We start from the raw sequence: 57671 nt of genomic DNA on the forward strand, positions 1-57671 counted from the left end.
AGACCGTCCGCGCGGCCACCATCGCCGAGGGGCTGGCCGGGCTGAAGCCGTCCTTCCGCACCGACGCGTTCGCGCAACGGTTCCCCGAGGCCCAGTGGCACATTACCCCCGGCAACTCGTCGCCGCTGACCGACGGCGCCTCTGCCGTGCTGATCATGAGCGAGGAGACGGCGAACAAGCTGGGACTGACCCCGCGTGCCCGGTTCCACTCGTTCGCCGTGGCCGGCGACGACCCGATGTTCATGCTGACGGCCCCGATCCCGGCCACCCGCAAGGTCCTCGCCAAGGCGGGGCTCGGCATCGACGACATCGACGCCTACGAGGTCAACGAGGCCTTCGCCCCCGTTCCGTTGATGTGGGCGCACGAGTTCGGGGCCGACCCCGGCAAGCTCAACCCCCGCGGCGGCGCCATCGCCCTCGGCCACGCCCTCGGCTCCTCCGGCACCCGCCTGCTCACGACGCTCGTCAACCATCTCGAAGCCACCGGTGGCCGCTACGGGCTGCAGACCATGTGCGAGGGCGCCGGCATGGCGAATGCCACCATCATCGAACGACTCTGACACACAACCACATCCGAAAGGACAATGCATGATCGTCAACGACAGCGTCGCACTCGTCACCGGCGGCGCCTCCGGCCTCGGCCTCGCCACCGTCAAGGCCCTTCACGAGCAGGGCGCCAGCGTCGTCATCCTCGACCTGCCCTCCTCGAACGGCGAGGCCGTCGCGAAGGAACTCGGCGACCGCGTCCGCTTCGCCGCCGGCGACGTGACCGACGAGGCGTCCGTCACCGCAGCCCTCGATCTGGCCGAGTCCCTCGGCCCGCTGCGCGTCACCGTCAACTGCGCCGGCATCGGCAACGCGGTCAAGACCGTCGGTAAGCAGGGCGCCTTCCCGCTCGCCGAGTTCGCCCGCGTCGTCAACATCAACCTCGTCGGCACGTTCAACGTCATCCGCCTTGCGGCCGAGCGCATCTCGAAGACCGAACCGATCGACGGCGAGCGCGGCGTCATCATCAACACCGCGTCTGTCGCCGCATTCGACGGCCAGATCGGCCAGGCCGCATACTCCGCCTCGAAGGGCGGTGTCGTCGGCATGACCCTGCCGATCGCCCGCGACCTCGCGTCGCTGCTGATCCGCGTCGTCACGATCGCACCCGGGCTGTTCAAGACCCCGCTGCTGGCCGGACTGCCCGAGGCCGCGCAGGCGTCCCTCGGTCAGCAGGTGCCGCACCCCTCGCGCCTCGGCGACCCCTCCGAGTACGGCGCGCTCGCCGCGCACATCGTCTCCAACCCGATGCTCAACGGCGAAGTCATCCGCCTCGACGGCGCGATCCGCATGGCGCCGCGCTGATCACTTCTCGCTCAGGGCCCAGCGTCCCGACCGAGACCGACTCCGGTCCGCGCGGCACCCGCGCGGACCGGAGCCGCGACTCACTTGGCCAGTAGGCCCTTCGCGATGTGGGTCACCTGGATCTCGTTGGAGCCCGCGTAGATCATGAGCGACTTGGCATCACGCGCGAGCTGCTCCACCTTGTACTCGGCCATGTAGCCGTTGCCGCCGAACAACTGGACGGCCTCCATCGCGACCTCGGTCGCGGCCCGCGAGGAGTACAGCTTCATCGCCGACGCCTCGGCGAGCGTGACCTTGTTGCCGGCGGCGGTGCGCTCGATCGCGTTGAACACCATGTTCTGCACGTTGAGGCGCGCGACCTCCATCTCGGCCAGCTTGAGCTGGATGAGCTGGAACTGCGCGATCTCCTTGCCCCACAGCTTCCGATTCTTGGCGTAGTCGATGCACAGCCGCTGGCACTCGTTGATGATGCCCAGCGCGAGCGACGCGATGCCGATGCGCTCGGCCGCGAACGATTCCTTCGCGCTCTCCTTGCCGTCACCCTTGGCCGGGTTCTCGGTCTCGCCGAGCAGCCGGTCCTTGGTGATGCGCACGTTGTCGAAGAACAGCTCGCCGGTGGGCGAGGAGTTCATGCCCATCTTCTTGAACGGCGGGCTCTGCGTGAAGCCCTCCATGCCCTTGTCGAGGACGAAGCCGAGCACCTTGCGGTCGCGGCGGTCGACCGACGGGTCGCCCTCGTCGAGCTTGGCGTAGACGATCGTGACGTCGGCGTAAGGGCCGTTGGTGATGAACGTCTTCTGGCCGTTGAGGATGTAGTCCTCGCCGTCGCGGCGGACGTACGACTTCATGCCACCGAAGGCGTCCGAGCCGGAATCGGGCTCGGTGATGGCCCAGGCCCCCACCTTCTCCATCGTGACCAGCCCGGGCAGCCAGCGCTTCTTCTGCGCCAGCGTGCCGCGGCTGCGCAGCGTGCCGACGGTCAGGCCCAGGCTCACACCCATCGACGCGACCAGGCCCAGGCTCACGCCCGCGAGTTCGCTGTTGAGGATGACGCCCATGCTGCCGGCACCGCTGAAGCCGCCGGACTTCTCGCCGGACTCGGGCAGCGTCTCGCCGCGCTCCTTCGCCTCCTCCTTCGCGAAGGCCTTCTCGAGTGCCTCGCTGGCCATCTCGTCCATCCCGAAGGTGGCGTACATCTTGCGGATGATCTCGAACGGGGGCAGCTCACCGCTCTCGAGCTTGTCGACGTGCGGCTTGATCTCCTTGTCGATGAAGCCGCGAAGGGCATCCCGGAACATCAGGTCGGTGTCGGACCACTCGTACATGTCGTGAACTCCAGTCGGTGCGATCGAGGTGGCGGCCAGCGGAACAGGCCGGGCGGCCGCGTGGCGACCATCACATCCAGACATATAGAACGCGTTCTCATTTGTCCACCCCGAACGACTCGATCACATTTAGTTAGTGCACGACTTAATCGTGTATTATTCAATTCCATGACCGCGACCACTGCAGAACAGGACATCGACTGGGGCGACGCCGACCCCCTGGCCCTCGACCGCCAGGTGTGCTTCGCGCTCGCGGTGGCCAACCGCGCGGTACTCGCGGTCTACCGCCCCCTGCTCGAGCCCATGGGACTGACGCACCCGCAGTACCTCGTGATGCTCGCGCTGTGGGGTGACGCACCGATGTCGGTCAAGGAGATCGGGCAGGCCCTCCAACTCGACTCGCCCACCCTGTCGCCACTCCTCAAGCGGCTCGAGTCGAGCGGGCTGATCACCCGCACCCGCAGCAGTTCCGACGAGCGCCAGTTGATCGTCGAACTGACCGATGCCGGGACGGCCCTGCGCACCCGGGCCGAACGCATTCCCGGAGCGGTGGTCCAGCGCCTCGGCGTCAGCCTCGCCGAGCTCGAAGAGCTCCACTCCGTCCTCACCCGCGTGAACGCCGCCGCCCTGCGCGCCGGCGCCCTGCACGAGTGAACCGCCCCTCCAGACAGGAACAGGTACACCGGACATGACCAGCAACAAGAAGGTCCATCGCCGCCCCAATCCGCTGCAGTGGATCGCGTATTCCTGCGGCCGCAAGCTCCCCGACTCGATGCAGGACTGGGTCCGCAACGACCTCGTCGGCGACTGGGCGGTGCCCCGGCACATGATCCGCAGCATGGTGCCGTTCCTCCCCATCTTCGCGGCGTTCTTCCTGTTCCCCGGCCCGCTGTGGCTGCGCGGCTCGATGGTCCTGCTGGGCGTGTTCCTCGCGCTGTTCTTCGCGGCGGCCTACATGGAGCAGAACCGGCGCCGCCGGCTCGAGAAGCACGGGCTGTCGCCGGATCTGGAGAACCCGAAGAAGGTGGCCCGCTACAACGCCGAGAAGGCCGCGTACGAGAAGGCACACCCGCACACGATCTAGGTCGGCCCGCTCACAACCGGTCCGCCAGACCGGGATCATTCGCCCGTGGGCCAGCGAGTCGAACCTGGCGTCGAGCCGATCCAGGGTTGCGATCCCCGCGGCCTACCTGTCCGCATAGCCCGGCGCTTGGCGTCGTCGTGTGCCCGGCGCAGGAGACGGGTCGCCGATGCGTGTGTGCGGGCGCCCGGGTTGACGATCGAAACCCAGCCTCGAGCCCGATACAACGGATGCGGCAGGACCGCGTCGGTGGTGGTGTAGTCCCGGGGTGTCCCCCGGTCGCGTGGGTTCTCGCCGGTGAGATCGAGGAACGCATCGGTGCCGACGTGGATGTTCACGCGCCAACGATCGGGATGGTCGAGGTCGCACAACGCATCGTCGGGATAGTCCTTGGTGACGATGGTGGCGTAGGGCTGCTCACGCTGCGGCACTCGGCCGTCGGGGGCGTAGTAGAAGAAGTGGTCGCCCCAGGCGATCTCGGGGAACGCACTGCCCGCGCCGGGCGCGAGCTCGAGCACGCCGTCGAACGTTCGGATGGTCCCGAGAAGTTGCTCCATACTCATGGTTCAAGCGTGTACTTGAAGTGCTTGTGGAGGGTTCGCATGATCAGTGCCGGCGAAGCAGCCGCGCCCGTGACCACCGCTGCCGTTGCGGCAGCGACGGGATATTCGGTACAGCAGGTTCGTAACCTGGAGGCGCTGGGCGTGATCCCCGCCGCGACTCGGACGCACAACGGGTACCGACAGTTCTCCACAGCGCATGTCTGCGCCCTTCGCGCGTATCGCGACCTCGCACGCGCGGTGGGACCGGTCGAGGCGCGGCAAGCGATGCGAGAGATTCGTTTCCAGCCGCCGGACCGAGCGGCCGCGTTGATCTGTGGGTTCCATGCCAGACTCAACGGCGAGCGTGAGCAGGCCCTCGCGGCACGCTCGGCGTTGGAGTCGATCCGAGCCGAGGCGTCGACCGACGCCGAGCCGGTCGACGACGACTCCATGACCATCACGGAGTTGTCGCAGGCTCTCGGAATCAGAGCGTCCACACTCCGCTTCTGGGAGAAGGTCGGCTTGGTGGCACCCGACCGGGTCAACACGCGCGCGGGGACAGCGCGGCGCTACCCCCTTGCCGCCGTCCGGGAAGCGCGCATCACCGCTGTCCTTCGTGCCGGTGGCTACCGCATCCCGGACGTGCAGAAGGCGATCACAGCGATCCGCGACCTCGGCGACGTGAGCCACTCACGCGCCGCGCTCGACGCGCGACTGGAGGCCATCGCCCAACGCGCGCTCGCCCTTCTGCGCGCAGGAGCACTGTTGGCCGAGATCATCGAGTCGGCCGGGTCGGCGTGACACGACAGGTTCTGCCCCGCAACGTCATCCCTCCGCCTCACCGAGCCGGCGCCGCAGGTGCTCGCGCTCGGGTTCGGTCCCGGCCAGGTCGAGCGCGCGCCGGTACGCCTCGGCCGCCTCGGGTCGTCGTCCGAGGCGGATCAGCAGTTCGGCCCGCGCGGCCGCGTACGGGTGGTACGAGCGCAGGCGCGGTTCGTCGGCCAGGCCGTCGAGGAGCGCGATCCCGGCCTCGGGGCCGTCCCGCATCGCGACCGCGACCGCACGATTGAGCGCGACGACGGGCGACGGCACGATCCGGAACAGCACGTCGTACAGGGCCACGATCTGCGGCCAGTCGGTGCTCGCGGCGTCGGCGGCCTCGTCGTGCAGTGCGGCGATCGCCGCCTGGACGCCGTAGGCCCCGGGCGGGCCGCCGGTGAGGGCGACCAGCACCAGTTCGCTGCCCTCCTCGATCATCGCCCGGTCCCAGCCGGTGCGGTCCTGGTCGCCCAGCAACACCAGTTCGCCGCCCGGGCCGGTGCGGGACGCGCGGCGCGCGTGGACGAGCAGCATGAGCGCCAGCAGACCCGCCACCTCGCGCTCGCCCGGCATCAGTCGGTGCAGGATGCGTGTCAGCCGGATCGCTTCCTCCGCGACGTCCGCGCGCTGCAGTCGCATGCCCTCGCTGGCCGCGTATCCCTCGGTGAAGATCGAGTACAACACCTGCAGGACGCCGGGCAGGCGCTGCGGAACTCGTCGGCCCCCGGCATCCGGAAGGGCATGCGGTTGGTCCGGATCCTCTTCTTGGCCCGCACTATTCGTTTCGCCATCGTGTCCGGAGGCACGAGGAAGGCCCGCGCCACCTCCGGTGTCGTGAGGCCGCCGAGGCAGCGGAGCGTCAGGGCCGCGCGGTCCGCGGCAGGCAGTGCCGGGTGCGCGCACGTGAAGAACAGCTGCAGGCGCTCGTCGGGCAACTCGCCGCTCACGTCTGCGGGTGGGGCGGGATCGGCGCGATCGGCCTCCACCTGCAGCACCGCGATGCGCGCGGCGAGCGCCCGGTCCCGGCGCAGTCGGTCGACGGCCCGGCGCCGCGCCGTGGTCAACAGCCAGGCGCCGGGCTTGGACGGCACTCCGTCCACCGGCCAGTGCCGCAGAGCCGACTCGATCGCTTCCGACGTGGCTTCCTCGGCGAGGTCGAGGTCACCGAACCGGCGCACCAGGGCGGCGAGCAGCCGACCGCGTTCCTCCCGGAAGACCGCCTGGACGGAGGCCTCCGGCGCGGCGGTCTCGCGGCCGCTGCCCTCCCGCTCCACCGGCCGTCAGTTTCCGAAGTCGGCGATCGGTCGCACCACGATGCGGCCACTGCCACGCGATCCCGGGCACCTCGCCGCCCAGTCGAGCGCGACGTCGAGGTCGGGCACGTCGATGACGTAGAACCCGCCCAGCACCTCGCGGGTCTCGGCGAACGGCCCGTCGGTGGTGATCGTGCGGTCGCCGTCCGGCCCCACCTGCACGCTGGTCGCGGTGGTCAGGTCAGCCAACGACTCCCCCGAGACGTAGATCCCGGCGTCCTTGACCTGCTTGTCGTAGACCATCCAGTCCTCGGGGGTGCACCCGTTGTCGGGGTTGACGGAGTCGGCGTTGATGAGCAGCAGATACTTCATGGTCGGTTCCTCCTCGGGAGGTTCTCGTTGTTGCGGTACACCATGACGACGATCGAGGAGGCCGCCGATGGACAGGCCCGTCGAGAATTCTTTCCACGGGCCGTGCCGTCAGTCGAGTCCGCGCAGGAACCCCAGCATCGCGGCATTGACCTGCTCGGCGGCCTCCATCTGAACGAAGTGTCCGACGTCGGGGATCACGTGCGTCGAGACCAGGCCCGGCACCATCGCGGTCATGGTCTCGAACGGATTCGCACCCATCATCTCGAGCACCGGATCCTTCGAGCCCGCGATGAACATCGTAGGAACGGTGATCGGGCGATCGTGCAGTTCCTCGTTCTGCTCCCACACGTAGTCGTCCGCCCGGTACCAGTTGAGCCCACCGGTGAACCCGGTCCGCGTGAACTCCTCGACGTAGTAATCGAATTCGTCCCCGGTCAGCCACGACCACGGCAACGCGGGCGGATCGGGCAGCACGTCGAGGTACCCGTTACCCTCCGACGGGAAGTCCCAGCAGTCGAGGTACCGGTTGGCGCCGCTGAGGGCGTGGAAGATCTTGGCCAAGAACTCCCTCGGGTGCTCACCCAACTCCCGGTCGGCCGGGCCGAACTCCTGGAAGTAGTGCAGATGCACGAAGTGCTGGGACGCGAGATACCGGAACCCGATCGTCGGGCGGACCGGCTGACGCGGCATACGCGGGACGCTGAGCTGCATCAGCGCGCGCACCCGCCCCGGAGCCCAGTTCGGCAGGTCCCACACCAGCTGCGCACCGAAGTCGTGGCCCGCGAACACCGCCTGGTCGATCCCGAGCGCGTCGAGCAGGCCGACCATGTCGTCGACCGTGTGCCGGCGGTCGTAGGCGCGTGGATCCGACGGCGCGTCGGTGCGGCCGTAGCCGCGCATGTCCGGTGCAATCACCCGATACCCGGCCGCCGACAGCGCCGACAACTGGTGCCGCCAGCTGTACCAGAGCCCGGGGAAGCCGTGACACAGCACGACGGGGTCGCCGTCACCCTGCTCGGCGATGTGCATGTCGATGTCGCCGACGCGCACCATGCGGTGGGTGAGTGTGTGTGCAGGATCGGTCATTCCGGGAGGTTAGGTCACTTCAGACGCGGACGGAGCCAATCGACGAGATCGTCGAGCACCTTCTCCTGCTCGGGCTCGTTGAACACCTCGTGGAAGAGGCCGTCGTAGGTGTTCAGCGTCAGATCCTTCGACCCTGCCCGCGACGCGATCATCCGGCTGCCGGACACGTCGGCGAGGCGGTCGTCGGTGCCGTGCAGAAGCAGCAGCGGCATCGTGAGCGACGGCAGCCGCGCCGGGAAGCTCTCGGCCGCGATGAGCATTCCACGGGCGATGCCCGCCTTGACCTTGCCGTGATAGACCAGCGGGTCCGACTCGTACGCCGCCACCACCGCGGGGTCGCGCGAGACAGCCTTGGCGTCGAGGGTCTCGACGGGGACGCCCGGCGCGAAGCGGCCGATGATCTTGCCGATCTCGATCACAACCTTGGGCTTGCCGGTGGCGACGTCGACCGCCGGGGCCGACAGGATCAGGCCCGCGAGTTCGTCGGGGTGGTCCAGGGCGTAGGTCAGCGCGATCGCGCCGCCCATGCTGTGGCCGAGCAGGAACCGCTGCAGTCCCGGATTCTCGGTGACCGCGATCGCCGACAGCTGGTGCAGGTCGTCGAGGAATTCGGACCAGTCGTGCAGTTCGATGCGCTTGCCGCCGGAGCGGCCGTGGCCGCGGTGATCCGGCGCGTACACCACCAGTCCGAGCCCGACCAGCCGCTCGACGACGTGGTCGTACCGGCGGGCGTGCTCGCCCAGGCCGTGCGCGAGCAGAAGGATGCCCGTCGGCGCACCGTCCGGTCGCCATACGTCGTACGCAATGCGGGTGCCGTGCACCCCGGTGAATTCCGACTCTGTGTGCTGCACGAATGCGAGTCTAGGTCGATCGGCGCCGTCGTGTGGTGCTTGTCAGCGCGGTGCGCGGGCGGCACGATGAAGGTGTCCCCACAGGAGCGGCAATGAGCATCACGGAAGCCCCCTACCTGCGGTACACCGACCAGACGGGGTGCCCGCGCGAGCTGACGTTGTCCATCGACACGCCACGGGTGACGGTCGGTCGCTCACCCGAGGCCGACGTTCCGCTGACATCGGACCCGGAGGTCTCCCGGCTGCACGCCACGATCGAGTGGATCGGCACCGACTGGACCATCGTCGACGACGGGCTCTCGCGCAACGGCACTTTCGTCAACGGCGAGAGGATCTCCGGCCGGCGCCGCCTACGCAACGGCGACAGCATCCGGATCGGCAACTCCGCGTTCGTGTTCCGCGACCTCTCCGGGCAGGGGGGCGAGCCCACCCGGGTCGCGGCCCAGATGCCGACGGTGCGTTCCCTGACACCGACGCAGCGCTCGATCCTGGTCGCGCTGTGCCGGCCGTACAAACACAACGCGACGTTCGCGAATCCCGCGTCGAATCAGGAGATCGCCGACGAGGTGTTCCTCAGCGTCGACGCGGTCAAGACGCACCTGCGGACGCTGTTCGCGAAGTTCGGCGTCGAGAAGCTCCCGCAGAACCAGAAGCGACTGCGCCTGGTCGAGAAGGCGCTGCACAGCGGCGTGATCACCGAGCACGACCTGTGAGCGGTCAGGCCGCGACGTCCGCGTCCGGCCGCAGCCGCGTCCGCAGTCGGCCGAGCGCACGGTGCTGTGCGATGCGGACCGCTCCGGGCGTGGTGCCGAGCGCGTGCGCGGTCTCTGCCGCCGACATCCCCCACACCAACCGCATCACCACGATCTCGCGGTAGCGCGGGGGCAGGGACTCGACGAGTTCCCGCGCCTGCTCGCCGGACTCGACCTCGATCGCGCGCTCCTCCGGACCGGCATCGGGGCAGGCCACGTCACCGACGTCCTCGAGCGGCGCGCACGTCCGGCCGGCGGCGCGGCGGGCGTCGATCACCTTGTGCCCGGCGATCGCGTACACGTACGTCAGAAACGACGAACCCTGATCGCTGTACCGCGGCAAAGCGGTCATCAACGCCACGCACGCCTCGTGGGCCACGTCCTCGGCGACCGCCTGCAGCGCGCCGCGCCCCAACCGGGCGAAGCAGTAACGCCGCACCAGCGGATACACCACGGCGACCACCCGTTCGCGCGCGTCGCGCTCACCCGCGACCGCCCGTGGCACCCACTCGGCCAACACCTCCCTGGCGTGGGCGGCCGACATCTCGCCGATCCGTGTTGTCGTGCAGACATTCCCGTACATGTCGGTCTCCTCACCGGGGGGCGCGGTCGGCCGTCCCACGTCTTCGATCCTCGGCCGCGATCGGACGCTCCGACAGGCACCCTCGGGTGGGAGTAGCGCACCCCGCTCCCGGCGCCCACGGTTCCGCCGGCCTCCGCTTGTCACAGTCCGCAACTAGAGTTCGGGGCATGACCGTAGGGCAGAGCCTGGACGACGAATTCCTCACGGCAGCAGATCCTTACCGGCGCGAACTACTTGCGCACTGCTACCGGATGACCGGATCGATCCACGACGCCGAGGATCTTCTGCAGGAAACCATGGTGCGCGGGTGGCGCGGATACGCGAAGTTCGACGGCCGGTCGTCGATCCGTACCTGGCTGCACCGGATCGCCACCAACACGTGCTTGACGGCGCTCGAGAGCCGCGCCCGCCGGCCGCTGCCGACGGGCCTGGGCGCGCCGAGCTCGGATCCGTCCGACGATCTCGTCGAACGCCGCGAGGTGCCGTGGCTCGAGCCGATCCCGGATTCGATGGTGTGGGGGGACTCCGGCTGGGGTGCGGACGACCCCGCGACGGTCGTCGGCGCCCGGGAGTCGGTGCGACTGGCGTTCGTCGCGGCCCTGCAGCACCTGTCGGCGCGGCAGCGTGCCGTGCTGGTGCTGCGCGACGTGCTCCAGTGGAAGGCGGCCGAGGTCGCCGACGCACTCGGCACCACCACCGCCGCGGTCAACAGCCTCCTCCAGCGGGCCCGGGCACAGCTGGCCGAGGCGACACCGACGCCGGACACGCTCGTCGAACCCGAGTCCGAGGCCACCCGCGAACTGCTGCAGCGATACGTCGACGGGTTCGAGCGGTACGACATCGACGGCCTCGTCGAGCTGTTCACCCGGGACGCGATCTGGGAGATGCCACCGTTCGTCGGCTGGTACGTCGGCGGCGCCGACATCGCCCGCCTCGTCAAGGAGAAGTGCCCGTCGGAAGGCCCCGGCGACATGCGGCTGCTGCCGACGTCGGCCAACGGCCAGCCCGCGCTCGGTCTGTACATGCGCGGCGAGGACGGCGTCCACCGCCCGTTCCAGCTGCACGTACTCGACATCACCGAGCGCGGGGTCGCGCACGTCACGTGCTTCTTCGACGTCGACCTGTTCGCCAGATTCGGTCTGCCCGAGAGTCCCTGACCGTCCCCGCGGTCACTGCCCTGCGGCGGCCGGATCCATCCACATGACCTCCCACACGTGGTTGTCGAGGTCACGGAACGAGCGGCCGTACATGAAGCCGTGGTCCTGCGGGTCCATCCACTTGGAACCGCCGGCCGCGACCGCGGCGTCGACCAACGCGTCGACGCCCTCGCGGCTGTCCGCGGAGATGCAGGTGAGCACCTCGCGGCTCGCCGAGGTGTCGCAGATGTCGTCCTTGATGAAGTCCCGGAACCGGTCCTTCTCGAGGAACATGATCCACGCCGAGTCGTTGATCGCCATGCAGGCGGTGTTCGCGTCGCAGAACTGTTCATTGAACTCGAAGCCGAGTCCGCCGAAGAACGCTCGGGTGGCAGCGACGTTCTCGACCGGCAGGTTCACGAAGATCAGACGGGACATGGTTTCTCCTGACTCGAGTGGCGGTGGGTGCGTGGGCCCCGGCACTCACACCGGAAGCCCGCACCGATACAGACCACCGGCGCCCCGAAAACTCATCACACCCGCTGCGCCACCCCGATCTCCAGGCAATCGGTGCCCGCGAAGAGCGCCTCGAGCGCCCGCAGGGCCACGTCCTCCGGATCGGCCTTGGGTCCGCGCGCCAACTCCGTGTTCTCCATGCCGGCGCGATCGAAGAAGTCGGTGTCGGTGGCGCCGGGCATGAGCGTCGTGATCGTGACCCCGGTGTCGGCGAGTTCGCCACGGACCGCGTCCGCGAAGGACTGCACGAACGCCTTGGACGCCGCGTAGATGGCGAAGTGATGTCCCGGCATCGCGGCCGCCGAGGACGACGTGAACAGCACCCGGCCGTGGCCGCGATCGACCATCGGTGGCAGGACGTACTTCGCGAGTCGGACCGTCGCCGTCACGTTCAGCGCGATCACACGCAGGTCGTCGTCGATCGGCGTCCGGTCGAAGCGCCCGTACGCCCCGATGCCGGCGTTGAGTGCGGCCACCTCGATGGGCCGCTCCAGCGCATCCAGCGAGCGGCGCACCTCGGCGAGCCCGACATTGGTCGCCAGATCCGCCTCGATCGCGTGAGCGGTGATCCCCTGCGGCGCGAACTCGGCGGCCACGGGACGGACCGCGTCGTCGTCGGCCACCAGCACCAGGTCGTAGCGGCGGGCCGCGAGCCCGCGCGCCAACTCGTATCCGATCCCGGTCGAGGCGCCGGTCACCAGTGCGAGCGCCCGGGACCCGTTCGTTTCGCTGTCGTTCATCCGACGCCTCCTCCGATCCGATACCGCCCACGAGTTCCCCGGGGAGGGTTCCCCGAAACCCGACGGCGGGCCGTCCGGCGCCGGTCGACGAGCTTTCGGGGTAGGCACACGGACCGTCCGGTGGTGTCATGGATTCATGAGTGAGGACAAGCGACACTTCGTGGCGAGCCGACTCGACGGAATCATCCACACGCTCGAACTGAACGCACCGACAGCGGACGAGTCGTCGCCGGTGCCCACCGCGAACGGGTTCACCGGTTCGCTCGCCGAGGCGCAGCGGCACCGCGCTGAACTCGAATCCGCGACACCCGCCCGGGTCGACGAGATCGCGGCGGGCTATCCGGAGATCGAGAAGGACTGGGCGCAGCGGCAACCGACGTGACCCATCGGCCGCCACCGGCCGTCAGTGACCGAACGGGTACAGCACGCCCGCTGCATCGAGTCGCTTGACCCGACGGTGCTCGTGGAGCACCAGCGTGGTTCCCAGGACGAGGCTCAACGCGCAGATGGCCCCCGCGATCCACGCCCACCCCTGGAAGCCGTATCCCGCCGCGACCAGGGTCATGCCCAGGGTCACGATCGCGACGCCTATCAGGCCGTAGCCGGGCCAGTTGCGGGTGTCCTCGATGGCCTCACCCGGGTGTTCCCGCGCGACGGCGGCCGGTTGCCGTGCATCGTCGAAGTAGTTCACAAAAGCCTCCCGGTGCCGAGTTCCGTTTGCGCTCTCGTCGTACTGCGGTCGACGCGTCGCCGGAACAAGCACCGACGGCGGCCTTCCCGGCGATCCTCCTCCCGTTGCGAACCTCCCCGCACGGTTACCGGTAAACCCATCCCTCCACCCGAGGTGGCAGAACGGGCACCCTCGGGGTTCGGCAGCCACTCCCGGGGGCGCTGTCCGTGGAGCCCGGCCACGACGAGATTGGTGTGTGCGGCTCCAGCGCACATCCTCGTCTCGACCTCGGGAGGGCGTCATGATCACCACTCTCCGTTCCGACCGGCTCGGCCGACGGCGCGTGGTCGAGGCCGCGGACGGCGTCGCCCTCGCCGTCCGTGAGTTCGGCGACGCCGACGCGCCGGTGACCGTGGTGTTCGTCCACGGACACTGCCTGCACACCCATTCGTGGGCGCGGCTGCGCTCGCATCTGGCCCGGGAGTGGGGGCCGGCGGTGCGGATGGTGTTCTACGACCACCGCGGTCACGGTGATTCGGGGAGCGCACCGGCGCACACGTACACGATCGACCAGTTGGGCCGCGACCTCGACGCGGTCGTCAGCGCGGTCGCGCCGACCGGACCGGTCGTCCTGGTCGGCCACTCGATGGGCGGCATGGCCGCACTGGCCTACGTCCGGCAGCGTCCCGAGGCCGTCGGCTCGCGCATCGTCGGCGTCGGACTGCTCTCGACGGCCGCCAGCGACATCACCCGTTCCGGCCTGTGCCGGTTCCTGCGGCACCCGCTGGTCTCGGCGATCGAGTTCGGCGCCCGGCGCATGCCCGGGCTGGCGCAGCGCCTGGCCACGATCGCACTGGACAACCGGACGTCGGTCGTCACGATGTGCGGTTTCCTGCGGTCACTCGCCGGAGTCGACGAATCCCGCTCGCTCGCCGCGCTCGGCGACGTCCCGTCGCTCGTGCTCGGCGGCACCGCCGATCTGCTGACGCCGTTCGAGCATTCCGTCGCGATGGCGGCGACCCTTCCGTCCGCGGAGTTGGTCCGCCTGCACGACGCCGGCCATTCGGTGATCCTCGACCAGGCCGAGGAGGTGGCGCACGCGGTGGTCCGGCTGGTTGACCGAGCCGCGATCCACTACACGACCGGTTCGTCCGCCGCGTCCCCCGCCATGGTCGGGTGAGGATCTACCGGGTTGCCCGGTTCGCGGAACGGTGCCGCCGAAGAGGGGTATCGCGCATCCCGTAACCCGGGTCGCGAATCGTCTCCCGCGACCTGGCCGTTATGACACACTGTGCTGTCCGTGCACGTGGCCCCGACGGCTACGTGCACGTCAGGGTTTCGCGGGGGCAGTGCCGCGTGCGCCGACAGCGTCGGTGGGTCTGGGGAGTGTGGTTGTGGAGCCTGAACCGGGGACAGGAATGCGTGAGCGCCGGAGCACTCAGGCACACCGGACGCTGCTCGACCGGCCGCGGCTGTTCACGTTGCTGTCGGAATTGCCCGCCCTCATCGTGGTTCGCGGGCCTCGCGGCTCGGGCAAGACGAGCCTCGTGACGACGTGGATCGCATCGCCGCAAGCACCGTCCGGGCCGGTTGTCACGATGGATTCCCCCACGCCGTCCACCGCACCGGAGGACTACTGGACCGAGGTGTCCCGACGAATCGACGAGGCCCTCGGATCCGCGCCCTCCTCGGGCCCGGTCGTCCTGATCCTCGACGACGTCGACCGGCTCGACGACCCGGCGACGGAGACACGCGTGCTCGAACTCCTGGACCGGCACGCACGTGTTCATGCCGTCGTCACCACCCGCAGCACCCAGGTGTTCGGCGACGCCGGCCTGCTCGACGTCGATCACGTCTCCATCTCCCCCGCCGACCTGCGCTTCACGACCGACGAGTCGCGACAGTTACTGCTCGCCCGCGGCGTCGCACTGCCGCAGCGCCTGATGGAGACGGTGCAGGACGCCACCGGCGGGTTCCCGCCGCTGGTCCAGACGGCGGCACCTGTCGCACGGTCCTTCGGCACCGACTATGCCCAGAACCGGGAACTGGCCCGTCACGCGCTCGAGCGCTCGATCGACCGCTACGTCGAACGCGAGATCCTGCGCGATCCGGGCCTCGCCGACCTCCGGGAATTCATGCTGACGATCGCCGCGGCGCGGACCGTCACCACCACGGTGGCCGAGAAGCTGACCGACGACCGAGCACCCCAGCGCCTGCGGGAACTCGAGTCCGCGGGCGTGCTCGTGCGGTCACCGTGGCCCAAGGACGACGAGTGGAAGTACCCCGCCCCGATTCGCGACTCGCTGATGCGCGACGTGCGCCGGGCCGCGCCGGAAGGACCGCTGCGGGCGTCGAGCGATCTGGCCCGGTGGTTCCTCGACCGCGGCGATCCGGCCTCCGCGCTCGCGCACGCCGTCGAGGCGCGCGACTGGGACCTCGCTGTCGTGATCATCAAGGCCGACTGGGTCCAGCTGATGTCCCGGCACTTCCACCTCGTCCGGGAAACCCTGATGACCCTCCCCGAGGAGGCCGCCGCCGGCGACCTGTCGATCCGGGCCGGACGGGAACTGTTCCTGCGGTTCGGATCCGACGCGCCCCACATCGCCCATCCGGTGCCGCTGGAGATCGGCGACGAGACGCCCCTGAACACCGCCGACCTGGCCGACGCACTGGCGATCGGCAGCGTGCAGTCGCTGATCCTGCGAGTCTCCGGCAACCTCACCCAGGCGTCCCGGATGAGCGTGCGGATGTCGGAGCTCGGCGAGCGCGCCCTCGGCGCGCTACCGAGCGAGGTCGCGCCCTTCCTGCCACTGCTTCGGCTGCAGTGGGGCATCACGCACCAACTGCACGGCGACATCGCCCGTGCGTCGGCCGAGTTCCGCCGCGCGTACAACAACAGTCGTCCGGGTGGGATCGATTTCATCGCGCGGAACGCGGCCGGTGGTCTGGCGCTCGACTACGCCCTGATCGGCGAACTGGGGCACGCCGACTCCTGGCTCGACCGGGAACGCCGACAGGAGGACACGTCCTCGTGGGGCACTCCGGCGGGCCGCGTCGGTGGACTGGTCGCGGCCGCACTCGTCGCGATCGATCGGATGGAACTCCATCTCGCCGGCCTGGCCCTCGCGGAGCTGGGCAATCTTCCCGACGACGAGGAGCTGTGGGCGTTCGCGGTGTACGCGCACTGCCAACTCGCGCTCGTCAGCCGGCACGCCGAGATGGGACTCGACCGCCTGCACCGCGCGGTGACGGTCTACGACCGCTGGTACACGCCCGAGTCGATGGCAGCGCAACTGCTCGCCGCCACCGAGGCCGAGCTGCACCTGGCCCTGGGACGCGGCAACGAAACGTGGATGACGCTCGAGAATGCGCGCGGCCGCGGCCCCTGGACGACGCTCGCCCACGCACGGATGGAGTTGTCGAGCGGCCAGCCGGCCGCTGCGCTCGCCGACTGCTCGCAGCCGACCGTCGCGGACTGCCCGTACCCGCGCATCCGCCTGGAGTCCGCGCTCATCCAGACAGCCGCGAATCTGGACTTGGCCCACCACGCGCGGGCGCAGACGATGTTGCGGCGCGCCATCGCGCTGTTCGAGCAGACCGGGATGGTCCGCCCCTTCGCGTCGCTGCCCGCCGTACGGATAGCGCAGCTGTCGGAGCTGGGGATCGCGCTGCCGGAGGCCTGGCTGGCGGCGGCACCGGCCGAGAGCGACGCGGTGTTCCCGGACCGCGTCCAGCTGGTCGACATCAGCGACCGCGAATCGGCAGTGCTGGCGGCGCTGGTGTCGACACCCTCGATCGCGGAGATCGCGGCCAGGCTGTTCGTGTCACAGAACACCGTGAAGTCGCAGCTCCGCAGCCTGTACCGCAAGCTCGGCGTCCATTCCCGCGCCGACGCGCTGCTGACGGCCGCGCGACTGGGCCTGATCGGGTCCGGTTCCGACGCCTAGCGTCCACCGGCGCCGGGAGGGCCGGGAATAGTTCCGTGCACGATGCGTTGAGCTACGGTGAACTAGTTGAATCCTCAACTAATAGATCTCAGGAGCGTCCCATGCCTGCTGTAACCGTCGACAACATCCTCGCGCTGCCGCGCCTCGAGGCCGCGGATCCGTCCGCGGTGGACCGGCCGGTGCGCGGCGTGGTCACCGCCCCCGTCGGGTACGAGGGTGAGGGATTTCCCGTACGCCGCGCCTTCGCCGGCATCGACCTCGCCCACCTCGACCCCTTCATCCACATGGACCAGATGGGCGAGGTGAACTACGCGCCCGGTGAGCCCAAGGGCACCCCGTGGCACCCGCATCGCGGCTTCGAGACCGTGACCTACATGATCGACGGGATCATGGAGCACCAGGACTCCAACGGCGGCGGCGGCATCATCGGCGGCGGCGACACCCAGTGGATGACCGCGGGTGGCGGCATCCTGCACATCGAGGCCCCGCCCGAGCACCTGGTGATGAGCGGCGGCCTGTTCCACGGCGTCCAGCTGTGGGTCAACCTGCCCAAGAGCAACAAGATGGCCGCGCCGCGCTACCAGGACATCACCGGCAGCAAGGTCGCGCTGGTGTCGAGCCCGGACGGTGGCGCGCTGATCCGCGTGATCGCCGGCGAGATCGGCGGTCACCACGGACCGGGATCGACCTACACCCCGATCGCGCTGTCGCACACGACCGTCGCGCCGGGCGCGAGCGTGACGCTGCCGTGGAACCGCGACTTCAACGCGCTGGTCTACGTGCTCGCCGGTGACGGCTTCGTCGGCGCGGAGCGCCGGCCGATCTCGTCGGGCCAGACCGCGGTCCTCGGACGCGGCGATTCGATCACGGTTGCGGCCGCCGACGTCCAGGACTCGCGCACCGAGTCGCTCGAGGTGTTCGTCCTCGGCGGGCAGCCCATCCGGGAGCCCGTCGCGATGGCCGGCCCGTTCGTCATGAACACCAAGGCCGAGGTCATGCAGGCGTTCGAGGACTTCCAGGCGGGCCGCCTGGGTTCGATCCCCGCCGCTCACGACACCCTCGAATGACATCAATGATGTTGTTGGACAAGCGATCACCTGGGTCGGTCGACCGACCCGGGTGATTGGTTCCGACACTCGTCCGTGAACACTCCGAGACCGAACCGACACCGCTGATTCGGCGCCGACCCGCCCCACTTCGTACCCTTGTGACTCGACAGCGCGAAATGCCTCGAATGCACCGGAGAAGCCCCATCCGCGCTCGTCACCGAGGAGGACCGCATGCCAGCTCTCACCACTCCCCACATCGACGTCCACCGTGCGGGTGATCGTTCGAAGACCCGCATCCCGTGGCTGGACTCGAAGCACTCGTTCTCGTTCGGCCACCACTACGACCCGGACAACACCCATCACGGGTTGCTGCTGGTCAACAACGACGACATCGTCCAGCCTGGCCAGGGCTTCGACACCCATCCCCACAAGGACATGGAGATCGTCACCTGGGTGCTGCAGGGTTCGCTGGTGCACCAGGACTCGATCGGGCATTCCGGAGTGATCTATCCGGGTCTCGCCCAGCGGATGAGCGCGGGCACCGGGATCCTGCACTCGGAGAAGAACGACTCGTGGCGGTTGCAGGGCGACGAGCACACCGACCCCGTCCACTTCATCCAGATGTGGGTCGTCCCGGACGAGGCCGGCATCACGCCCGGCTACGAGCAATTGGAGATCGACGACGAACTGCTGACCGGCGGGCTGGTCCCTGTCGCATCGGGCATGCCGCAGCACCGGGACCACGCTGCGATCCGCATCAAGAACAAGTACGCGTCGCTGCACGCCGCCCGTCTCCAGCCGGGCCGGCCGGTGCGCATCCCCGAGGCCCCGTTCGTGCACGTGTTCGTCGCCCAGGGCACCGCCGAGATGGAGGGCGTCGGGACGCTGTACGAAGGGGACGCGGTCCGCGCCAGCGCTTCCGGCGGTCAAACCGTCACGACCGAGACGGGCGGCGAGATCCTGGTGTGGGAGATGCACGCCCGTCTCGGCGGGTGAGAGCCGAGGCGCGCCGCCTCGCGCTGATCGAGACGCGGCTGATCGGCGGACGGGCACCTGCGGGTTTCCGCCCGGGCGAGCGCCCGGCTGGGACAGCCGTTCGGCGACGCCGGGCGGTAGTGATACACAAGACCGATGACCGAGACTGCCGCTGATCTCCGCACCGCACCCGAAAGCCGCGACCGGCTCAACCTGTTCATGGGTGTCGAGGCACGGGAGGTGCGGCCGGGGCACCTCGTGCTCGCGCAGGAGGTCGGCTCCCGGTTCCACGATCACCGTGGGCAGACGATCCTCGGATCGGTCGGCGTGCTCGCCGATGCGTGCCCCGGCGGCGCGCTGGGCAACTCGATCCCCTCCAGTGCCGGCATGGTGCTGTCACAGATCTCGGCGACGCTGGCGGCGCCGATGCCGGCCCACGGGACGGTCGTCTCGACCGGTGACGTCGTCACCCTCGACGCCGACGCGGGCATCGGTCTCGCGGCCGGCGCCATGCACGACGGCGACGGAAACACGGTGGCAGTCCTCCAGTCCCGCGGCGTCTTCGTCACACGACCGCGCGCGAACGCCGACGCGGTCTTCAGCGGCGATCGCCTCCCCGTGCCCGCCCCCGAGCCGTGCGCGGCACCGGACGAACTGGCCGGACGGGCCGGCCTGGATGTGGTCGACGGCATCGCGTCGGAGCGGATCGCCCGTGGGCCCCTCGCCGGGCTGCTCGACCTCCGTCTCACCGACGTCGAGCGCGGCAGCCTCACCGCGACGTTCGCGCCACAGGACTGGATGAGCAACTACCTGGGTTCGATCCAGGGCGGTGTCCTGATCACCGCGGCCGACCTCGTCAACGGCCTTGTCGCACAGACCCTCACCGCCGCCGACCAGCAGTACCGGATCCTGGACCTGCGCATCGACTTCGTCCGCTCCCCCGCCACCGACGGCCCCGACATCCGCGCCGAGGCGGAGGTCGTCCGCGCCGGACGGCGGCTGGCGCTCATCGAGTCCCGCCTGCTCGACGGGTCCGGGCAGGTGCTGATCCGGGCGGCCGCGAGCGCGCAGCTGTTCTGACCGCTTCCCTCGGCGTCGACGTTCGAACCACCGATTCGTGAAGGATTCGGGTCGGTTCGCGGGACTGATCCTTCACGAATCGCGGACGGAACCATCTCGGCACGAGCAGCGTCGAAGCCGGTATGACGCCATCTCAGGTGCACGCCGCGATGGCCCGGCAGGACGGCGTAGTGACGCTCGCCCAGGCCCCGGGCGCAGGCATGTCCAAGTCCGCGGTGAGCCGACGCGTCCGTTCCGCGGAGTGGCGGCGCCTCACCACGGGCGTCTACCTACGGGCGGATCGCGCCCGCACCCCTGCAGTCGATCTCCGTGCCGCGGTGTACGCGAGTGGACCGGGGGCCGTCGCGTGCGGGGCCAGCGCCGCCTGGTGGCACGGACTACTGGACCGCCCTCCGACGGTGCACTGCGTCACGATCCCGGCTTCCCGAGCCGTACGTCGCCGCAGTGGCATCCAGGTCCGCCGACGCGACCTCGACCGACGTGACACCGAGTCCCGCCGCGCACTGCGTGTGACGGGACTATCTCTGTCCGTCCTCGAAGCAGCGGTCACGCTGCGCGACGGCTCTGCACTCATGGACAGGGCAATCCAGCGCCACACCACAATCGAAACACTCCAGGCAGTTCACGAGCGCAATCCCGGCCGCCACGGAGCGTCCGCCGCAGCACAACTGCTGAGGGCGGCCGGCGAGGGCGGGGCCTCGGAGGCGGAGCGCATGTTGCACCGTCTGCTGCGGCAGGCCGGGCTGACGGGTTGGCGTCCACACGTCCGCAGTTGCGGATACGAGATCGACGTCGCGTTCGTCTCCGAGCGGGTGGCGATCGAGGTCGACGGGTGGGCATGGCACCGCGACGTCGACCGGTTCAACCGTGACGCGCAGCGTCAGAACGCGCTGATGAACGCGGGCTGGCACGTGCTGCGCTTCACGTGGCACCACCTGCGCAACGACCCCGAGGGCGTGATCGCACAGGTCCGCCAGGCGCTCGCCGGATGATGTGCGAAGGATTCGGGTCGGTACCCGGGACGAATCCTTCAGGATCGGCCGCGACCGGCGAGGCGGTGTAAAGATGGAGCGATGACGACTGCGCAGCATTCCGGCATCGACCTCACCCATCTCGACCCGGCCATCCGCCCCCAGGACGACCTGTTCGTGCACGTCAACGGCAAGTGGCTGGACGAGTACGAGATCCCGGCCGACCGGGCGGTGGACGGCGCGTTCCGCACGCTGTACGACAAGGCCGAGGAGGACGTGAAGACGCTCATCCAGGAGGCGGCCGAGTCCGGCGCGGCGCACGGCACGGACGCGCAGAAGATCGGCGACCTGTATTCGAGCTTCATGGACGCCGACGCCGTCGAGGCCGCCGGACTGACCCCGATCGCCGAGGAACTGTCGGCGGTCGCGAACGCCGCCGACCTGAGCGAGCTGGCCGGCGTCGTCGGACGCCTGCAGCGCGCCGGTGTCGGCGGCGCGATCGGACAGTACGTCGACACCGACGCCAAGAACTCGGCGCGCTACCTGGTGCACTTCACGCAGTCCGGCATCGGCCTGCCCGATGAGTCGTACTACCGCGAGGACAGCTACGCCGAGGTCCGCGCGGCGTACCTCGCGCACGTCCGGAAGATGTTCGAGCTGGCCGGCATCGACTACGACGCCCAGCGCGTGTTCGACCTCGAGACCGCGATCGCGGCCGGCCACTGGGACGTCGTCAAGCGCCGCGACGCCGAGCTGAGCTACAACCTGGTGACGCTGGGCGACCTCCGGTCGCAGCACGGCGGGTTCGACTGGGCTGCTTGGATTTCCGGCCTGCAGGCCACGCCGGAGCAGCTGGCCGAGATCGTGGTGCGTCAGCCGAGCTTCGTCGAGACGCTGACCGACCTGTGGACGTCGCGTCCGATCGAGGACTGGAAGGCCTGGGCCACGTGGCGGATCCTGCACTCGCGGGCGCCGTACCTGACCGAGGCGATCGTCGCGGAGGACTTCGCGTTCTTCGGCAAGACCCTCAGCGGCACGCAGGAGAACCGTGAGCGGTGGAAGCGCGGCGTCTCGCTCGTGCAGGACCTGCTCGGCGAGGCCGTCGGCCGGCTGTACGTCGAGCGGCACTTCCCGCCGGAGTCCAAGGCGCGCATGCAGGTGCTGGTCGCCAACCTCCAGGAGGCGTACCGCCGCAACATCTCCGACCTCGAGTGGATGAGCCCGGAGACCCGGCAGGCCGCCCTCGCGAAGCTCGAGAAGTTCACCCCGAAGATCGGGTACCCGGACAAGTGGCGGGACTACTCGGCCGTCGAGATCGACCCGGCCGACCTGGTGGGCAACTACCGCAGCGGGTTCGCCGCCGACCACGATCGCGACATCGCCAAGCTGGGCGGCCCGGTGGACCGTGACGAGTGGTTCATGACCCCGCAGACCGTCAACGCGTACTACAACCCGGGCATGAACGAGATCGTCTTTCCCGCAGCGATTCTGCAGCCGCCGTTCTTCGACGCCGACGCGGACGACGCCGCCAACTACGGCGGTATCGGCGCGGTCATCGGCCACGAGATCGGGCACGGATTCGACGACCAGGGCGCCAAGTACGACGGCGACGGCAACATGGTCGACTGGTGGACCGACGACGACCGCACCGAGTTCGGCAAGCGCACCAAGGCGCTCATCGAGCAGTACAACGACTTCGAGCCCAAGGACCTGCCGGGACATCATGTCAACGGCGAGTTCACGATCGGCGAAAACATCGGCGACCTGGGTGGCCTGTCGATCGCGCTGGAGGCGTACCGCATCGCGACCGAGGGCGCCGAGGCCCCGGTGCTCGACGAACTGACCGGTCTGCAGCGCGTGTTCTTCGGGTGGGCGCAGGTGTGGCGGACCAAGGCGCGCAAGGAAGAAGCACTGCGGCGATTGGCCGTCGACCCGCACTCGCCGCCGGAGTTCCGCTGCAACGGCGTGATCCGCAACCTCGACAGCTTCCACGAGGCGTTCGGGGTCGAACCGGGCGACGCCCTGTACCTGGAGCCCGACAAGCGCGTCAAGATCTGGTAGTGCCGCACGGGCGGTTCGCCGGTCCCCCGACCGGCGAACCGCCCTCAGGACCCGGCCAGGTCCATCCGCAGGAACTCGCGGATCCGGAGCAGCTTCGGCGGGCGCGCCGCATCGCCCGGCAGAGCCTCGAACGCCTCGCTCTCGCCCACCAGTCGCGGCGCGGTGAGTTCGACCTCTGTCCCGTCGACGCGGAGCCGGGCCCTGCCGGCCGCCAGCACGTTGCGCACCCAGTCCGCCCCCGACCCGTACACCGGCACGAACAGGTAGCCCCCGTCGACCGGAAACGCGTCGAGCGGGGTGCGGTACGTCGCACCGGACGTGCGGCCGACGTGCTCGAGCACCGGCCATTTCCCGCCCGCGACCGCGCGGGGATTGAACACGCGCTTGTTCACGTGGCCCCACCACCTCGGCATCGGCATCGCACTCCCCTTTCCCTCGCCCCATTCTTCCTTACGCGTGTAAGGCTGGCTTACGCCTGTAAGGTTGTCAACACCCAGCATGCCTGTCCGCCCATCCGCAACGGGAGCCCTCGTGTCACCATCACCGCGCTCGCCGCGCCGCCCACTGAGCCGAGAGCGCGTGTTGGAAGCCGCGATCGAGGTCGCCGACCGCGGGGGCGTGGAGGCGATCACCATGCGCCGGGTGGCACAGGAGCTTGGCGTCGAGGCGATGTCGCTCTATCACCATGTCCCGAACAAGGACGCGCTGCTCGACGGCGTCGTCGACGCGGTGTTCGCCGCGATCGAGCTGCCCGACCCGGAGTGCGACGACTGGCGTGACGCGATCCGTGCGCGCGCGACCTCCGCGCGAACCGTTCTGTCGCAACACACTTGGGCGCTCGGGCTCATGGATTCGCGCCGCCACCCCGGCCGGGCGACGCTGCGCCACCACGACACGGTCCTCGGCGTCCTCCGACGGGCCGGGTTCACGCTGCCGATGGCGGCCCACGCGGTCTCGCTCGTCGACAGCTACATCGGTGGCTACGTCCTCCAGGAGGCGAACCTGCCGGTGACGACGCCGGACGACGTCGAGGAGGTGGCCGGCAACATCCTCGACCAGCTGCCGGCGGACGAGCTGCCGTACCTCGCGGAGATGATCACCGACCACGCCCTGCAGCCCGGGTACGACCACACGAGCGAGTTCGGCTGGGGCCTGGACCTGATCCTGGACGCGCTCGAAGCCCGCCGCCGAACCCCTACCGCGCGTACATGATCACGCCGACGCCGCACAGGCAGAGCAGCGCGCCGACGATGTCGTAGCGGTCGGGCCGGAAGCCGTCCATCACGACGGCCCACAGCAGCGAACCCGCCACGAACACACCGCCGTACGCGGCGAGGATGCGCCCGAAGTTGGCGTCGGGCTGCATCGTCGCGACCAGTCCGTACACGCCGAGCGCGATCATGCCGGCGCCGACCCACAGCCAGCCGCGGTGTTCGCGCACGCCCTGCCAGACCAGCCAGGCGCCGCCGATCTCGAACAGCGCGGCCAGGACGAACAGCAGGATCGAGCGAGTCACCGTCATGGCACGGATTATGCGTGAGTGGTCACCGCAGCCGCTCGTCCGAGTACGCCGAGAAGAACCGCACCTCGTCGAGCTTCGGCAGCAGGTGCAGTTGCTCACCGGGGCGCACCGACACCTTCCGGTCGACGCGGACCACCACGCGGCCGCCGCGGCTCGTCCACGTCCCGTCGGTCGGGTCGGCCTTGACCGCGTGGACGAACGATTCGGCGCCGAGTTCCTCGAACAGCTCGGCGACCACCGTGAGCGCGCCCTTGCGCCACTCCCCCACGAGGGTCCACGACTCCGGGCGGACCCCGACCACGACGCGTTCCTCCCTGCGCGCCGACGCCGGCAGCGGCACCCGCAGCTCGCCCAGAACCGCGGTCGCCCCCTCGACCCGCGCCTCGAGCAGGCTCATCCCAGGAGATCCGATGAACCCGGCGACAAACGTGTTGACCGGGTCGTCGTACAGGTCGCGCGGACGGGCGATCTGCTGGAGCCGACCGTCCCGCATCACCGCCACCCGGTCACCCATCGTCATCGCCTCGACCTGATCGTGCGTGACGTAGACGGTGGTGGTGCCGAGCCGCCGCTGCAGGCCGGAGATCTGGGCGCGCGTACTCACCCGCAGTTTCGCGTCGAGGTTCGACAGCGGTTCGTCCATGCAGAACACCGCCGGGTGTCGGACGATCGCACGTCCCATCGCGACCCTCTGGCGTTGTCCGCCTGAGAGTTTGGCCGGCTTGCGCCCCAGGAGCGGCTCGAGTTCGAGCATCCGCGCGGCCTCGAGGACCCGGGCGGTGCGCTCGGTCTTGTTCACGCCCGCGTTCTGCAGGGCGAAGCCCATGTTCTCGGCGACCGTCATGTTCGGGTACAGCGCGTAGTTCTGGAAGACCATGGCGACATCGCGCGCCTTCGGCGGCAGGCCCGTCACGTCCGCGCCCCCGATGCGGATGTGTCCGGTCTCGACGGATTCGAGACCGGCGAGCATCCGCAGGCTCGTGGACTTCCCGCACCCGGACGGCCCGACGAGGACGACGAACTCGCCCTCCGCGATGTCGAGGTCGAGTCGGTCGACGGCCGGTCGCTCGCCGCCCGGGTAGCGGTGCGTGACCGCCGAGAACTGCACGTGTGCCATGGTTTTCCTTCTGCGTTTCTACTACTGGGGCAGCTTCGGGGCGATCTGCCGGTCGATCGTCTGCTGCAGCTGCGATGCCACCGACGCGAACGTCGACTTCACGTCGGCGTTCTGCAGGGCGATCTGCTCGAGCCCGGTGCCGATCACCTGGTCGGCGCCCGGGACGAAGACGCGGGCGTAGTCCTGCGACCGGGTGTGCGCGAGCTGCTCGACGGCCGTGCGGGAGTTGGGGTTCGCGTCCAGGTATGCCTTCATCGACGGCACTTCCACCGCAGACTTGCGGACTGGCATGTAACCGATGTTCTGCGAGAAGTACGCGGTGTTCTCGGCGTTGGTGATGAAGTCGATGAACTTCAGTGCGTTCTTCTTGCGCTCGTCGGAGATGCGCGACGGGATCGCGAGGCCGGCGCCACCGGTGGGGCAGCCGGGTCGGCCGTCGGACGTCGGCAGGAACGCGGTGCCGAAGTCGAATGCCGCGGACTTCTTGATGCCCGACAGGTCTCCGGTCGACGCGATCGTCGAGGCCAGGATCCCGGCGCCGAACTCGTTCGCGATGTCGCTCGACACCGCCGCATACTTCTTGGTGAAGACCATGTCGCGCAGGAAGTTGCCTGCCTCGAGCGTCTTGGGATCGTCCAACTTCAGCGTCCACTGGTCGGAGTACGCACCGCCGAAGGTCCAGATCGGGCCCTCGTAGGTCCAGCTCAGGTAGTTCTTGGCGTTGCCCCAGCCGTGCGCCAGCTTGCCGTCACCGACCACGCGCTGCAGCTCCGGACCCCACTGGTCGAACTCCTGCCACGTAGCGGGACCGCGGTCGGGCAGCCCGGCCTGCGCCCAGATCTGCTTGTTGTAGTAGAAGATCGGGGTCGAGCGGGCGTACGGCAGCGCGAAGTGCTTGCCCTGGAACAGGTAGTCGGCGAGCAGCGAGTCGACGTAGTCGGACGCGTTGACGCCCACCTCGCCGAACAGCGGGTCCAGCGGTTCGATCGCCCCGGTCAGTGCGTAGTTGAACCACCAGACATCGGACAGCACAACGACATCCGGCAGCGCTCCACCCGACAGCGCGGCATTGAACTTCTGCGAGACCTCCTCGTAGTTCTTGCCGCCGTCCACCAGGTCGACCTTCAGGTCGGGATACTTCGCCTCGAAGCGCTTGATCAGTTCCTTCTCCACATCCTGGGACTTGCCCGGGTGGTTGGACCAGAACGTGATCGTGTTCGAGCCACCCGTGCTCGACGCGCTCGAGCTCGACGAACCGGAGCCCGATCCCGAGCCTGCGCATGCGGTCAGCGCGGCCCCGGCCGCGATCGCCCCGGTCAGTCCGAGGAAGCCGCGACGGTTGATGTGTGCCATTTTCGTCAGTGCCTTTCATGCATGGTTCGAAAAGTCAGCCCTTGACCGCACCGGAGGTGAGGCCCTTGATCATGTGTCGTTGCAGCAGAAGGAAGATCACGAGGATCGGTAGCATCGTCAGCACGGTGCCGGCCATGACCGGTCCCCAGTTGGTGAGGCCGTCGTTGTTCTGCAACTGAGTCAGCCCGATCGGCAGCGGCGCGACCGATGCGTCGTCGGACATCAGGAACGGCCACAGGTACTCGTTCCACTCGTTGACCACGGTGATGATCGCGAACGCGACCATCGTCGGCCCCGACACCGGCAGCACGACCCGCCACAGCAGCCGGAGGTGCCCGGCGCCGTCCATCCGCGCCGCCTCTATGATCTCGGACGGTATCGACAGAAAGTGGTTGCGCATCAGGAACGTCCCGAAGGCGACGCCGGCGAGGGGAAAGATGATGCCCTGGAAGGTGTTTCGCCATCCCCACTCCGCGACCAGCGCGTAGTTCGAGATCACCGTGATCTGGTTGGGAACCATGAGCGCCGCGATGATGGTCAGGAACACGACGTTCTTGCCGGGGAACCGCAGGAACACCAGTCCGTAGGCACTGAGGACACCGAGCACGAACTTGATCGCCGCCAGCGCCGTCGTGATGATCACCGAGTTGCGCAGGAACGTCGTGAACGGCACCGACGTGACTGCCTCGGTGTAGTTCTCGGGATGGAAGGAACTCGGCCACCACGTGACCGGCTGGGTGTAGATGTCGGGCCGATCCTTGAACGACGTCATGACGATCCAGAACAGCGGCAGCGCCACCATCACGAGCGCGCACACCATCGCGGCGTACCCGAGCGCGGTCAGCGCGCGCTGACGGCGCCGCTGCACACGCGCGTCCGGCGCGAGGATCTCGCTGGGCAGCGACCGGGCGACCGAACGCTCCTCGACGGCGGTCATGCCTGCTCACCCCGATCCATGACCCGCACCTGGTAGACGGTGACGGCGAGCAGCACCAGGAACATGATCGTGGCGACCGTGGCGCCGTACCCGGCCCGGAAGTTGCGGAACGACTCGTTGTAGACCTGGTAGACCATCGTGGTCGTCCCGGTCCCGAGCGGGCCGCCCCGCGTCATGACGTTGATGATGTCGAACACCTGCAGCGAGTTGAGCATCACCGTGATCGACAGGAAGAAGGTGGTGGGTCGCAACTGCGGCAACAGGATTCGGCGGAACCGGGTCCACGTGCTCGCGCCGTCGATCGCGGCGGCCTCCGACAGCTCGGGGCGCAGGCCCTGCAGCGCGGCGAGGTAGATGACGAACGTGTAGCCGAGGTTCTTCCACATGTAGGTGACCGTCACCATGAACAGCGCCCAGCCGGGTTCCTGGTAGAAGTCCGGCACCGAGGTGACGCCGACGCGGTGCAGCAGGTCCTGGACGAGGCCGAAGTTGGGATCGAACACGAACTGGAACGCCACACCGATCGCAGCTCCGGAGATCACGAACGGGGCGAAGATCGCCGAACGAACCAGGTTGCGCCCCAATAGCTTACGGTCGAGCAGCAGCGCCAGTCCGAGACCGAGCACCATCGAACCGACCACCGTCGCCAGCGTGAACACGACCGTGTTGGAGACGATCTGCCACGTGTCGTCGCGACTCCACCATTCCCGATAGTTGTCGAGACCGATGAAGGTCGCCACCGGATCGGCGATGTTCCAGTCGAAGAACGAGAGCCGGATGTTGTCCATGAGCGGTCGATACGTGAACAGGGTCAGCAGCACCAGGTTGGGGCCGACCAGGGCCACGAACAGCGCGTAGTCGCGCCACGGGCGGCCGAGCAGGCCGCGGCCGGGCGCCTGCGGGAGCGTTCTCTCCGGACTCGATCTCACCGCCGCAGTGTTACCGGCGACTGCGAATACCGGGTGAATGCACGCGACACACGGCCTGAACGTCTCGGGTCGATGCACCCGGACGCGAAAAAGGCGCTGCGCGAGTCGTTCTCGCGCAGCGCCGGTCTCTTCGGTTTCAGTGCAGGTCAGCGGTTCCAGTCGCCGAGGCCGTCGGCGCCGCTGAGGATTCCGCCGGCGGTGTTCTGGACGATCACCGGGTCACCCTTCTTGGCGTTCTCGTAGAACCACTTGCCGTCCTCGGTGCTGACGTTGAGGCAGCCGTGACTGACGTTGGTGTGGCCCTGGTCCGCGACCGACCACGGGGCGGCGTGGACGAAGATGCCGCTGTAGGAGATCCGCGTCGCGTACTCGACGTACGTCCGGTAGCCCTCGGGGTCGTCGATCGGCACACCGTACGTCGACGAGTCCATGTACATGTCGCGGTACTTCTCGCCCACGATGTACGTGCCGTTCGGGGTCTCGTGGCCGGGCTTGCCGAGCGACGTCGGCATCGTCTTGACCAGCTCGCCGTTGCGGAAGACGCTGATCTGCTTGGTGTTGTCGTCGGCGTACGTCACCAGGGCGTCGCCGATCGAGAACGTCGAGTGCGAGTCGCCCGCGTCGACGGTGACCTGGGTGTTGGCCGGCCAGAACTCGGTGGGCTTCCAGCGGACCTGCCTGTCGTTGATCCAGTAGAAGCTGCCCTCGACCGGCGGGTCGGTGGTGACGCGGATGGCGCGCTCGGCGACGGCACGATCCCCGATCGGCTCGTTGAAGCCGACGATGATCGGCTGCGCGACGCCCACCACCTCGCCCGGTGCCGGGTTCAGCGAGGGGGCCGTGAAGTTCGCGGGGCCGATCGGCGCGAGCGCGGGCGCCACCGATCCGGCCGGGAGCGCGGCCAGGACCTGCGGCGGCAACTCGAAACCGGGCGGAAGCTGCACCGTCGGCAACTGGAAGCCGGACGGGAGCTGCAGCTGCGGCGTCGGCACCTGGATGTCCGGAATCTCCGGGCCACCCGGGAACAGCGGCACCGCCTGCGCCGGGGCCGCCAGGACGGCACCGGCGGCGGTGGCCGTGGCCACGAGGGCCGCGGTGCGGGTGAACCAGCGGCGACCCCGTCCGGAGGTTGCGGTCGATGTGTCGGTCAAGTGCGTGCCCCTTCCTACGCGCGTGCCCACCGCAGTGGGCGACTGCCCCGTTTGTCCCATTAGACAGACTGGACAGCCGACCGACAACCTCGAACCGCTGTGACGTGCGTCAGCCTGCTTCGCCGCGGGCCGCTTCGAGCATCGCCGCGAGATCGACGATCTTGGTGCGCAGACGCCCGTTCTCGGCGCCCAGCACCCGCTCCTTCTTGTCGATGCGCTGCCAACCCTGGAAGTCGATGGCCTCCGGCTGGCGCTCACCGATCAGCTGCGCGAGGTGCTCCCCGTCGCGGCCCGGCTGCGTGAGCAGGCCGTTCGAGAAGTCGGAGAGCAGCAGGTCCACGGTGGCCGCGGAGCAGTGCTTGTTGGTGCCGATGACGCCGGTGGGTCCGCGCTTGATCCATCCCGCGACGTAGACGCCGGGGATCGGGGAGCCGGACTCCGGATCGATGACGCGACCGTTCTCGTTCGGGATGACACCGCGGCGGTCGTCGAACGGCAGATCCGCGACGGGCACGCCCTTGTAGCCGATCGAGCGGAGCACCAGACCGGTCTCGAGGGTTTCGGTCCGATCGGTGGGGCGGGCGCTCAGCTTGCCCGACTCGTCGGCGACGAGCTCGTTGCGCACGAGACGGATACCCTCGACACGCTCGCCGCCCAGGACCTCCTCGGGCGAGGCGAGGTAGCGCAGCACGATCCGCTTGCGACCGTCGGTCGCGGTGCGCTTGGCGAACTCCTCGACCTGGCGCACCTTGAGCTTCTCGGACGGCTCGGCGTCGGGACCGTCGATCCACGCCCGGCTGGCCGAGTCGAGGATCGCCTCGTCGGGGTCGACGACGATGTCGACGTCCGCCATCTGGCCGAGCGCGATCAACTCGGGGTTGGTGTACGCGGCCTGCGCGGGTCCGCGGCGGCCGACGATGACGACCTCGTGGATGTTGCTGCGGCGCAGCGCCTCGACGGCGTGCTCCGCGATGTCGGTCTTGGCGAGCTCGTCGGGGTCGGTGACGAGGATGCGGGCGACGTCGAGCGCGACATTGCCGTTGCCGACGATGACGGCGCGCTGACCCGAGAGGTCGAACGTGCGGTCCGCGTAGTCGGGGTGGCCGTTGTACCAGGCCACGAACTCGGTGGCGGCGTGCGATCCGGGCAGCTCCTCACCGGGCACGCCGAGATGCCGGTCGCTGGCGGCGCCGACCGCGTAGATCACGGCGTGGTGGTGCTGGAGCAGCTCGTCGTGGCTGACGTGCTGACCGACCTCGACGTTGAAGTGGCACTGCACGGAGCGCTTGCTCAGCGCCGAGCGGAAGACGTCGGCGACGCCCTTGGTGCCGGGGTGATCGGGGGCGACGCCGGCACGGACCAGTCCGTACGGCGTGGGCAGACGGTCGAACATGTCGACCTCGACGCGCGGACGCGAGGTGAGTTCGATGGCGGCGTAGCACGCGGCCGGTCCGGACCCGACGATCGCGACGCGCAGCGTGCCCAGGTCGGCGCTGAGCGAACGCGGCTCGGCCAGTTCCGGCCAGTCGGGGCCGATCGGGTGCTTTTCGAAGTAGGCGGCGTTGATCTCCGAGTAGACCGCGTGGGCCTCGCTCAGTTCGTTGTCACCGAAGATCGCGTCGACCGGGCACTCGTCGACGCAGGCGCCGCAGTCGATGCACGTCTGCGGATCGATGTAGAGCATCTCCGTGGTCGCGAACTCCGGCTCGTCCGGCGTCGGATGAATGCAGTTGACGGGACAAACGTCCACACACGAGGCATCATTGCAGCACGCCTGCGTAATCACATAAGCCACAGTTCTTCCCTACCTGTGAGTACACCACCGAGACTGTCGTTCCCGGACAAGACTATAACGTGTTCCAGTTTGGGTCGAGGATCGGTGCACGAGGGGACTTTCGGCCCACGGGAGCCTTCGCGGTCCCGGGGACCGAACTAGTCGAGCCGGAACCCGACCTCGAGCGTCACCTGCGTGTGAGCGACGGCTCCCTCCTCGATGTGGCCGCGGGTCTCGACCACCTCGAACCAGTCGAGATTGTGCATCGTCTGGCTCGCGCGGTCGATCGCGTTGGCAATCGCGGCGTCGACACCCTGGGTCGACGACCCGACGACCTTGATCACCCGGTAGACGTGGTTACTCATCGACGGACCTCCCTCACGAACGCACGATCTCCTGGGCCTCGGCACCGAGCCGGGCCAGTCGCAGGTCACCGAGTGCGGTGACGGCATTGCCGAGCCGGTTGGTGACGAACGCGAGCGCGAGGCCGGTCTCCGGGTCGGCGTACGCACCGGAGCCGCCGACCCCGTAGTGGCCGAGCCCGCGCGTCGGCTGCATGCGGCTGGCCAGGATCGGCGGGTGGTACCCGAGGCGCCACGCGAGCTTGATGCCCAGCACGTAGTCGCGGTCGCGGGTCTGCACCGCGCCCATCTGCTCGAGGGTCTCGGGCTCGAGGAACCGGGTGCCGTCGATGACGCCGCCGTTCGCGATCGCGGCGTACATCCGCGCGAGGGATCGGGCACTGAACACGCCGTTCCACCCGGGCATCACGGCGTCGTGCACGGCGGGATTGCGGACGAGTTCGTCGAATCCGTCGGGCATCGCGGCCTCGGCCAGCCCGCGCAGCGGTCCCATGTGGGCGAGCACGGCCGAGGTGAGTCGCCAGTCGAGTCCGCCGGGGTTGATGTGCGGGAACAGCTTCGCGATCCGACGCTTCTGGTCGGCGGGCACCTGGTACCAGAACTCGTCGGCGCCGAGCGGTTCGGCGATCTCCTCGCGGACGATCTGCGCGAACGGCTTGCCCGTGGCGCGCGACACCGTCTCGGCGATCAGCCAGCCGTAGGTGACCGCGTGGTACCCGGGTCCGCGCAGCCGGCGGCGGTCGGGCGCGGCCGCCGCGAGTGCGTCGACGACGGTGTCGTAGTCGAGCAGGCCGAGCCGGCCCGGCACCAGTCCGCGGACCTTGTGCAGACCCGTGCGGTGGGTCAGCACGTCTCGAACCGTGATGGACTCCTTGCCCGCGGCCGCGAACTCCGGCCAGTACGTGGCGACCGGGGCGTCGTAGTCGATGATCCCGCGCTCGGCCAGGCGGTGCGTGACAGTGCTCGCGACGCCCTTGCCGGTGGAGAACGAGAGCGCGACGGTGTCGCCGCTCCAGCGGCGGTCGCGGTCCGCGTATCCCGCCCAGATGTCGAGGACCTTCTCGCCGTGCACGTACGCGACCAGCCCGCCGCCGCCGTTGTGCGGGTAGCGGTACATCGAGAAGAACCGGTCCGCGAGCGGCAGGAACCGGGGATGGACCAGCATCTGAGTGCGATCCGACGGAACCGCCGGCGAAACCGGCATCCGCTCGGGGGGCGCAACTCGCGACACGCTTCCCTGTTCGACCTGAATGGTCATGGCGGCCTCCGATCCCGCTCCCCCACCATTGTGATTGCCGCAGCCTAAGGCTGGAAGGGGCAGCCGCGGGGCGAAATCGACATACGTCAATTATCGGATCGTCGTTCGACCTGGTCGCGTGACCGACTCAGTTCTCCTTCCGGTCACGGTCGCGACTCGGCTGCACGCGTTTCGGCTCGCCCGGCATCTTGGGATAGTTCGGCGGATACGGCATATCGCCCAGACCCGCGGCCAGATCCCGCTCGGCCATCTCGAGCAGCCCGTCGAGCGAGTGCGCGACGTCGTCGAGCGTCGCCATCGGGTCGCCCCGTCCGGCGAGCAGGGCCGGGACGGTCGCGATGGTGAAGTCGTCCGGTTCGACGGACGCCAGCTCCGACCAGGTCACCGGCGTCGAGACGGTCGCGATGGGGGTGCGGCGGGCGGAGTACGCCGACGCGATGGTCTTGTCGCGCGCGTTCTGGTTGAAGTCGAGGAAGATGCGCTCGCCGCGCTCCTCCTTCCACCACTTGGTGGTGGCCCGGTCGCCGCTGCGGCGCTCGATCTCCCGGCACAGCGCGATCCCGGCGCGGCGCACCGCGACGAAGTCCCACCGCGGCTCGATCCGAATGTAGACGTGCAGGCCGCGTCCACCGGATGTCTTCGGGAAGCCGATCAGTCCCAGCTCGTCGAGCAGCGGATGCAGCACGTCGAGCGCGACGCGGCGGGCGTCGTCGAAGTCGGTGCCGGGCTGCGGGTCGAGGTCGATCCGCAGCTCGTCGGGGTGGTCGACGTCCGGGCAGCGCACGGCCCACGGGTGGAAGGTGACGGTCCCGAGGTTCGCGGCCCACACGATGTCGGCGGCGCTGCGCACCCGCAGCACGTCGGCCGTGCGGCCCGACGGGAAGGTGACCTCGCACGACCCGACGTGCTCGGGCCGCTTGGTCGGCACCCGCTTCTGGTAGATCTCTTCACCCTCGACACCCTCCGGGAAGCGCTGGATGTGCGTCGGACGGTCCCGCAGCGCCCGCAGCAGCTCGCCTCCGGTCGCGACCTTGCGGTAGTACTCCACGAGGTGTCGCTTGGTGCCACCCTCGGCGCCCAGGCGCGGGTAGTAGATCTTGTCCGGGTTGGACAGCCGGACCGCGACGCCGTCGACGTCGAGCTCCTCCGCCGGAGAACGCTTGGTGGTGGCCATGATTCAGTCCTCTCCCGTCAGAACGTCGGCGAGGTCGTAGCGCAGCGGCACCTCGAGTTGGTCGAACGTGCACGACTCGGGCACCCGGTCGGGTCGCCATCGCAGGAACCGGGCGGCGTGCCGGAACCGGACACCGGCCTGGCTGCCGCGTTCCCCGAGCCCGCCCTCCATCTGGTCGTACGCGACCTCGAGGACCCGTTCGGGGCGCAGCGGGACCCAGCTGCGGTCGGCGCTCGACCGCCACCGTGTGGCCTCGCCCTCGGCGACGACGTCGTCACCCACCCTCAGCGGTTCGAGCTCGGCGAGCAGTTCGATGCGGCGCTTCGCCGTGAACGCCGACGCGCCCCCGACCATGTGCAGCTCGCCGTCGTCGTACAGGCCCAGCAGGATCGAGCCGATGCCCGGCTGACTCTTGTGCGGGCGATACCCGATCGCCACGACGTCGGCGGTGCGAGAGTGCTTGATTTTGACCATCTCCCGCTTGTTCGGCAGGTAGTGGCCGTCGAGTCGCTTCGCGACCACACCGTCGAGGCCGGCGCCCTCGAACGTCTCGAACCAGCGCTCGGCGACCGCGGCGTCGAGCGTGGCTGCGGTGACGTGACAACGGGGCCCGCCGCCGACGGCGCCGAGCAACGCCGCGCGCCGCTCCGCGAACGGACGTGTGGTGAGATCGTCGTCGCCGAGCGCGAGGAGATCGAACCCGATGAACTGGGCGGGGGTCTGTTCGGCGAGCAACCGCACCCGACTGTCGGCCGGGTGGATGCGCTCGGACAGCGAACCCCAGTCCAGCCGGGTCCGGCCGCCGATGTCGCGGGGCACTACCAGTTCGCCGTCGACAACGCAGCGCGTCGGCAGTTCGGCGCGCACCGCGTCGACCATCTCGGGGAAGTACCGCGCCAGATCCTTGCCCCCGCGCGAACCGAACGCGACGTCGTCGCCGTCCCGGAACACGATGGCGCGGAATCCGTCCCACTTCGGTTCGTACGACCACACCGGTTCACCGGCGGGCTGTTCGGGCACCCCGGACACGGCCTTGGCCAGCATCGGTTGCAGCGGCGGAACGATCGGCAGGTCCACGGGGTCCATAGTGACACCCGGGCACCGAATTCGCGCCGCATCGGCGCTGCCCGCGCGTCCGGCGAGCAGCGCCGACGCGGTCAGGCGTTCGCGTCGGGCGTCTCGAGCACAGAGACCACCGGCGTCGGGTTCCGCGTGAGGTCCAGGACCGGGCAGTGCGCCTCGGCCGCCGCGTGCAGTTCCAGGTAGCGCTCGCGCGACTCCGGGCCGGTGATCGTCACGACCACGCGGACCTCGCCGAATCCGGGGCGGACGGCGTCGTCGAAGCCGAAGAAGCCGCGGACGTCGAGGTCGCCCTCCGCACGGGCCTTGATGTCGTCGACCCGGATGCCGAGACGCTCGGCCCAGAACCGGTAGGTCACCACGTGGCACGACAGCAGCGAGGCCAGGTAGTACTCGACCGGGTTGGGGGCGGTGTTCTCGCCGCCGAGGGCCGGCGGTTCGTCCACCTCGACGGAGTACTTGCCGAGCTTGACGGTGCTGGCGACGGCGTCGTGGGCCTGCGCCGAGGCCCGGAAGACGACGTGCGCGTTGGTGTCGTCCTTCGAGACGGCGTCGCCGGTGGCGGCGACGATCGCGGACAGATGCGTGACAGCTGCAGTGGTCATGGGGAATACGGTCCTGTCGTGTGCGGTTGCGGGCGCGCGAGGGCGCCGCGGCGAGGGTGGTCGTCGTGCGGGAAGGGGTCGATCAGGACCGCGGACAACCGGACGCGCACACGCGCGCGAAATCGACATGGCGACGCCGCGTCAGCAGCTCACCGCGGTCGATCGCGCGAAGGTCGGTCACAGCGGTGACTGTAACCGGCCGTCCGCTCCGGGGCCACACCGCCTACAGCCAGCCACGCTTCTTGAAGATCGTGTAGAGGCTGAAACACGTCAGGAACATCAGCATCAGCGCGAAGGGGTAGCCGCCCACCCAGTGCAGTTCGGGAATATTGTCGAAGTTCATGCCGTAGACGGTGCCGATCAGCGTGGGCGCGAACAGGATTGCGGCCCACGACGAGATCTTCTTGATCTCCTCGTTCTGCGCGTAGCTGGCCTGCGTGAGGTTGCGCATCTCCTCGTTCTGCGCCTGCGAGACGAGCGTCGCGTTCACAGTGAGCATGTTGGCGAGCAGGTCCCGGAACCCGTCCACCCGCTCCACGACGGTCGTCGCGTGGTCGGTGACGTCGCGCAGGTACTTCTGCAGTTCCTCGTCGGTCTTGTACTTGTCGAAGCCCGCGGACAGCGCCCGGAGCATGCCGAGCAGCGGCTTGGTGGCGCGCTGGAACTCGATGACCTCGCGGGAGAGTTCGTAGATGCGCCGCGACACCATCGGGTCGCCGCTGAACACCTCGGTCTCGATCTCGTCGATGTCGTTCTGCAGGCCCGCGACGACGGGCGCGTACCCGTCGACGACGGCGTCGAGAATCGCGTAGAGCACCGCCTCGGGGCCCAGCCGCAGCAGGTCCGGGTCGCTCTCCATCCGCGTCCGGACGTTCGACAGGTCCGGCGACTCGCTGTGCCGGACGGTGAGGACGAACGTGGGGCCGCAGAAGATGTGCAGTTCGCCGAAGTCGACCGACTCCGACTCGTCGAGGTAGCGGGCGGCGCGGAGCACGACGAACAGGGTGTCGCCGTAGCGCTCGAGCTTGGGCCGCTGGTGCGCAACGATCGCATCCTCGACCGCCAACTCGTGCAGATCGAATTGCCTTGCCGCAGCGTGCAGTTGGGCGTCGGAGGGTCGGTAGAGACCGATCCACGCCATCGACGAGGCGTCCGGCAGGCTCTCGAGCGCCGCGGCGAGCGTCGCGGGCGACGCGATGCGCCGGCCGTCCCGGTAGACGGCGCTGTTGACGACGCTCGACTCGACGGCACTGTGCTGCGGCGCGGGCGAGTGCCCCGGGTGTCGCGGGGCCATCGAGTGCTCCGGCGAGACCACGTCGTCGGCGGTTCCCGCGGCGCGCCGCGGCAGGATCGAGCGGATGGGGCGCTTCTCACGCATGTGGGGTACAGCTTTCGGGAAGGTCCGCGTCCGGCAGCACGCGCTGCGGTCGTGCGGACACCAGTCGATCACCACCCGGCCGGGTGATGTGGATTGCTTCAGCTGGTACTCGGAGGTTGGCTACTCATGACTAGCCCCACCTCCTCTTCCTCGAATCCCGCGACCGCGCGGGCAAGGTTCGATACGAACGACGACACACTACTCCGACAGCGCCGAGGGCGACAACCGGAGTCGGCGGTCGATGCGTTCCTTCTCCGTCTGGTAGCGGATGGCACCGGCCACACATGTCCAGATTGCCGCGCGGAGAACACATTTCGACCGCGGGATGCACGTCTCCAAAACTGCTATCCGGACGGCGGCGCACCCTCGGCATCGGCTCGGCGTTCGTGCACGCCGGAGACGAACAGGTCGAGATGGCCGCACGTGCCCTGCACGGCGAGCGACTCGTCGCCGCGCTCGATCCCGTCGACGACGTTCCGGTGATGAGCGGCCCCGAGTTCCGGTTCGTGGACGCCCTCGGTGAAGTCGTACGTCGCTCGCAGCGGCTCGGCGATGCCGGCGAACAGTTCGTCGAGGACCGGATTGTGCGCGGCGGCCACCACCGCGACATGGAAGGCGAGATCGGCGTCGGCGAACGCGCCGCCGTCCCCGCTGCGGCCGGTCTCGTTGCGCAGATCCAGTGCCGCGTGCAGACGCCGGATGTCGTCGTCGGTCCGGCGAGCGCAGGCCAGTCTCACGGCCTCGAGTTCGAGAGCCCGACGGACCTCGTAGACGTGCAGCATCTCGGAAACGGCCACCTGCCGGGTGAGAAGCCCGCCGAGGTCGGTGCGCGCGCGCACGAAGGTGCCGGCACCCCGCCGGATCTCGAGGACTCCGGTCGAGGTGAGGCACTTGACCGCCTCGCGGAGGGTGTTGCGCCCGACGCCGAGCAGCTCCGTCAGCTCCGTCTCGATGGGAATGCGCTCGCCCACCGCCCAGTCACCCGAGGCGATCCGGGCGCGCATCCAGTCCAGCGCCTGCTGATACGCCGATTCCTTCTGCACCACCGTCACGGCTTCATCCTCACACGACCTGCCACTACGCACCCTCACCCACAATACATAGGACGTCCTACGTAGGATGTAGTCCGTGCGCCCGCCTCTCACCCGACCGCAACCAGCCCCGGCCGATCGCGTCGCCGACGCGTCCGAAGCGTCCGCCCGGCACCGGCCGTCCCGCCACTTCCACGGCATCGGGTACGTGCTCGCGATCCTGCTGCTGGGGACGAACATGCCGACCGCGTTGTACGGCGTCTACCGGTCCGAGTTCGGGTTCAGTCCGGCCACGCAGACGGCGATCTTCGCGGTGTACGCGGCCGCCCTGGTTCCGACGCTCTTCCTGTTCGGCCCGTTGTCGGATCGGATCGGGCGCCGCCCGATCCTCGTGACGGCGCTCCTCGCGGGCGCGGTGGGCGCGGCCGTTCTCGCGACCGCCGATTCGACCGCGTGGTTGTTCGCCGGGCGCATCCTGCAGGGCGTCTCGGTGGGCGCCTGCTCCGCCGCCGGGACCGCCGCACTGCTCGAGCACGCCCCGGCCCGCAACCCGGTCCGAGCGGCGCGGGCGGCCACCGCGAGCACCGCGCTGGGTGCGGCGCTGGGTCCGCTGTTCGCGGGAGCGATCGCGGAGTATCTCCCGCACCCGACGGTGCTCCCCTACGCGCTCTTCGCGGTGGCACTCGTGCCGGGTTTCGTCGCGTTGGTCCTGCTGCCGAAGCCCGAACGCGCGACCCGGACCACCGGCGGCCGCCTGATCGAACTGCCCCGCGTCCCGCGGGACATCCGCTCGGTGTTCCTGCTCGCCACCCTCCCGTCCGCCGTCGCCTGGGCGGCGGTGGGTCTGTTCCAGTCGGTGGTGCCCTCGTGGATCTCGGAGATGCTCGGCGTCTCCAACCTGCTGATCGGAGCCGGGCCCGCCGCCCTGGTGATGTCGTGCTCGGTGGCGTCCCAGCTGGGCATGCGCGGGACGGATCCGGTTGTCGCGCAGCGGATCGGACTCGGCCTGCTGCTCGCCGGAATGGTCGGCGTGGTCGTCGTCGACCGGATACGCGGTGTGCCGCTGCTGTTCGTCGTGGCCGTCGCCGTCGGTGTCGGGCACGGGCTCGCGTTCGCGGGCGGAATGCAGCGAGTCGGCACCGCGATCGCGACCCGGGCGCGCGCTTCCGGCGGCGCCGTGCTCGCGGCCTTCTACACGCTCACCTATCTCGGGACCGGCGTGCCGGCGGTCGCGGCCGGGCTCCTGATGACCTATCAGGGAACGTCGGCCGCCGTCACGGAATTCGCTACCGCCACGGCACTGGCCTGCCTGATCGCACTGGTGCTCAACAGGACCCGACCCGCCCGAGCATCGGGCACCGCTACGGGATGAGGCCCTGCCGGCGGGCCTCGACGACGGCCTCGTGCCGGCTGTGGACCTCGAGCTTGGTCATGATGTTGCGCATGTAGCTCTTGATCGTGTCGAGGCGCAGTCCGAGCCGCTGCCCGATCTCGGCGTTGCGGCAGCCGAGCGCGACGTGGACGAGCACCTCGAATTCACGCGCCGACAGCGACACCTTCGCCGGCTCCGAGCCCCCGGTGGTGAGCCCGCGCAGCTTCCGCTCGACGGCCTGCACCTCGGCGCTGAGGGCGTCGTCGTCGAGCCGGTCGGCGATCGAACGCAGCGCGAGGTAGCTCTCGGTGATCCCCTCCGACACCCGCGGATCCCGGTGGGCCACCGGTTCGGTGCGCGCGTTCTCGATCATCGCGATCCGACGGTCCACCTCGTCGCGGACCTCGATCTCGTGGGCGAGCTTGCGCGCCGAACGCATCACGGCCTCCGCCACCACGTCACCGATCGGCAGGTTGGCCCGCAGGCCCCCGTACACCGCGGCCCGCGTGGTCCCACGCACCACCACGGGGGCCGCGAGCAGCGACTCGATGCCCTCGCTGGCCACCTCGTGGTCGTAGTCGTGCGTGATGTGCCGCGAGTTCGCGTAGTCCTGGACCGCACCGGGACGCTGCTCGGCCATCACCCGGCCGCCCAGCCCGCACGCGGTGTCGATCACCAGGTCGCGCAGCATCGCGCCGCGGGTCCCGACGAAGCCGGACAGCCGCATGCTCGGCCCGTCCACCATGCCCCCGAACAGCACCGGCAGCGACGTGCTGGTGCGCAGGTACCGGAGTTCGGCGCGGATCGCGTCCTCGTCGCTCGGTCTCAGGATGTCGGTCATCGGTTCGGTCGGAAGCCCCGGTCGTTCGTCGGCAACGGTAGCCGGGCACCACGATCGGATACCCACTTCAGAGGGTAGCGGCCACCTCGCCGCACCCCATAGCGTCGGCTCCGACGGGCTGTAGCGCCCGTCACAGCAATGCCGGAGACCGGGTGAGGCCACATCTCGCCGGGCTCGTCACCACCAGCATCACGGAGGTACCCGTGCCCGAACTGTCCACCTCGGCGAACTACACACCGCTCAGTCCGCTGCGCTTCCTGGACCGCTCGGCCTCGGTGTTCCCCGACAAGACGGCGATCATCCACGGGGACCGCCGCTACACCTACCGCGAGTTCGCGGACGAGGTGGCGCAGCTGGCGCGGGTGCTCCGGTCCCGCATCGCGCCCGGCGACCGCATCGCCTACCTGTGCCCCAACACTCCCGAGATGCTGATGGCGCACTTCGCCGTCCCGCTGGCCGGCGGCGTCCTGGTGGCGCTCAACTCGCGCCTGGCCGGCCCCGAGCTCGAGTACATCCTCGACCACGCGGGCGTGAAGATCCTCTTCGTGGACTCCGAGCTCGTCGGCTCGGTACGCACCGTGCGGGAGAACGTCGGCAGCGTCGCGGAGATCATCGAGATACCGGACTCCACGATCCCCCGCCCCGACGTTCCCGCGGGTGTGGTCACGGGCGTCTACGACGAGTTCCGTTGCAGCCGGGACGGGCTCACCGAGGAGCCGCTGCACTGGGGCGTGGACGACGAGCAGCGGGTCATCGCGATCAACTACACGTCCGGCACCACCGGAAAGCCCAAGGGCGTCATGTACAGCCACCGCGGCGCCTACCTGAACTCTCTCGGCGAGACTTTCCACAACGGGTTCGACGGCCACACCAAGTACCTGTGGACGCTGCCGATGTTCCATTGCAACGGCTGGTGCACCCCGTGGGCGGTGACCGCGGCCGCAGGCACGCACGTGTGCCTGCGGGCGGTGCGCGCCGACGCGGTCTGGGACGCGATCGACGACCTCGGCATCACGAATCTGTGTGGCGCCCCGGCGGTCTGCACGACCATCGCCGGCGCCGAGCGGGCCCACCCGGTCGACGCGCTGCGCATCACGACGGCCGGCGCTCCCCCGTCGCCGACGGTCATCGGACAGCTCGAGGCGCTCGGCATCACCGTCGTGCACGTGTACGGGCTCACCGAGGTGTACGGGCCGTACACGATCTGCGAGTACCAGGAATCGTGGAACGACCGCACCCCGGAGGAGCGGGCGGCACTGATCTCCCGGCAGGGCGTCGGCATGGTGCAGGCCGAGAACGCGCGCGTCGTGGACGAGAACATGGTGGACGTGCCCGCCGACGGCAACACGATGGGCGAGATCGTCCTGCGCGGCAACAACGTGATGCTGGGCTACTTCCGTGATCCCGGTGCGACCGCGGAGGCGTTCGCGGGCGGTTGGTTCCACACCGGCGACCTCGGCGTCATGCACCCGGACGGCTACATCCAGCTCAAGGACCGTGCCAAGGACATCATCATCTCGGGGGGCGAGAACATCTCGACCGTCGAGGTCGAGCAGGCGATCATCTCGCATCCCGCGGTCCTCGACGTCGCCGTCGTGGGTGTGCCGCACGAGAAGTGGGGCGAGCGGCCCAAGGCGTTCGTCCTCGTGAAGCCGGGCCGGTCGGTGACCGCGGAGGAGGTCATCGCGCACACGCGTTCGCTGCTCGCCGGCTACAAGGTGCCCGACGAGATCGTGTTCCCCCTCGACCTGCCCCGCACCCCCACCGGCAAGGTGCTCAAGTTCGAACTGCGCGCGCAGCGCTGAGCCGACCCGATCCTGAAGGATTCCTCTCGCCCGCCGGGAGGAATCCTTCAGGATCGCCGCTCCAGATACGCGGCGAGCACCGGACCGATCACGGCCAGGGACGCGGGTTCGATCATGTCGTTGTGGCCGCAATCGACCGGGCACTCGTCGATGCCGCCGGTGACGATCCGGCGCCATTCCTGCGGGGACCGGCGCCTCCCGTCCCGGTCGCCGACCGCGGGGAAGGCGAGCAGGTCGCCGTCGAACACGTCCGGGACGAACCGGTGCACCAGCAGCCGGGAGTTCACGTACCCGTCGCCTATGCGCTCGAGGTGTTCGGCAGAGATGCCGTCCGGTATCCCGAAGTGGTCGTTGAACATTCGTGCCGCGGTCTCGTACGTGAGGTCGGCGACTGCGTCGATGTCCAGCCCGAGCCCGCGCAGCAGGTCCACCAGGTCGAGGCGGTCCAGCACGGGATCCGAGCCGTCGTCCGGGTAGGCGTCCATGACCGCGAGCGTCGCGACCGCGAGGCCGCGGCGCTGCAGTTCGACACCCATCGCGTGCGCCAGGACGCCACCGAGCGACCAGCCGAGCAGGTCGTACGGGCCGTCGGGGGCGGCCGCCACCATCTCGTCGACGTACCTGTCGGCCAGGTCGTCGATCGAGTCGTACCGGGGTCCGCCGGCGATGGCCGGCAACTGCAACCCGAACACCGGGCGATCCGGCGGCAGATGACGCAGCAGCCCGCCGTAGCCCCACGACAGCCCGATGCCGGGGTGGACGCAGAACAGCGCCCGGCCGGAGCCGCCCGCGCGCAGAGTGATCCGCGCGGTCAGCGCCTCGCCGATGCCGCCGGGCGTCACCGCGGTGATCCGTCCGGCCAGGCCGGCCGGTGTGGGATCGAGGAACAGCGCCTGCAGCGGAACGGTGGAACCGAGCCGGGCCCGCAGGTCCGTCACCACCCTCGTCGCGAGCAAGGACGTGCCGCCGAGGTCGAAGAAACTGTCGTCCATCCCCACCCGGTCGACGCCCAGGACGGCGGCGAACGACCGGACGACGGCCGACTCGACCGGGCCGTCGGGTTCCCGGAACACCGTGGACGCGGCGAGGAACGCCGGCTGGGGCAGCGCGTCGCGGTCGAGCTTGCCGGTCGGTGTCAGCGGGATGCGGTCCAGGACGGTGACCGCCGCGGGCACCATGTACGCGGGCAGGTGCTGGGCGGCGACGCGGCGGAGGTCGTCGGGATCGACGTCGGCGTTCTCGACCGGACGCACGTACGAACACAGCAGCGTGTTGCCTGCCGGGCCGGAACGGGCGAGGGTCACGGAGAACCCGACGTCCGGCTCGGCGGTGAGCACCGCGTCGATCTCCCCCGGTTCGATCCGGAATCCGCGGACCTTGACCTGGAAGTCGCTGCGGCCGATGTACTCGAGCGTGCCGTCGACCCGCCAGCGCACCAGATCGCCTGTGCGGTAAAGCCGTTCACCGGGACGGCCCCACGGGTTGGCGACTAAGCGGGAGGCGGTGAGCCCCGGCCGCGCGTGGTACCCGCGCGCCAGTGCCGAGCCCGAGATGTACAGCTCCCCGACCACGCCCCGCGGCACCGGATGCAGGCGCGCGTCCAGCACCAGTTCGGTGACGCCGCGGATCGGGCCGCCGAACGTCACCGGCTCACCGGGGTGCATCGGCGCGCTGATGTTCGCCATGATCGTCGTCTCGGTGGGGCCGTAGGCGTTGAGCATCGTGCGACCGGTCGCCCAGCGCGCCACCAGTTCCGGCGGACACGGCTCGCCGGCCACCACCAGCGTCCGCAGCGAGTCCTGGCCCACCGGGTCGACGGAGGCGAGCGCGGTCGGGGTCACGAATCCGTGCGTCACCCTCTCGGCGGCGAGCAGCGAGCCGAGTTCGGTGCCGCCGTAGACGTCCGTCGGGACGACGACCATCGTGGCGCCCGCACTCAGCGCCATCACCGTCTCGAACACCGAGGCGTCGAAGCTCGGCGACGCGAAGTGCAGGGTGCGGGCGGAAGGCGTCACCGACAGGTGGTCGCGTTCCTCGGCGGCCAGGTCGGCGAGCCCGCGGTGGGTGAGTACCACGCCCTTCGGGGTGCCGGTCGAACCCGACGTGTAGATCAGGTAGGCCGGATGGTCCGCGCGCACCGGTCGGATGAGCTCGGACGCGGTGACCGGGGCGGACGACGTCGCGGCGATCGCGGCGGCCGTCGCGGGGGCGTCGAGCACCAACCAGCGGACCGTGTCGGGCAGTCCGTCGCGGCGCGACCGCACCGTCACGCCGAGCGCGGCACCCGAGTCGCTCAGCATCCGCGAGATCCGCGCGGCCGGGTAGGCGGGGTCGACGGGCACGAACGCCGCGCCGGTCTTCGCGACCGCCCACACCGCCAGCACCGAGTCCGACGATCGGGGCAGCCCGAGTGCCACGAACGTCTCCGGCCCCGCCCCCGCATCGATCAGGTAGCGCGCCAGGCGGTTCGAGCGCGCGTCCAGCTCCCCGTACGTCATCGTGACGCCGTCGTACGTGATCGCCGCGGCGCCGGGGTCGCCGGCCGCCGCCGCGAGCAGATCGGCCAGGACCACGGGGGCCGCGTCCGGCCCGCCTCGCGCGGGAGCGAGTCCGGTCAACTCGCCGGCGGCGAGGATGTCGAGATCACCGACCGCGCACTCGGGGTCCGCGAGCGCCGACTCGAGAATCCGGACGAGCCGTTCCGCGAAGCCGCGCACGGTGCCCGGATCGAACAGGTCGGTCGCGTACGCGATGCTTCCGATCAGGCCGGTGGGCGCACCGCCGACGCCGAACCGCTCACCGAGGACGAATTCGAGATCCTCCTTGACCATCCCGACGTCCGCCGACAGGCCTTCGAGCGTCAGACCCGGCAACTCGAGACGGGCGCCGGTCCCGTCGTGGAACTCGAGCGCCACCTGGAACAGCGGCGAGTACGCGGTGGACCGCGCGGGATCCAGTTCCTCCACCACCCGTTCGAACGGAACGTCGGCGTGGGCGAACGCGCCCAGGTCGACGTCCCGGACGACGTCGACCAGATGCGAGAACGATTGCCGCGCATCGACCCTCGTCCGCAGCGCCAGCGTCCCGACGAACATCCCCACGAGGTCGTCGAGCACCCGCTCGCCGCGGCCGGCGATCGGCGTCCCGATGACGATGTCGTCGGTGTCGCCGAGGCGGCTGAGAAGGACCGCGAGAGCCGCGTGGATCGTCATGAACAGGCTCGTGCCGCGACCCCGCGCGAACGACAGCAGCCGGCGGTGCAGGTCGGCGTCGATCGTGAACTCCACCCGCCCGCCGCGGAACGACTGCTGGATCGGGCGGGGCCGGTCGGCGGGAAGCCCCAACAGGTCCGGCGCCCCGGACAGGGTTCGGGTCCAGTAGGCGAGTTGCCGCGTGAGCAGCGACCGCGGGTCGTCCGCGTCGCCGAGCAGTTCGCGCTGCCACAGCGTGTAGTCGGCGTACTGCACGGGCAGCGGCGCCCAGTCCGGCCCGTGTCCCGCGGCCCGCGCGGCGTACGCGCGCATCAGGTCCGTCGCGAGCGGTCCGGTCGAGTACCCGTCGATCAGGATGTGGTGGGCCACCAGCACCAGCACGTGCTCGTCCGGCGCGACCGCGAACAGCGCCCCCCTCACCGGGACCCGTTCGGTCACGTCGAATCCCGTGACCGTGACCGCCCGCACGCGTTCCCGTAGTTCGTCCTCCGACGCGACGGGGACCGGCGCGAGGACGATCCCGGCGTCACGGGCCGCCCGGACGTCCTGCACCGGTCCGTCGTCACCGATCGGGAAGACGGTGCGCAGCGCCTCGTGCCGGTCCACGACGTCGCCGACCGCGGCCGCGAGCGCCGCGACGTCCAGGGTGCCGCGCAACCGGACGACGATCGGCACGTTGTAGGCGGGCGAGGACGGATCGAACTGGTTGATGAACCACATCCGCTGCTGTGCCGCCGACAGCGGCACCTGCGGCGGGCGCTCGGCCGGTTCGAGGACGGGCCGACCGGAGGGGCCGGCGCCGTCGTGCTCGATCCGCTCCGCCAGCGTGACGGCGGTGGGCGCCTCGAACAGCGCGCGCACCCCGATCTCGACTCCGAGGGCCTCTCCGAGTCGGGCGACGGCCCGCGTCGCGGAGAGCGAGTTGCCTCCCAGGTCGAAGAAGCTGTCGTCGGCGCCTACCCGGTCGACTCCGAGGACCTCGGCGAAGACGCCGGTGACCGCCTCCTCGACGGGGTTCGTCGGCGCTCGGAACATCTTTGCGGCAAAGCCGAATTCGGGCTCGGGTAGCGCACGCCGATCGAGCTTGCCGACCGGCGTCAACGGGATGGTGTCGAGCACCTCGATCGCCGCCGGAACCATGTACTCCGGGAGCAGTTCCGCGAGTCTCGTGCGGAGGTCGCCGACGGCGACGTCGCGCCCCGGGACCGCGGCGACGTAGCTGACCAGCACCGTGTCCCCGCCCGGTCCGCGCCGGCCGAGCGTGACCGCGAATCGCACGTCGGGGTGCGCGGTGAGCACGGCGTCGATCTCCTCGAGTTCGATGCGGAAACCCCGGATCTTGACCTGGAAGTCGCTGCGGCCCCGGTACTCGAGCGTGCGGTCCGGGGTCCACGCGCCGACGTCGCCGGTGCGGTACATCCGTTCGCCCGGGGCGCCGAAGGGGTTCGCGACGAACCGTGCGGCCGTCAGCCCGGGACGCCGGTGGTATCCGCGGGCAAGACCCGGTCCGGCGATGTACACGTCACCCGCGACGTCCGCCGGTACCGGACACAGGCGGCCGTCGAGGACCAGCTCCGCGACACCCGGGATCGGCCTGCCCATGGTCACCCGAGGCTGCCCGGTGTACGGCTCGACGTTGACGCCGATCGTGGTCTCGGTGGGGCCGTACACGTTGAGGACGCGGCACCGCTCCAGCCACCCGACCGCGAGGTCGGGCTGCCACGACTCTCCGCCGATCAGGACGCACTCGACGTCGTCGAGGCCCGACGGATCGATCGACGCCAGGGCGGCCGGGGTGATGAACGCGTGCGAGACCCGTTGCTTCCGCAGGACCGCAGTCAGTTCGGTGCCGCCGTAGGCCGTGCGCGGCACGATCACCATCGTGGCACCGACCGCGAAACACAGCAGGTACTCGAGCACCGAGACGTCGAAGCTGGGCGACGAGAAGTGCAGGGTCCGCGCGTCGGCGGTGACACCGCTGCGGGAACGCTGGACATCGGCGTAGTTGGCGAGGCCGCGGTGGGTGAGGGTGACCGCCTTGGGGCGTCCCGTGGATCCGGACGTGTAGATCAGGTACGCGGGATGGTCGATGCGGAGCGGCACAGTACGGTCTCGATCGGTCACCGGCTCGGACGACCGCGCCGCACACGCCCGCTCGAACTCGGGATCGTCGAGCACCAGCCAGCTCAGCACGTCGGGCAGCCGGGACCGGTGCGCCCGCGTGGTGAGCCCGATCGTCGCGCCCGAATCGGCGAGCATGTTCGCGACCCGATCGGGGGGATAGTCCGGGTCGACCGGCACGAACGCCGCACCCGAGCGCGCCACCGCCCACACACCGAGGACCGACTCGACCGACCTCGGGATCCCCAGCACCACCAGGGATTCCGGTCCGATCCCGAGATCGGCCAGATGCCGGGCGAGCCGATTGGAGCGCCGATCCAGGTCGCCGTACGTCACCTCCCGCCCGTCGCCGACGAGCGCGACGGCCTCGGGATCCCGGGCCGCGGCGGCGTCGAGGATCGCCGCCAGCGTGCGTGGCGACGAGCCGGAACCCGAACGCACCGGGGCGAATGCGCGACGCTCGGCATCGGTGAGCAGGTCCAGAGCGGCGAGCCGCCGATCCGGCTCGTCAGCGACGGAGCGCAGAACCCGCAGCAGGCGGTCGGCGATGTCGGCGACCCGAGACTCCGCCAGCACGTCGGGTCGGAATTTCATCGTCACGTGCAGCCGGCCGGGCACCGACGCGACCACGCTCAGCGGGTAGTGCGCGGAGTCGCGGGCCTCGATGCCGACGATCCGGAGACCGCCGACCTCCATGACCGCGTCGCCGTCGCCGCGGAGCGGATACGACTCGAAGACGGTCAGCGTGTCGAACACCGCGCCCGGACCGGCGGCGCGCTGGATGTCGACGAGCCCGACGTGGTGGTGGTCGAGCATGGCCGACTGCTCGGCCTGGACCCGTTCGAGCAACTCGGCGAGACTCTCGTACGGGTCCAACCGGATCCGCACCGGCACGGTGTTGATGAACAAACCGACGGCCGACTCGACGCCGGCGAGATGCGGCGGGCGCCCGGACACGGTGGCGCCGAACACGATGTCGTCCCGTCCGGTCGCCAGCCCGAGCACGATCCCCCACGCGGCCTGCACGACGGTGCCCAGCGTGACACCCCGTGCGCGGGTGTGGGCGCGCAGGCGGTCGGTCGTCGCGGCGTCGAGGCAGTAGGTGAGATCGCGGGACTCGGTGTACCGGTCCGTGGCGGCCGACCGGTCGGCGAGCAGGGTCGGCTCGTCGGCCCCCGCGACGGCGTCGGTCCACGCCCGCACGGCGTGCGCGTCGTCGCGGTCCGTGAGCCACTGCAGGTAGCGCCGGTACGAGCCCGCCGCCGGCAGCCCGGCCGGACCGCCGTCCGCCGCGTACAGCGTGAACAGTTCCTCGAGCAGCAGCGGTGTCGACCATCCGTCGAACAGGATGTGGTGGTTGGTGATGACGAGCCGCTCGCCGCCGCCGGGCATGTGCACCAGCGTGATTCGCACGAGCGGTGCGTGCGAGAGGTCGAACGGCGTCGCCCGGTCGGCATCGAGCAAGGCGGCGAACTGCTCGGCGGCCTGCAGCTCCCCGGATCCGCCGAGGTCGACCTCGGTCCACGGCACATCGACCGAGTTCGGCACCACCTGCACCGCGTCGCCTCCCGGCACTCGGACGAAGGCCGCGCGCAGGTTCGGATGCCGGCCGAGCAGCGCCCGCGCGGCGCGCTGCAACCGGGGCAACTCCACGGCGCCGTCGAGGGTCAGGACCAGCTGCACCAGGTAGGCGTCCACGGCGGCGGCCGACAGTTCCGCGTGGAACATCATGCCGCGCTGCATCGGCGACAGCGGCCACACGTCGGACAGCGCGGGATACCGGGTTTCCAGGTGGTCGATGGCCGCCTGGTCCAACGCGACCAGATCCAGGTCGGACGGCGTCAGTCCGCCGGCGCCGGGCGTGCTCGCGTGCCGGGCGATCGCCTCGGCCGCGCGCGTCCACCACCGCGCCAGCCGCTCGACCTCCCCGGAGGTCAGGACCCCGCGCGGGAAGTCCCACGTCGCCACGATCCGCGGCCCGTCCGGGCCCGGCACCGCGGCGGCGTTGACGTCGAGCACCACGGGCGCCGACAGCTGCGGTGCCGTGACGCCGCGCAGGTCGGAATCGTCTACCGGGAGCCATGTTCCGCGTGTGGCCGCGTCCGCCGCGGCGGCGAACCGGCCGAGGTAGTTGAAGCTGATCTCCGGCAGCGGCGACCCCGACAGCGCGGGCCGCGTGTCCTCGTCGAGGTAGCGCAGCAGACCGAATCCGATGCCGTGGTCGGGGATCGAACGCATGCGCTCCTTGACGGTCTTCACCACCGCGTCGGTGGCCGCGCCGCCCGTCAGCGCCCCGGGGACGTCGATGCCGGACAGGTCGAATCGCACGGGATACAGCGACGTGAACCAGCCGACCGTCCGGGACAGGTCGGCGCCCGGCAGCACCTGACTCTCGCGACCGTGTCCCTCGAGCGTCACCGACACGGCGTCGACGTGGACACCACGTTCGCGCCGCCACGACGCCACCGCGAGGACCAGTGCGCTCAGCAGGCCGTCGTCGACGCTGCCGCGGAAGGCCGTGGGCACCGTCGTCGCGAGCGCGGTGGTCACGGCGGCCGACAGTTCCACCTCGACGCGCTCGGTGGTGGAACCGACGTCGACCGCCGGATCCAGCTCCCGCGCACCGAGACACGGCCCCACCGGTTCGGTCATCGCCCGCCACAGCTCCAGCTCCCCCGCGCGGCCGCGCGCCGTGGCGGCGAGTCCGTCCGCCCACGTCCGCATCGACGTGCCGACCGGCGCGAGCGCCGGATCCTCGCCCGTAGCAGCTCGGGCGCACGCGGCCGCCAGATCCGGGATCAGGATCCGCCACGACACCCCGTCGACGACCAGGTGGTGCGCGACGACGAGCAGGCGGGCGCCGTCCGGTCCGGTGAACCGTACGACCTGGATCATGATGCCGGAGAACGGCTCCAACCGGTCGGCCGCCGCATCCAGTTCGACGCGTGCGCCGCGCGTGAACGTCGGCCCGCGCACCGTCGCGACCGGGACCTCCCGGAGCACCGCGCGTCCGTCGACCGCCCCCGGAGGACGCACCGTGACGCGCCAACCGGTGCGGGCGTGGTCGTCGCGGCGCAACCGCGCACGCAGCATGTCGTGGCGGTCGAGCACCGCGCCCACCCCCGCCGCCAGGGCGTCGGGAGCGAGATCGGCCGGCACGTCCAGCAGCACCGACTGCGCGTACCGGTCGAAGTCGCCGGAGCGCTCCGCGAGCCAGTAGGCGACGGGCGTCGTGACGACGTCCCCGACGCCGCCGCCGGGCAGTTCCGGCAGCGGCGCGACCCCGCCGCGGTCGACCTGCGCGGCCACGTCGGCGAGTCGGGCGACGGTGCGGCACTCGAACACGTCCCGCGGGGTGATCGTCACCCCGGCGGTCTTCGCGCGGGACACCAACTGGATCGACATGATCGAGTCGCCGCCGAGACCGAAGAACGAGTCGTCGACCCCCACCGTCTCGGCCCCGAGCACGTCCGCGAACAGGTCGGCGAGGACGCGTTCGACGTCGGTCGCGGGCGGGCGCCCGTCGCCGCCGACCGGTCGCGGGTCCGGCAGCGCGGCGCGGTCGATCTTGCCGTTCGGGGTCAGTGGGAACTCGTCGAGCACCGTCACCGCGGAGGGCACCATGTAGGACGGCAACCGCTGCGCGACGGACTCGAGCACTGCCTCGGCGGCGACGGACGTCCCGGGCTCGGGGACGACGTACCCGAGCAGTCGGGAGGCGCCGGCGGCGGCCTCGTCGCGGGCGAGCGCCACTGCCGACGCGACGCCCGGCACCGCGCGCAGCACGGATTCCACCTCTCCCGGCTCCACCCGGAATCCGCGCACCTGTACCTGGAAGTCGCTGCGCCCCAGGTATTCGAGGTCACCGCTCGCGGTCCAGCGGACCCGGTCACCCGAGCGGTACATCCGCCGGGACGGCGCGAACGGGTCCGCGACGAAGCGCGACGCGGTCAGGCCCGGCCGGTGCCGGTAGCCCCGCGCCAGCTGCGGACCCGCCACGTACAGCTCGCCCACGACGCCGACGGGGACGGGGTGCAGCCGGTCGTCGAGCACCCGCAGGCCGATCCCGGGAAGCCCGACTCCGATCACCGAGCCCGCGGCCCGCGCGGCGCCGACCTCGACCGCGTCGACGCGGTGCCACGTGACGTGCACGCACGTCTCGGTGATCCCGAACATGTTGATCAGCTCGGGTCGGTCGGCTCCGTGGCGGTCCATCCAGTCGGCCAGCCGCGCCGCGTCGAGGGCCTCGCCGCCGAAGACCACCCGGCGCAGGGCGAGGTCGCCGCCCCACTCGGCGTCGGCGCAGGCCAGCTGGTGGAACGCCGACGGTGTCTGGCTGAGCATCGTCACCGACTCGGCGCGCAGCAGCGCCAGCATGTCGTCCGGCGACCGGGCGGTGTGGCGGTCCACCACAACGACACGGCCGCCGAATCCGATGGCGCCCCACAGTTCCCAGACCGCAAAGTCGAACGCGTACGAGTGGAACATCGTCCACACGTCCGTGTCGTCGAAGCCGAGGACGGCGCGCGCACCGGCGAGCAGTGTCACGACGTTGCGGTGTGTCACGACGACGCCCTTCGGCCGCCCGGTCGATCCGGACGTGTAGATCAGGTAGGCCGGCGACTCCGGGTGCAGCGGACGGGCGCGCTCGATGTCGGCGATCGGTCCCGCGGGGCGAGCTCGGACCCGCTCGCGCACGTCCGGCGCATCGAGGGGGACGACCGGGACATCCTCCGGCAGTTCGGCGTCCACGATCCGACCGGCCGACGCGTCGTCGGTGAGTATGCACGTCGCGCCCGCGTCCCGGGCGACGAACCCGATGCGTTCGGGCGGATACGCCGGGTCCACCGGCAGGTAGGCGGCGCCCGCGCGCACCACACCCACAAGGGTCACGACCAAGTCGGCGGACCGATCCATCGCGACCGCCACCACCGACTCGGGGCCGAGGCCCCGATCGATCAGCCAGCGCGCCAGCCGGTTCGAGCGCTCGTCGAGATCCCGGTAGGTGATCCGCACGTCGTCGCCGCCGACGACCGCCACCGCGCCGGGCGCCGCGGACGCCGCCGTCGCGAACAGGTCGGCCAGGGTGCCGTCCGCCGCGACCGGCTCCGGGGCGGCCCCGCGGCCCTCGGTCAGCTCGATGTCCCCGACCGGGGTCGACGGGTCGGACGCGACCGCCGCGAGCAGGCCGGACAGCATCGTCGCCAGCGCGGCGACCGTGGATTCGTCGAACACATCGGTCGCGAACACGATCTCACCGGTCAGCCCGCAGGGAGCCGCGTTCTCGTCGCGGCGCTCGCCGATCCCGAACTGCAGGTCGAACTTGGCCTCGCCGGTGTCGACGTCGACGGACTCGACCGTCAAACCCGGGAGCTGTACCCGCGGCGGGTCGACGTTCTGGAACTCGAGCAGCACCTGGAACAGCGGGGCGTACGACGTGTTGCGGGCGCCGCCGGAGCGCACGACCAGGCGCTCGAACGGCAGGTCCGCGTGCGCGAAGGCCTCGACGTCGACGTCCCGCACGTGCTCGAGCACACGGGGGAACGGCGCGGCCGGATCGATCTCGGTGCGGAGGGCCAGCGTGTTCACGAACATGCCGACGACGTCGTCCAGCTCCGCCTCACCGCGCCCGGCCACCGGCGTGCCCAGCACGATGTCGCGGTCCTGTCCGATCCGGGAGAGCAACACCGCCAGGGCCGCGTGCACCACCATGAAGATCGTCGCATCGTGCTGCGCCGCACTCTCGGTGAGCGCGCGGTGCACGTCTGGCCCCACGACGAACGGCACGCGGCCACCGCGCGTGGAGCGCCGCGCGCCCCGCGGGCGATCGAGCGGCAGCGTCGTCACCGGAGGGGCGCCGGCCAAGCGGCCCAGCCAGTACGCCTCCTCCCGGGCGAGCAGCGACGACGGGTCGTCCGGATCGCCGAGAACCCGGCGCTGCCACAGCGCGTAGTCCGCGTACTGGACCGGCAGCGGATCCCAACCCGGTGGGCGACCCGCGACCCGCGCCGCGTACGCGAGCGCGACATCGCGGGCGAGGGGACCGACCGAGAAGCCGTCCGCGACGATGTGATGCACTACCAGCACCAGTACGTGCACGTCCGGTTCGAGTCGCAGGATCCGTGCCCGTACCGGGACATCCTGCGCCACATCGAATCCCGCTCCGATCAGCTCCCCGATCCGGGTGTCGAGGTCCGCTGGCCGTACCGGTCGGGGCTCGAGCTCACCCACCACGTCCGCCGCCGCGACGGTCACCTGCGACGGACCCGCCGGGGACGACGGGAACACCGTCCGCAGCGACTCCTGCCGCTCCACCACGTCGGTGAGTGCGGCGCGCAGCGCCTCCGTGTCGAGGTGACCTGTCAGTCGCAGCACCATCGGCACGTTGTAGGTGGCCGATGTGGGCTCGAACTGGTCGATGAACCACATCCGTTCCTGCGCCCAGGACAGCGGTAGGCGTTCCGGTCGCACCGCGGCCCGCAGCCGGGCCCGGGCCTCACCGCGGGTGTGCTCGGCCGCCCGCGCGGCCAGCCGTCCCGCCGAACCGCACTCGAACAGGTCGCGCACGTCGATCCGCGAGCCGAGCGCCCGGTTGATGCGGGCGACGGCCCGCGTCGCACTGAGCGAGTTGCCGCCGAGGGCGACGAAACTGTCGTCCACCCCGACGCGTTCGACGCCGGTGACGTCCGCGAAGACGGCCACCACCCGTTCCTCTTCCGGGGTGGACGGGGGCCGGAACTGCGCTGCCGTCCGGTGGAAGTCCGGTTCGGGCAGTCCGTCGCGGTCCAGCTTGCCGACCGGGGTGAGCGGGAGTTCGTCGAGGACGACGATCGTGCTCGGCCGCATGTGGCGGGGCAGCCGACGGGCCGCGAACTCGGCGAGTTCCCCGACGTCGATGCCGGCGTCCGCGGACGGCACGACGTACGAGGCGAGCAGCGCGTCGCCCGTACCGCGCCGGCGTGCGGTCGTGACCGCGTGGGCGACCGCCGGGTGCGCCACCAGCGCGGCCTCGATCTCGCCGAGCTCGATCCGGACGCCCCGCACCTTGACCTGGAAATCGCTGCGTCCCAGGTAGTCCAGCGCACCATCGGGGCGGCGGCGCACGACGTCACCGGTGCGGTACATACGGGCACCGCCCGTGGCGACGGGGCAGGCGACGAACCGCGCGGCGGTCAGTCCCGGTCGGCGGTGGTAGCCGCGCGCCGTGCCGGCGCCGACGATGTAGAGCTCGCCCGGCACGCCCGCCGGGACCGGCCGCAGGTAGGTGTCGAGGACCAGCAGATCCGTTCCGCGGACCGGTGTCCCGATCGGGATGTCGGCGCCGGGCGCGAGCGGGGCGCTGACGGTGGTGAGCACGGTCGACTCGGTCGGTCCGTATCCGTCGAGCATCGTCCGGCCCGGCGCCCAGCCGGCGACCAGTTCCGGTCCGACGGCGTCGCCCGCGACCACGAGAACGGACAGCGCGTCGAGTCGTTCCGGTTCGACGGTGGCGAGCGCCGCGGGCGTGATGCAGGCGTGCGTGATCCGTTCGGCAGCGAGCAACTCGGCCAGCCCGGGCCCGCCGTACACCTCCGGCGGTGCCACCACGAGCGTCGCGCCGGCCGCGCACGCCTGCAGCAGCTCGAGCACCGCGACGTCGAAGCTCGGGGAGCAGACGTGCAGGCACCGAGCCGAACTCGGGATCGGATAGCGGCGGCACTGCTCGTCGAGGAGGCTCGCCAGGCCGCGATGGGTGACGGCGACGCCCTTGGGTCGTCCCGTCGACCCGGACGTGTAGATCAGGTAGGCGACGTCGTCCGCGCGCACCGGGCGGGTGCGGTCCCGATCGGTGACGGGATCCCGCGACGCGGGGCGGCCCGCGACGCCCGCGTCCAGGATCAGCCAGTGCACCGCGTCCGGGAGCCGCGCACGGTCCGCCCCGGACGTCACGCCCACGGTCGCGGCGGAATCGTCGAGCATGTGCTCGATCCGCTCACGCGGATAGGTGGGATCGACGGGGACGAAGGCCGCCCCCGCCTTCGCGACCGCCCACACCGCGAGCACCGACGCCGCCGAGCGCGGGAGCGCACACGCCACGACGTCACCGGGCCCCGCCCCGGCTTCGATCAGCAACCAGGCGAGGCGGTTCGAGCGTTCGTCGAGTTCGCGGTACGACAGGCGTGCGTCGGACGCGTCCACCGCGAGACCGGACGGGTTCGCCTCGACGCCGGCGCGGAGGATCTGCGGGAGCAACCGCGGCGGCGAGGGCTCGCCGCCGTGCACGACGACCGCCGCCCGCTCGGGTCGCGTCAGCAGATCGACGCGGGCGACCGGCCGCTCGTGGTGGTGGATCACCTGATCGAGCGCGGCGTGCAACCGCTGCCGCACGAGTTCGACCGCGGGGGCGTCGAAGGCGCCCTCCCGGTACTTCAGTGTCACGTGCAGACGGTCGGTGAGCCCGGCCAGCAGGGTCAGGGGATAGTGCGTGGCGTCGATCCCGCGCACCGCGACCACCCTGAGTCCCGCGATGTCGGTGTCGCGTTCGAGCGCGGACCGGTCCACCGGATACGACTCGAACACGGTGAGGGTGTCGAACAGCGCCCCGGGGCCGACCGCCTGCTGGACGTCCGCGAGACCGGCGTCGTGATGGTCCATCAGGGCCGCCTGCTCGCGCTGCACGCGACGCAGCAACTCCCCCAACGTTTCACGTGGATCCAACCGCACCCGGACCGGAACGGTGTTGATGAACAGGCCGATCATCGACTCGATTCCGGGGACGTCCGCGGGACGGCCCGACACCGTCGCACCGAAGACGAGATCCGTACGGCCGGTGAGGACACCGAGCACCAGCGCCCACGCGACCTGGACCACGGTGTTGGGCGTGACGCCGTGGTCCCGAGCAACCCGGGTCAGCGCGGCCGTATCCGACTCGCTCAGTGTCGTGTGTGCTGTGCGTGATTCGCCGTCGCGTACCAGCGCGTCCGGCGCGGCGAGCAGCGTGGGGTCCTCGGTTCCGGCGAGGGCGCGACACCACGCCGCCTCCGACGCGTCGCGGTCACGCGCCGCCAGCCACGACAGGTAGTCCCGGTAGTCCCCGGCCGCGGGCAGCGCGGTCGCGTCGCCCTCGGTCGCGTACAGCATCAGGAGTCGCTGCAGCAGCAGCGGTGTCGACCACCCGTCGAGCAGGATGTGGTGGTGGGTCAGCAGCAGCCGGTACGACCCGTCCCCGATGCGCGCGAGCGTGAACCGCAGCAGCGGCGCCCGGTCCATCACGAACGACGTGGCCCGGTCGTCGGCCAGCAGGTCCCGCCACCGGCGCTCGATGGCGGACGGCGCGCCGCCGGACAGGTCGACCTCGCGCCACGGCACCGGCACGTCCGACGCGATCACCTGCAGCATCTCGCCGCCGACGTCGTCGACGAAGCACGCGCGCAGGTTGGGGTGCCGGGCCAGCAGGGCGCGGGCCGCGGCCTGCAGGCGTTCGCGCATCGGTTCGCCGCGCAACTCGATC

Annotated in this window: 46 protein-coding genes (2 of these 46 running past the window's edge); 18 read left to right on the forward strand and 28 right to left on the reverse strand. The window is 70.1% G+C overall.

Annotation, left to right across the window (positions count from 1 at the left end):
- Together ABTV10_RS22735 and ABTV10_RS22740 are read left to right on the forward strand one after the other, a co-directional pair.
- On the forward strand, positions 1–560 hold the final stretch of the coding sequence (locus ABTV10_RS22735; RefSeq protein ID WP_499030692.1) for a thiolase family protein. The gene continues 634 nt to the left of window position 1, outside the view; the window shows 560 of its 1194 coding nt (coding positions 635–1194); the start codon falls outside the window, past its left edge; the stop codon is at positions 558–560.
- Between the two features lie 28 nt (positions 561–588).
- Positions 589–1350 carry a 3-hydroxyacyl-CoA dehydrogenase gene (locus ABTV10_RS22740; RefSeq protein WP_499030694.1) on the forward strand — a complete coding sequence of 254 codons (762 nt, stop codon included), beginning with the start codon at positions 589–591 and terminating at the stop codon, positions 1348–1350.
- 80 nt (positions 1351–1430) lie between these two features.
- On the opposite strand, the gene ABTV10_RS22745 is transcribed toward ABTV10_RS22740, so the two are convergent.
- Complete coding sequence (locus ABTV10_RS22745; protein WP_499030696.1) at positions 1431–2675, reverse strand: acyl-CoA dehydrogenase family protein; 1245 nt, start codon at positions 2673–2675, stop codon at positions 1431–1433.
- A 168-nt stretch (positions 2676–2843) separates the two neighbouring features.
- Between ABTV10_RS22745 and ABTV10_RS22750 the strand changes: the two genes are divergently transcribed.
- Together ABTV10_RS22750 and ABTV10_RS22755 are read left to right on the forward strand one after the other, a co-directional pair.
- Positions 2844–3329: a MarR family winged helix-turn-helix transcriptional regulator gene (locus ABTV10_RS22750; RefSeq protein WP_433607822.1), complete on the forward strand. Its 486-nt coding sequence runs from the start codon at positions 2844–2846 to the stop codon at positions 3327–3329.
- Positions 3330–3363: 34 nt separating this feature from the next.
- Entirely contained in the window at positions 3364–3759 is a 396-nt protein-coding gene (locus ABTV10_RS22755; RefSeq protein WP_499030699.1) for a DUF5313 family protein, read from the forward strand.
- Positions 3760–3794: 35 nt separating this feature from the next.
- On the opposite strand, the gene ABTV10_RS22760 is transcribed toward ABTV10_RS22755, so the two are convergent.
- The gene (locus tag ABTV10_RS22760) at positions 3795–4319 is read right to left on the reverse strand and encodes a DUF6194 family protein (protein WP_499030701.1); all 525 of its coding nucleotides are present in this window, start codon (positions 4317–4319) and stop codon (positions 3795–3797) included.
- Positions 4320–4358: 39 nt separating this feature from the next.
- On the opposite strand from ABTV10_RS22760, the gene ABTV10_RS22765 reads away from it, so the two are divergent.
- On the forward strand, positions 4359–5099 hold the full coding sequence (locus ABTV10_RS22765; protein WP_499030704.1) for a MerR family transcriptional regulator: 741 nt from the start codon (positions 4359–4361) through the stop codon (positions 5097–5099).
- Positions 5100–5123: 24 nt separating this feature from the next.
- On the opposite strand, the gene ABTV10_RS22770 is transcribed toward ABTV10_RS22765, so the two are convergent.
- The 5 genes from ABTV10_RS22770 to ABTV10_RS22790 all read right to left on the reverse strand — a co-directional run bounded on the left by ABTV10_RS22770 (position 5124) and on the right by ABTV10_RS22790 (position 8679).
- A complete protein-coding gene (locus ABTV10_RS22770) occupies positions 5124–5801 on the reverse strand; it encodes an RNA polymerase sigma factor (RefSeq protein ID WP_499030706.1) in 678 nt (225 codons plus the stop codon).
- Entirely contained in the window at positions 5711–6391 is a 681-nt protein-coding gene (locus ABTV10_RS22775; protein WP_499030708.1) for a sigma factor-like helix-turn-helix DNA-binding protein, read from the reverse strand. The genes ABTV10_RS22770 and ABTV10_RS22775 overlap by 91 nt, the downstream gene beginning before the upstream one ends.
- Positions 6392–6397: 6 nt before the next feature.
- A complete protein-coding gene (locus ABTV10_RS22780) occupies positions 6398–6742 on the reverse strand; it encodes a YciI family protein (protein WP_433607832.1) in 345 nt (114 codons plus the stop codon).
- A gap of 108 nt (positions 6743–6850) precedes the next feature.
- Entirely contained in the window at positions 6851–7828 is a 978-nt protein-coding gene (locus ABTV10_RS22785) for an alpha/beta fold hydrolase (protein WP_433607834.1), read from the reverse strand.
- 14 nt (positions 7829–7842) lie between these two features.
- Positions 7843–8679 (reverse strand): alpha/beta hydrolase, encoded by an 837-nt coding sequence (locus ABTV10_RS22790; RefSeq protein WP_499030712.1) that lies wholly within the window; start codon positions 8677–8679, stop codon positions 7843–7845.
- A gap of 92 nt (positions 8680–8771) precedes the next feature.
- On the opposite strand from ABTV10_RS22790, the gene ABTV10_RS22795 reads away from it, so the two are divergent.
- Positions 8772–9392 carry an FHA domain-containing protein gene (locus ABTV10_RS22795; protein ID WP_433607838.1) on the forward strand — a complete coding sequence of 207 codons (621 nt, stop codon included), beginning with the start codon at positions 8772–8774 and terminating at the stop codon, positions 9390–9392.
- Positions 9393–9396: 4 nt separating this feature from the next.
- Here ABTV10_RS22795 and shbA read toward each other — a convergent pair whose 3' ends face one another.
- The gene (gene shbA / locus ABTV10_RS22800) at positions 9397–10053 is read right to left on the reverse strand and encodes an RNA polymerase sigma factor ShbA (RefSeq protein WP_499030715.1); all 657 of its coding nucleotides are present in this window, start codon (positions 10051–10053) and stop codon (positions 9397–9399) included.
- Positions 10054–10181: 128 nt separating this feature from the next.
- Between shbA and ABTV10_RS22805 the strand changes: the two genes are divergently transcribed.
- The gene (locus tag ABTV10_RS22805; RefSeq protein WP_433607840.1) at positions 10182–11171 is read left to right on the forward strand and encodes a sigma-70 family RNA polymerase sigma factor; all 990 of its coding nucleotides are present in this window, start codon (positions 10182–10184) and stop codon (positions 11169–11171) included.
- Positions 11172–11183: 12 nt separating this feature from the next.
- Here ABTV10_RS22805 and ABTV10_RS22810 read toward each other — a convergent pair whose 3' ends face one another.
- Together ABTV10_RS22810 and ABTV10_RS22815 are read right to left on the reverse strand one after the other, a co-directional pair.
- Positions 11184–11588 (reverse strand): VOC family protein, encoded by a 405-nt coding sequence (locus tag ABTV10_RS22810; RefSeq protein WP_433607842.1) that lies wholly within the window; start codon positions 11586–11588, stop codon positions 11184–11186.
- Between the two features lie 95 nt (positions 11589–11683).
- Positions 11684–12406, reverse strand: a complete 723-nt coding sequence (locus tag ABTV10_RS22815; RefSeq protein ID WP_499030718.1) for an SDR family NAD(P)-dependent oxidoreductase — start codon at positions 12404–12406, stop codon at positions 11684–11686.
- A 136-nt stretch (positions 12407–12542) separates the two neighbouring features.
- On the opposite strand from ABTV10_RS22815, the gene ABTV10_RS22820 reads away from it, so the two are divergent.
- Positions 12543–12788: a hypothetical protein gene (locus tag ABTV10_RS22820; protein ID WP_499030721.1), complete on the forward strand. Its 246-nt coding sequence runs from the start codon at positions 12543–12545 to the stop codon at positions 12786–12788.
- A 21-nt stretch (positions 12789–12809) separates the two neighbouring features.
- Here ABTV10_RS22820 and ABTV10_RS22825 read toward each other — a convergent pair whose 3' ends face one another.
- Entirely contained in the window at positions 12810–13097 is a 288-nt protein-coding gene (locus ABTV10_RS22825) for a hypothetical protein (protein WP_433607848.1), read from the reverse strand.
- Positions 13098–13377: 280 nt separating this feature from the next.
- On the opposite strand from ABTV10_RS22825, the gene ABTV10_RS22830 reads away from it, so the two are divergent.
- From ABTV10_RS22830 to ABTV10_RS22860, 7 genes are all read left to right on the forward strand, one after another.
- Positions 13378–14256: an alpha/beta fold hydrolase gene (locus ABTV10_RS22830; protein WP_433607850.1), complete on the forward strand. Its 879-nt coding sequence runs from the start codon at positions 13378–13380 to the stop codon at positions 14254–14256.
- A gap of 238 nt (positions 14257–14494) precedes the next feature.
- Entirely contained in the window at positions 14495–17023 is a 2529-nt protein-coding gene (locus ABTV10_RS22835; RefSeq protein ID WP_499030724.1) for a helix-turn-helix transcriptional regulator, read from the forward strand.
- Positions 17024–17124: 101 nt separating this feature from the next.
- Positions 17125–18090, forward strand: coding sequence for a pirin family protein (locus ABTV10_RS22840; RefSeq protein WP_433607854.1), 966 nt, complete (start codon positions 17125–17127; stop codon positions 18088–18090).
- Between the two features lie 213 nt (positions 18091–18303).
- Positions 18304–19068, forward strand: a complete 765-nt coding sequence (locus tag ABTV10_RS22845; protein WP_499030727.1) for a pirin family protein — start codon at positions 18304–18306, stop codon at positions 19066–19068.
- Positions 19069–19203: 135 nt separating this feature from the next.
- A complete protein-coding gene (locus ABTV10_RS22850) occupies positions 19204–20127 on the forward strand; it encodes a PaaI family thioesterase (protein WP_433607860.1) in 924 nt (307 codons plus the stop codon).
- A 122-nt stretch (positions 20128–20249) separates the two neighbouring features.
- Positions 20250–21119 carry a PDDEXK-like endonuclease domain-containing protein gene (locus ABTV10_RS22855; RefSeq protein ID WP_499030730.1) on the forward strand — a complete coding sequence of 290 codons (870 nt, stop codon included), beginning with the start codon at positions 20250–20252 and terminating at the stop codon, positions 21117–21119.
- 81 nt (positions 21120–21200) lie between these two features.
- Positions 21201–23159 (forward strand): M13 family metallopeptidase, encoded by a 1959-nt coding sequence (locus tag ABTV10_RS22860; RefSeq protein ID WP_499030732.1) that lies wholly within the window; start codon positions 21201–21203, stop codon positions 23157–23159.
- Positions 23160–23203: 44 nt separating this feature from the next.
- Here the strand turns inward: ABTV10_RS22860 and ABTV10_RS22865 are convergent, their stop codons facing one another.
- Positions 23204–23578: a nitroreductase family deazaflavin-dependent oxidoreductase gene (locus tag ABTV10_RS22865; protein ID WP_433607866.1), complete on the reverse strand. Its 375-nt coding sequence runs from the start codon at positions 23576–23578 to the stop codon at positions 23204–23206.
- A gap of 112 nt (positions 23579–23690) precedes the next feature.
- Here ABTV10_RS22865 and ABTV10_RS22870 point away from each other — a divergent pair, with 112 nt between their 5' ends.
- A complete protein-coding gene (locus tag ABTV10_RS22870; RefSeq protein ID WP_499030735.1) occupies positions 23691–24371 on the forward strand; it encodes a TetR/AcrR family transcriptional regulator in 681 nt (226 codons plus the stop codon).
- On the opposite strand, the gene ABTV10_RS22875 is transcribed toward ABTV10_RS22870, so the two are convergent.
- The 14 genes from ABTV10_RS22875 to ABTV10_RS22940 all read right to left on the reverse strand — a co-directional run bounded on the left by ABTV10_RS22875 (position 24355) and on the right by ABTV10_RS22940 (position 38851).
- A complete protein-coding gene (locus ABTV10_RS22875; protein WP_433607870.1) occupies positions 24355–24681 on the reverse strand; it encodes a YnfA family protein in 327 nt (108 codons plus the stop codon). The two genes, ABTV10_RS22870 and ABTV10_RS22875, sit on opposite strands and share 17 nt — an antisense overlap.
- A 22-nt stretch (positions 24682–24703) precedes the next feature.
- Positions 24704–25798: an ABC transporter ATP-binding protein gene (locus ABTV10_RS22880; RefSeq protein ID WP_499030739.1), complete on the reverse strand. Its 1095-nt coding sequence runs from the start codon at positions 25796–25798 to the stop codon at positions 24704–24706.
- A gap of 21 nt (positions 25799–25819) precedes the next feature.
- On the reverse strand, positions 25820–27151 hold the full coding sequence (locus ABTV10_RS22885; RefSeq protein WP_499030741.1) for an ABC transporter substrate-binding protein: 1332 nt from the start codon (positions 27149–27151) through the stop codon (positions 25820–25822).
- Positions 27152–27185: 34 nt separating this feature from the next.
- Complete coding sequence (locus ABTV10_RS22890; RefSeq protein WP_499030744.1) at positions 27186–28088, reverse strand: carbohydrate ABC transporter permease; 903 nt, start codon at positions 28086–28088, stop codon at positions 27186–27188.
- Positions 28085–29017, reverse strand: coding sequence for a carbohydrate ABC transporter permease (locus ABTV10_RS22895; RefSeq protein WP_499030746.1), 933 nt, complete (start codon positions 29015–29017; stop codon positions 28085–28087). Before ABTV10_RS22895 ends, ABTV10_RS22890 begins: the two co-directional genes overlap by 4 nt.
- Before the next feature lie 146 nt (positions 29018–29163).
- Positions 29164–30168, reverse strand: a complete 1005-nt coding sequence (locus tag ABTV10_RS22900; RefSeq protein ID WP_499030748.1) for a L,D-transpeptidase — start codon at positions 30166–30168, stop codon at positions 29164–29166.
- Between the two features lie 109 nt (positions 30169–30277).
- On the reverse strand, positions 30278–31918 hold the full coding sequence (locus ABTV10_RS22905; protein WP_499030750.1) for an FAD-dependent oxidoreductase: 1641 nt from the start codon (positions 31916–31918) through the stop codon (positions 30278–30280).
- 182 nt (positions 31919–32100) lie between these two features.
- Positions 32101–32307, reverse strand: coding sequence for a dodecin (locus ABTV10_RS22910; protein ID WP_433607882.1), 207 nt, complete (start codon positions 32305–32307; stop codon positions 32101–32103).
- Between the two features lie 13 nt (positions 32308–32320).
- Entirely contained in the window at positions 32321–33562 is a 1242-nt protein-coding gene (locus tag ABTV10_RS22915; RefSeq protein WP_499030752.1) for a serine hydrolase domain-containing protein, read from the reverse strand.
- 127 nt (positions 33563–33689) lie between these two features.
- Positions 33690–34736 carry a DNA polymerase domain-containing protein gene (locus ABTV10_RS22920; RefSeq protein WP_499030754.1) on the reverse strand — a complete coding sequence of 349 codons (1047 nt, stop codon included), beginning with the start codon at positions 34734–34736 and terminating at the stop codon, positions 33690–33692.
- Between the two features lie 3 nt (positions 34737–34739).
- Positions 34740–35813 (reverse strand): ATP-dependent DNA ligase, encoded by a 1074-nt coding sequence (locus tag ABTV10_RS22925; protein WP_433607886.1) that lies wholly within the window; start codon positions 35811–35813, stop codon positions 34740–34742.
- Positions 35814–35893: 80 nt separating this feature from the next.
- Positions 35894–36421, reverse strand: coding sequence for an OsmC family protein (locus ABTV10_RS22930; RefSeq protein ID WP_433607888.1), 528 nt, complete (start codon positions 36419–36421; stop codon positions 35894–35896).
- 223 nt (positions 36422–36644) lie between these two features.
- The gene (locus tag ABTV10_RS22935; RefSeq protein WP_499030758.1) at positions 36645–37799 is read right to left on the reverse strand and encodes a magnesium and cobalt transport protein CorA; all 1155 of its coding nucleotides are present in this window, start codon (positions 37797–37799) and stop codon (positions 36645–36647) included.
- A 344-nt stretch (positions 37800–38143) separates the two neighbouring features.
- Positions 38144–38851 carry a FadR/GntR family transcriptional regulator gene (locus ABTV10_RS22940; protein WP_433607890.1) on the reverse strand — a complete coding sequence of 236 codons (708 nt, stop codon included), beginning with the start codon at positions 38849–38851 and terminating at the stop codon, positions 38144–38146.
- Positions 38852–38927: 76 nt separating this feature from the next.
- Here ABTV10_RS22940 and ABTV10_RS22945 point away from each other — a divergent pair, with 76 nt between their 5' ends.
- Positions 38928–40202: an MFS transporter gene (locus ABTV10_RS22945; protein WP_499030760.1), complete on the forward strand. Its 1275-nt coding sequence runs from the start codon at positions 38928–38930 to the stop codon at positions 40200–40202.
- Here the strand turns inward: ABTV10_RS22945 and ABTV10_RS22950 are convergent.
- The gene (locus ABTV10_RS22950; protein WP_499030762.1) at positions 40192–41043 is read right to left on the reverse strand and encodes a helix-turn-helix transcriptional regulator; all 852 of its coding nucleotides are present in this window, start codon (positions 41041–41043) and stop codon (positions 40192–40194) included. The two genes, ABTV10_RS22945 and ABTV10_RS22950, sit on opposite strands and share 11 nt — an antisense overlap.
- A 152-nt stretch (positions 41044–41195) precedes the next feature.
- Between ABTV10_RS22950 and ABTV10_RS22955 the strand changes: the two genes are divergently transcribed.
- The gene (locus ABTV10_RS22955; protein ID WP_499030764.1) at positions 41196–42848 is read left to right on the forward strand and encodes an AMP-binding protein; all 1653 of its coding nucleotides are present in this window, start codon (positions 41196–41198) and stop codon (positions 42846–42848) included.
- A gap of 47 nt (positions 42849–42895) precedes the next feature.
- Here ABTV10_RS22955 and ABTV10_RS22960 read toward each other — a convergent pair whose 3' ends face one another.
- Positions 42896–57671: the 3' portion of a non-ribosomal peptide synthase/polyketide synthase gene (locus ABTV10_RS22960; RefSeq protein WP_499030766.1), read on the reverse strand. The gene runs 9641 nt beyond the window's last position; the window shows 14776 of its 24417 coding nt (coding positions 9642–24417); its start codon lies off the right edge, out of view; the stop codon is at positions 42896–42898.

Source organism: Paraburkholderia sp. RHO2 (assembly GCF_050955445.1).
Lineage (GTDB): Bacteria > Actinomycetota > Actinomycetes > Mycobacteriales > Mycobacteriaceae > Prescottella > Prescottella agglutinans_A.

What these genes read in the sequence shown, in the direction of transcription:
- ABTV10_RS22740 (WP_499030694.1), top strand. Translation starts at nt 589, where the DNA reads ATGATCGTCAACGACAGCGTCGCACTCGTCACCGGCGGCGCCTCCGGC.
- ABTV10_RS22745 (WP_499030696.1), bottom strand. Translation starts at nt 2,675, where the DNA reads ATGTACGAGTGGTCCGACACCGACCTGATGTTCCGGGATGCCCTTCGC.
- ABTV10_RS22750 (WP_433607822.1), top strand. Translation starts at nt 2,844, where the DNA reads ATGACCGCGACCACTGCAGAACAGGACATCGACTGGGGCGACGCCGAC.
- ABTV10_RS22755 (WP_499030699.1), top strand. Translation starts at nt 3,364, where the DNA reads ATGACCAGCAACAAGAAGGTCCATCGCCGCCCCAATCCGCTGCAGTGG.
- ABTV10_RS22760 (WP_499030701.1), bottom strand. Translation starts at nt 4,319, where the DNA reads ATGAGTATGGAGCAACTTCTCGGGACCATCCGAACGTTCGACGGCGTG.
- ABTV10_RS22765 (WP_499030704.1), top strand. Translation starts at nt 4,359, where the DNA reads ATGATCAGTGCCGGCGAAGCAGCCGCGCCCGTGACCACCGCTGCCGTT.
- ABTV10_RS22780 (WP_433607832.1), bottom strand. Translation starts at nt 6,742, where the DNA reads ATGAAGTATCTGCTGCTCATCAACGCCGACTCCGTCAACCCCGACAAC.
- ABTV10_RS22785 (WP_433607834.1), bottom strand. Translation starts at nt 7,828, where the DNA reads ATGACCGATCCTGCACACACACTCACCCACCGCATGGTGCGCGTCGGC.
- ABTV10_RS22795 (WP_433607838.1), top strand. Translation starts at nt 8,772, where the DNA reads ATGAGCATCACGGAAGCCCCCTACCTGCGGTACACCGACCAGACGGGG.
- ABTV10_RS22805 (WP_433607840.1), top strand. Translation starts at nt 10,182, where the DNA reads ATGACCGTAGGGCAGAGCCTGGACGACGAATTCCTCACGGCAGCAGAT.
- ABTV10_RS22810 (WP_433607842.1), bottom strand. Translation starts at nt 11,588, where the DNA reads ATGTCCCGTCTGATCTTCGTGAACCTGCCGGTCGAGAACGTCGCTGCC.
- ABTV10_RS22815 (WP_499030718.1), bottom strand. Translation starts at nt 12,406, where the DNA reads ATGAACGACAGCGAAACGAACGGGTCCCGGGCGCTCGCACTGGTGACC.
- ABTV10_RS22820 (WP_499030721.1), top strand. Translation starts at nt 12,543, where the DNA reads ATGAGTGAGGACAAGCGACACTTCGTGGCGAGCCGACTCGACGGAATC.
- ABTV10_RS22830 (WP_433607850.1), top strand. Translation starts at nt 13,378, where the DNA reads ATGATCACCACTCTCCGTTCCGACCGGCTCGGCCGACGGCGCGTGGTC.
- ABTV10_RS22835 (WP_499030724.1), top strand. Translation starts at nt 14,495, where the DNA reads ATGCGTGAGCGCCGGAGCACTCAGGCACACCGGACGCTGCTCGACCGG.
- ABTV10_RS22840 (WP_433607854.1), top strand. Translation starts at nt 17,125, where the DNA reads ATGCCTGCTGTAACCGTCGACAACATCCTCGCGCTGCCGCGCCTCGAG.
- ABTV10_RS22845 (WP_499030727.1), top strand. Translation starts at nt 18,304, where the DNA reads ATGCCAGCTCTCACCACTCCCCACATCGACGTCCACCGTGCGGGTGAT.
- ABTV10_RS22850 (WP_433607860.1), top strand. Translation starts at nt 19,204, where the DNA reads ATGACCGAGACTGCCGCTGATCTCCGCACCGCACCCGAAAGCCGCGAC.
- ABTV10_RS22855 (WP_499030730.1), top strand. Translation starts at nt 20,250, where the DNA reads ATGACGCCATCTCAGGTGCACGCCGCGATGGCCCGGCAGGACGGCGTA.
- ABTV10_RS22860 (WP_499030732.1), top strand. Translation starts at nt 21,201, where the DNA reads ATGACGACTGCGCAGCATTCCGGCATCGACCTCACCCATCTCGACCCG.
- ABTV10_RS22865 (WP_433607866.1), bottom strand. Translation starts at nt 23,578, where the DNA reads ATGCCGATGCCGAGGTGGTGGGGCCACGTGAACAAGCGCGTGTTCAAT.
- ABTV10_RS22875 (WP_433607870.1), bottom strand. Translation starts at nt 24,681, where the DNA reads ATGACGGTGACTCGCTCGATCCTGCTGTTCGTCCTGGCCGCGCTGTTC.
- ABTV10_RS22880 (WP_499030739.1), bottom strand. Translation starts at nt 25,798, where the DNA reads ATGGCACACGTGCAGTTCTCGGCGGTCACGCACCGCTACCCGGGCGGC.
- ABTV10_RS22885 (WP_499030741.1), bottom strand. Translation starts at nt 27,151, where the DNA reads ATGGCACACATCAACCGTCGCGGCTTCCTCGGACTGACCGGGGCGATC.
- ABTV10_RS22890 (WP_499030744.1), bottom strand. Translation starts at nt 28,088, where the DNA reads ATGACCGCCGTCGAGGAGCGTTCGGTCGCCCGGTCGCTGCCCAGCGAG.
- ABTV10_RS22910 (WP_433607882.1), bottom strand. Translation starts at nt 32,307, where the DNA reads ATGAGTAACCACGTCTACCGGGTGATCAAGGTCGTCGGGTCGTCGACC.
- ABTV10_RS22915 (WP_499030752.1), bottom strand. Translation starts at nt 33,562, where the DNA reads ATGACCATTCAGGTCGAACAGGGAAGCGTGTCGCGAGTTGCGCCCCCC.
- ABTV10_RS22920 (WP_499030754.1), bottom strand. Translation starts at nt 34,736, where the DNA reads ATGGCCACCACCAAGCGTTCTCCGGCGGAGGAGCTCGACGTCGACGGC.
- ABTV10_RS22930 (WP_433607888.1), bottom strand. Translation starts at nt 36,421, where the DNA reads ATGACCACTGCAGCTGTCACGCATCTGTCCGCGATCGTCGCCGCCACC.
- ABTV10_RS22935 (WP_499030758.1), bottom strand. Translation starts at nt 37,799, where the DNA reads ATGCGTGAGAAGCGCCCCATCCGCTCGATCCTGCCGCGGCGCGCCGCG.
- ABTV10_RS22950 (WP_499030762.1), bottom strand. Translation starts at nt 41,043, where the DNA reads ATGACCGACATCCTGAGACCGAGCGACGAGGACGCGATCCGCGCCGAA.